We start from the raw sequence: 57,042 nt of genomic DNA, 5'->3' as shown, positions 1-57,042 counted from the left end.
GCTCGTACGCAGCAGCAGCGGGTTCACCTCGGCGCGTACCCCGGGCACGTCCAGCGTCTCCAGCTCGGACGCCGACGCCCCTGTCAGTTCCTCGACCCGGGCGAGCACCGTCCGCAGCTCCGCGTGGACCGGGCGGGCCGCCGGGCGGGCCAGCGCCTCGGTCAGATAGCGCAGCAACTCGTGGAGCTGGCGCACCACATGGAACACGTCGTACATGAGACGCGCGGTCTCCGGTGCCTCGCGCCAGGACACACCGCCGAACGTCACCTGCGAGACCTGCTGTCCGGCGCCGAAGCAGTCGTACACGGTGCAGCCCTGGAAACCGCTCGGCCGCAGCCGGGTGTGGATGCCGCAGCCGAAGTCGTCCCGGAGGTTCCGGCAGGGCTCGCCTGACGCCTTGTTCACGGCGAAGTCGGCCGACTTCGCGAAGGGCAGCGCCACACAGCACAGGCCGAAGCACTGGGCGCAGTCGCCGCGTAGCGCGGATTCCCTGGTCTCGGGCACGGTGAAACGGTTCCTTCGCTGGTCGGGGACGATCGGGCCACCGTACCGCGCGCCCCCGGGATCCGGCCGCGGATATCGCATCGCCGCACCACGGGCACCGGGGGAGTGCCGTGACCGGACCCCCACGCCCAATGCCCGTATGCCCGTATGGCCGTGGCCCGGTGATCTCCGTCCCCTACTCGACCGCCCCCGCCGTGGCCGGTTTCGCGCGGGGCGCCCCCAGGCGTTCCGGCGCCATGCGGCCCGCCAGGTGGTAGCCCAGACCGCCGAGCGCCGTGAGCGCCGCGAGGACGGCCCACAGGACCGGTGTGTGCCGTTCGACCAGGGCTCCGACCAGCGCCGGGCCGGTGATCGCCGACACCGTCCAGGTCAGGTTGACCACCGAGAGGTAGCGGCCCCGGGCCCGACGGGGCGCCACGGTCGCGGACACGGCCGTCATGGCGGGGGTCGCCGTCATCTGCCCGAAGGTGAAGAGGACCACGGCCACGTAGACCAGACCCACCCCCGCGCCCTCTCCGGCCACCGGCAGCAGCGCGAGCAGTGCGACGGTACCGAGCATCAGTCCGGCGCCCCGCACGATGACGCGGCTGCGCCGGACCATGGCCAGCCGGGCGGTGAGCGTGGACTGCGCCACCACGATCAGCAGGGCGTTGAGCGTGAGCGCGGTCGAGGGCAGCCAGGCAGGCAGCCCCCGCACCTCCACCAGATAGACCGGCAGCACCGTGGTGGGGACCAGCCAGGCGAAGACGAACACGGTTTGCGCCCCGATCAGCAGGAAGACCGTCCGGTCGCCCAGCAGGGACCGCCAGCCTCCCGCCCCGTCGGCTTCCCGGCCAGAGCCCCCGGACCCGGACCCGGACCCGTCCCCGCCCCTGCTGCCGTCCCCGCCGCCCGTACCCCGCCCGTCCTCCGGCTCCCCGGCCCCTCCGGCAGCACCCGTCAGGGCGGCGGAGACGGACACCCGGCGGCCGGGAAAGGCGAAGAGCAGCGCCGTGACGGCGCTGGTGACCGCGTTGAGCAGCACGATCAGGACGGCCGCGCCGGACCAGCCGCTGGCCAGCAGGGCGCCGCCGGCCGCACCGCCGAGACCCACGCTCGCGTTCTTCCCGGCGGCGGTGAACGCGTACCACCGGTCGAGTTCCTCGCCCTGTGCCATGTCGGCCACGAACGCGGGCCAGGACGCCCAGTACATGCGCTCCGCGCACAGCACGACGAAGAGCACGGCGACCAGCGAGACCTGGCTGTCGACCAGCAGGTAGCAGAGGTATCCGCCCGTCGCGAGGATGTTGTTGGCGACGAGGGACGCCTTGGGGCCCCAGCGGTCCACGGCGCTTCCGGCCAGTGGGGCCACCGGGACGGACAGCAGGGTCGCCAGACTCGTCCCGTACCCCACCTGCTGCACCGTCAGATCGGTGGTGAGGAGGAAGAAGAGGAAGTTCAGCGGGATGAACATGCCCACGCCGAAGGAGTCGAGCGCCGTCGCGGCGACGATCCGGCCGTTGCCGGACAGGCGCGGGACCCCCAGACGGTCGGCCAGCCGGCTCCTCCCGGAGCGGGAAGCGGGCGGACCGCTCACCTCAGCTCCGCGTCGGGCAGTTCGATCCGGTGCCCCGCCACCCTCTGCTTGGCCAGCAGATAGCTCCGGTTGCTGCTCCGGACGAACGCCCCGGTGGAACGGGTGGAGCGCACGTCCACCCCGCTCTCGATCAGCTGCCGCGCCTTGTCCGGGTTGTTGGTGAGGAGCTGGACGGAGGGGACGGCAAGCGCGGCGAGCATCTGGGCGGCCGGCCGGTAGTCCCGCAGGTCGTCGTCGAAGTTCAGCTCCCGGTTGGCCTCGAAGGTGTCCAGACCCCGGTCCTGGAGGATGTACGCGTCCAGTTTGTTGTACAGACCGATGCCCCGGCCCTCCTGGCGCAGGTAGAGCAGGATGCCCCCGTGCGCGGCGAGGAGGGTCAGGGCCTCCCTGAGCTGGGGCCCGCAGTCGCAGCGCCCGGAGCCGAACACGTCGCCGGTGAGGCACTCGGAGTGCACCCGCACCAGCGGGACGTCCTGCTGCCGCTCGCCGAAGACCAGGGCGATGTGCTCGCGGCCGTCCACGAGCCCGGTGAAGCTCATCATCCGGGCCGTCACCGTGCCCGCCCCGGTCTCGACCGGCACCGGCACATCGGCCCGGACCACGCCGGGCCGCAGCGGGGCCAGGGGTTCGGCGGGCGTCGGAATCGTGCTGCTCATGCGTCTCTTCCTCCATGCGGCGAAGTCGGTCTCGTGTGCGGGGAGCCGGTGCTCACCGGCTCCCATCGGGTGGTGGGGAGCGTCCACCCGTACTCGCGCCCCAGGTTGGCGGGGGTGAGCAAGGTGCCGTAGGTCTGCCGGTCGAGTTCGGGGACCTGTGTGCGATGGCAGCGCACCGCGCGCTCCTTGGCGGCCACCGCCTCCTCGGACAGGACCCGCAGCCGGGGCCTGGCGAGGTCTTCGGGAGCACCGGGAAAACGCGCGCCGAACCACTCGGTCAGCGCCACCGGATCCTCGTTGTGCCAGGTGAACCCCGCGTAGGTGCCCCGGGCGCGGTGCCGGTTGCTCATGGCGAAGAGCTGGTACGGGTACTCGGCGTAGAGGCCCACCTCCGGGGCCCGTCCGGCGGCGGCGAGTTCACGGCAGGCCGCGAGACCGGTGTCGCGGACCGCGAGGTGGTCGGGGTGGTCGCCGATACCGGCCGGCAGCCACACCTCCCCTGCGCGGTCGATCCGTTCCCGCATCCGCTCGCGCAGTGCCCCGGTGTCCAGGGGACCCGGCCGGTACTGGCCGTCGAGCACGGGCCAGGGGTCGAGCCGTACCCCCGTGCCCGCGTAGGCTGCCGAGTCCTCGTCGAGCCGTTCGAGGGCGAACGCGCGGGAGCTGTGCGCCCCGAGCCGCTCGTCCCAGGGGGCGAGATAGGCGGGGTCCTCGGGCACTCCGGCGAAGACGGTGACGACCTCGCCGCCGGACCGGAGCGCGCCGAAACAGGAGAGCACCACGTCGTCGGCGTGGGGCGAGAACAGCAGGACGGCGGTCATCTCTCCTCCAGCGTCAGCGGATGGGACCAGATCAGGGACGCGCGGGGGAGGGCAGCGAGTCGTGCGGGGGCGAGCGGGGCCGGGCGGCCGTGGTCCGCGCGGTCCTGGAGACCTGCCAGGAGCCCGTCCTCGGCGAGACCGACGAGCGGCGCCACCTGGTGCACCGCCCACAGCCGCAGGTCGGCGCGGTCGGCCGTGCCCCCGAGGACCAGGCTGCGCAGACAGAGCCGGACCAGGTCGGGGGAGCCGGGGGCGGATCCGGCCGGGGTGTGCAGGGCCATGAGGTAGGCGGCGTACCAGATCTCCTCGCACAAGGCGGCGAAGCCGCTCGGCGCGCGGACCGCCGCGACGGCCCGCGCGCAGCGCCGCCGCCCGCGCCCGTCGAGGCCGGTCGCCCGCAGATAGCCCTCGCGGGAGAGCCAGCGGGGGGCGTCCGCGCCGGGCAGGACCACATGGACCCGGCCCTTGAACAGGTGGACGAGGACGTCGGACGGGGGCGCCACCGGGCCCGAGGGGGCGGCCCCGGCTGCGGTGTCGTCGGCGAACAAGGTGGCGTGCCGGGGGCCGTACACGTCGTTGCCGACCAGGCTCGTCCCGTCGGTGTGCTCCACCCAGTGCGGTACGGAGACCAGCGCCCGGCGCCCGCGCCGGGCGAGTTCGCGGGCGATGACGGCGTCGTCGGGTTCGCCCCCGGCGGGGTCCTCGGGGACGGCGGCCAGGAGCGCCTCCACATCGGCGCGGGGCAGGACGAGGGCCAGGGTGGGGGTCCATTCCCCCGGTACGGCGGGGACCCAGGAGGCGCCTTGGAGGGCAGCCGCGCGGGTGGCCGCGCCGTTCCAGGAGTTCCAGTTGGCGTACAGGGCGAGAGGCGTGTCGGGGAACTCCCGTACGGCGTGGGCGACCTGGACGGCGAAGTCCCGGCAGGGCACGACGTCGTCCTGGAGCACGACGTGATGGGTGGCGTCCTTCGCCATCGCGGCCCACGCGGCCCGTGCGGTCCGCAGGACGCCGGGTCCGGCCTCGGGCCGGGGGTCGACGACCACCGAGGTTCCCCAGAGGGGCAGCGAGGCCGCGAGCCGGGCTGCTTCCTCCCGTCGGCGCGGATGGGTCATCACCGCGCCGCTGACCACGGCCGTGGACGTGGCGCTGTCAGCCGGCACGGTGTCCCCCTTCCGGCGCTTCGGCGTTCTCCCGTGTCCCGGTGGGGGTCTCGTCCCCGTCGCGGACGCTGTGCCAGCCCCGCTCGCCCCTGGCCCACTCGTACAGGGCGAGGTAGACGGCGAGGGAGCCGAGGAGGTGCCAGGGGACGACGAGGGCCCAGCCGGTCGCGTCGGCACGGCGCCGGTAGGCCGGGTCGCGGCGGGCGCCCAGGACGCAGGCGGCGTCGGCGAGGAGCAGGGCGAGCGCCGCCGGGCGCAGCGCGGGCACGGCGACGGCGCCCGCGCAGCACACCGGCAGTGCGGCCCGCGCGGCGAGCGAGCCGACCGTGACGGCGCCGAGCAGCCTTCCCCTCGCCGGGAGATCGGGCCAGTTCACGGCCACCGCCCGCAGCTGCCCCCGGGTCCAGCGGGCCCGTTGGCGCAGCGCCGCGAGGGGGCGTTCGGTGGCGGAGACCCGGGAGGCCGAGGGGAGGAAGCCGGTCGCCACGCCGGTGCCCATGAGGCGCAGGGACCAGTGGTAGGACTCCTCCACGTCGTCCGACCGCACGGGGCGGACCAGGTCCCAGGTGGCGGCCCACGCGTAGACGGAGCTGCCCGCGACGACGTGGACTCCGGCGAGCCGTTTCAGACCGCGTACCGAGGCGTGCCACACGGCGTCCTCGGCCGCCTTGGCGCGGGCGGCGAGACCGGCGCCCGGTTCGCTGATCTCCTCGGCCTGGACGAGGGCGTGGCCCTGTTCGAGCGCAAGGACGGCCTCGGCCGCCTGTCCGGGGGCGGGCACCACGTCGGCGTCGAGGATGCCGATCACCTCGCCGTCGGCGTACGGGAAGGCGTGGTTGAGCGCCGCGCCCTTGGGGCTCATCTCCGGCAGACGGAGCAGCCGCCAGTCGACGCCGGGCCGCCGGTGCGCGGCCATCGCGGCGCTCGCGCGGGCCGCGTCGAGGTCGCCCGCCTCGCCCGCCTCGACGAGCCAGAGGACCTGGAGCAGCCCGTCCGGGTAGTCCAGGGCGGCGACGGCGCGGGCCGAGCGCGCGAAGGTGGCGGCGCTCTCCCGGTAGAGCGGGGTCAGCAGGGTCAGACGCCGGGTGGGCCGCCAGTGCGACGGCACGTCCGTCACCGCGTGCGGGTGCAGGGGCGCGGTCGGCACCAGGAGATCGGTCATCGGGCGGCCCGTGACGCGTCGGGCGCGACCTCGTGGACGGCTCCGTCGTAGGAGGAGGCGAGGAAGACGCCCCGGTCGGTGTCGTAGGCGAGGGAGGAGATGCCCGCCGTGGTCGGACGGACGTCGGCCGACCAGTCGCCGGTCTCCCGGTCGTAGACCGTGACGCGCCCGTTGTACGCGCCGATGGCGATGTGCCGGCCCTGGTCGTCGGCGCTGACGCACTTGAGGGAGTGGCGGTGCGGGGTGGGCACTTCGGTACGGGTGAAGTCCGGGCTCCACAGGCGCAGGACGAGGTCGCGGGAGACGCTGGCGAACCAGCCGTCGCCCAGGCCCACACAGCCGTTGGCGATCATTCCGTGGGCCTGTGCGAGGTGGTGCCGCTCGGTCAGGTCCTCGGTGTCGTGCCAGGCGGCGCCGCCGTCCGCAGAGACGGAGAAGAGCAGGTCGCCGGAGACCGCGACGCCCTTCACGGCGTTGGAGTGCAGGGGGACGTCCCGGATGTGCTCCAGGGTGCCTTCGGGAGTCTCGGCCAGGACGACGCCCTCGCCGGTGTACGCCCCGACCACGACGTGCCGCCTGCCCTCACGGGTGAAGGAGGCCGCGCAGTTCAGCGGGGAGCGGTGCTGGTGGACCGGGGTGCCGGTGGGCGCGTCGAAGACGGTGCCGAGCTGTCCTCCCGTGACGACGGTGCCGCCGACGGGCGTGAGGAAGTTGCAGAGGCTGCCCTGTTCGGCGCGGACCTCGCCGTCGCGCCACAGGGTGCCCGCGTCGCCGATGGTGTACGTGGCTCCGCCGTGCGTGGTCACGGCGTTGAGCCCCCAGGTGGGGGCGACGGGGTCCTCGCTCCAGAGGCCCTTGGCGAAGTCGTAGCGGTGGTAGCTGTCGCCGAAGGTGCCGAAGACGATCTCGGAGCCCGCCGCGAAGGCGCAGGTGCGGGGCCAGACGACGGGCGGCAGGGCGACGCTGTCGCGCAGCTGCGGGGAGTCGGCCGACACGTCCCACAGGCGCATGGTGCGGTCGTAGCTCAGGGTGATGAGCAGTCCCCGGTCCTGGCCGAGGACCACCCGCTTGATCCCGGCGTCGTGGGCGGGTACGTGGCGCCGTTCGCCGCCCCGGATGACGATCAGTTCGCCCTCGTCGTTCCCGGCGTAGACCGTGCCGTCCCCGCCGATGGCGACGGTGTCGGTCTCCACGCCGCCGAGGTCCAGGTCCTCGACGAGCCCGCCGGTCGCCAGGGACCAGCGCTTGATGGTCCCGTCGTCGCTCGAACTGATGAGTTCGCCGCCGTCGTGGCTCCACTCCACCGAGATCACGTCGGCCGTGTGCCCGGCGAAGACGTGCAGGAGGTCGCCGGAGAAGTCGAAGACCCGCACGCGGTGGTCGCGGGAGGCGGTGGCCACCTTCTCCTCGGAGGGGTGGAAGACGGACATCTCCACGTCGTCCTCGTGGTGGCCGAGGACCGCGCGCAGCCGCAGCTCGGGAACCGACCAGAGCCGGGCGCTGTAGTCGCTGGAGGAGGTGACCAGGAATCTGCCGTCCGGGCTGAAGGCGCACTGGTTGGCGAGGTGGTCGTGGGTCACCCGGGCGAGCGGGACCCGGGTGCGCTGATCCCAGAGGATGACATGGTTGTCGTATCCGGCGGTGGCGACATAGGTGTCCCCGTGGGTGGCGACACCGCTGATGGGGCTGGAGTGGCGGATCACGGCTGTGGTTCCCTTCGTTGGGCGCGGTGGGCTCGTACGGGGAAGATCACGCGGGTTCCGGGGAAGGTCGTACGGGTTCGGGGAGGCGCGCGGGTTCCGGGAGGCGCACGCGGCTTCGGCCGGGGCGCGGGGATCCGGGGAGGGCGCAGGGGATCCGGGAAGGATCACACGGGCCCCGGACGATGCGGGCAGGACCGGACGGGCCCCGGGCGGACGCGGGTCAGAGTTCGCTGCCGTCGCGCTCGACCGTGGAGCCGGTCGGCCAGTCCGCGCCGCTGCGGAGCCCCACGGGGAGGATCAGCGGGTGGGCGGTGGTGACGACGGCGGTCAGCTCGTCCTCGGGCTCGTAGTGCCGGGTGGCGACGCCCTCCAGCCGGTGCCAGCCGACCGACTGGTAGTAACCGAGCACGCTGTCGTGACAGTTGAGGTAGCCGAACGGCACGTCGAGCCCGGTCAGACACTCCTCGATCCGCTCCGCGAGCAGCCGCCCCACGCCGGTGCCCTGGTGGTCGGGGGCGACGGCGACGAGACCGACCTCGCCCACCAGCTGGTCCCGGTCCCCGACACGGAGGAACCGGCGCAGGATTCCGGCGTGTGCGACGGGGCGCCCGTCCCGCCAGGCGGTGACACGGCGCTCGGGACGGGCTCCGGCCCAGCTGCGGCCCTCGGTGAACTGGTCCGTGGTGTAGGGGAAGGACTCCCTCAGGAGCCGGTGCAGGGCGTGGTGCAGGTCGGCCGTGACCTCGTTCTCCGGCCGGTGGTCCCAGAGGAGGGTGTCGCGCGGGGGTGCGGGGGACACGGCGGTTCCTTTCGGGAGGGGGAGGGGATCAGGCCCGGCGGTAGACCAGTCCGACACTTCCCCTTTTCCGCTGATAGGCGACACCGGGCACCAGGAAATCCATGCGGGGTGCCACGAGAGTGCGCTCTCCGGTCAGCCTCCATTCATCTCCGCCGGGTCCGGAGAACCAGGGCCGTACGGAACTCTCGATGAATTCGGGTGAGGAGGTGAGCAGCAGTAGATCGGTGGGGAGGCCGTGGACCACGGAAATATCGTCCAGGTAGTAGAGGATTTCGGCGAGGAGATAGGCGTCGGCGGGAAAGCGATGCTTTTCGGCGAGTTCTTCCACGGTGTCGGGCGGTATGTCGGCGCCGTCGAGGCGCCGGGAGAGCCTGCGCCGGAACTCGTCGTGCGGCTCGGTCGGGATCACGGTGAGGCCCGTCGCGCGGAGCGGGGCGGTCAGCGCCCCCTCGCAGGCGCCCGGCTCCACGACGGTGAAACCGGTGCCGCCCAGCGTCTCGCGGACCCAGTCGCGGGTGGCGTCGAGCCGGTCCCGTTCGTACGCCGAGGTGTCGAGCCCCCAGGGGTCGGCCGGTACGCGGACCTCGCCCAGCGGGGCGTAGAGCAGGTAGTAGAGGTGCTCCGCCTGACGAGGGGTGATGCCGAAGAACCGCTCGCAGGAGGCGACGGTGGCGGTGGTGACCCGCTGTTCCTCCCCGTCTCCGGCCAGCAGGTGCGGCGGGAGGCTGTTGAGGGCGTCCAGTTTGGCGTTGAGCTGCCGCCCGTCCAGGGGGTGAGCGCGGTCGACGACGAACTGGGAGTGGCCGGCGTGCCCGACCGCGTGCCGGATGGGCCGCCCGTCCGCCGCGCGGGCCGCGAGGAGTCCGGAGCGGGCCTGGGGCGCCCGCCAGTCGGCGGGGTTGTGGGCCCACCACATGGCGTCCCGCTCCCACCCTGACGCACGGTCCGGCACCTCGGGCGGCCCGGCGGGGCCCGAGGGGCCCGCCTCGCGCAGCAGGATTCCCGCGCGTTTCTCCAGCGGCCCGGGGGGAAGGTCGATTATTCGGCCTCCGTGCCCGGTCAGCACGATGCGCACGTTCTCTTCCGGTGAATCCAGAATGCTTGTGAATTCACTGAGGACATCGACCACGGAATGAGCTAGAACGGTATGCAAAGCTACCCCTGTCGCCCCACTCTGGACCCAGCCCAGACTATAGGCACACTCCTGATTCGAAGTAAAGGACGCGATCATAGGGTCCGCGCGGGAGAATGGCACATTCATACCTCTTCGCTCGCCCCCGGGTCCGGGCCGTTCCGGCGGGGCGGCGGAGGCTTATCGAAGCGTTCCTTCGATACATCGCGCAGGCGGCGGGGAGGGCGGGTGTCCCGGCGGGCCGTCGCGAGGGGTCCGGCGCGGGACGCGACAAGGCCACCACCCCGTGCGAGGTGGTGGCCGGTTCGTCGTGGGTCCGCTCCGCGCGGACCCGTCCGGGGGCGCTACCCCGCCTTCCGCTCCGCCGCGTCCGCGTCCACCGCCACCGTGCGGGCCCAGCGGTAGTCCGCCTTGCCGCTGGGGGAGCGCTGGATGCTCTCGGTGAGGACCAGCTGGCGCGGGACCTTGTACCCCGCGAGGCGCGGACGGCAGTGGTCCTGGAGCGCCGCCAGGTCCAGCGGCTCGGCGTCCGCGCGGAGTTGGACGACCGCGGCGACGTGGTTGCCCCAGCGGGCGTCGGGCACCCCCGCGACGAGCGCGTCGTACACGTCGGGGTGCGCCTTCAGGGCCTGCTCCACCTCTTCCGGGTAGACCTTCTCGCCACCGGTGTTGATGCACTGGGAACCGCGTCCGAGAACGGTGACCACGCCGGACGCGTCCACCGTCGCCATGTCCCCGAGGAGCACCCACCGCTGCCCGTCCCGCTCGAAGAAGGTCTCGGCGGTCTTGGCCGGGTCGTTGTAGTAGCCGAGCGGCACATGGCCGCACTGGGCCAGACGCCCGGTCCCGCCGGGGGCGACGGGCGCGCGCGTCGCCGGGTCGACGACCCGGGTGCGCTCGTTGACGTACAGCCGGAAGCCCTTCGCCGGACCCGAGTCCTCGGTCGCGCGCCCATTGGAACCGGACTCGGTGGAACCGAAGTTGTCGAGGAGCAGCACGTGCGGCATCAGCTCCTGGAGCTGGGTCCGTACGGTCGCCGACATGATCGCCCCGGACGAGGACAGGGTGAGGAGCGCGGACAGGTCCGTGTCCGCGCACGGACCGCGCAGCGCGTCCACCAGCGGACGGAGCATCGCGTCCCCGACCAGGGAGATGCTGGACACCCGCTCCTTCTCCAGGGTCCGCAGCACCTCCTCGGGGACGTACTTGCGGTGCAGGACGACCCGCTGCCCGTAGTCGAAGGCGATGAAAGCGGTCAGCGTGGAGGTGCCGTGCATCAGGGGAGGCACGGGGAAGAAGGTGAGCCCCGAGCCTCCGGCGGCGACCCGCTCGGCCAGTTCCTCCGGGCGCTTGACGGGGTTGCCGGAGGGGTCGCCGCCGAAGAGCCCCGCGAAGAACAGGTCCTCCTGACGCCACAGCACGCCCTTGGGCATCCCGGTGGTGCCGCCGGTGTAGATGACGAAGAGGTCGTCGCCCGAGCGGGGACCGAAGCCGCGTCCGGGCGAACCGGCCGCCTCCGCCTCGGCGTACGGCACGCAGCCGAGTCCGGGGGAGCCCTCGGGCGGTAACCCCACGCGCACGAGATGCCGCAGCCGCTCCGTCCGCGGCAGCGCCGCCGCGACCCGGTCGGTGAACTCGGCGTCGAAGACCAGGGCGGCCAGATCGGCGTCCCGGTAGAGGTAGGCCAACTCCTCTTCGGTGTAGCGGTAGTTCACGTTCACCGGCACGATCCGCGCCTTGAGGCAGGCGAGCACGGTCTGCACGTACTCGATCCCGTTGTAGAGATGGAGCCCCAGATGCTCGCCGGGGCGTACGCCCGCGTCGAGGAGGTGGTGGGCCACGCGGTTGGCCGCCGCGTCGAGTTCCGCGTAGGTGAGCCGGCGTTCCTCGCCCGTGCCGGGCTGGTCGACGTACACCAGTGCCTCGCGATCGGGGACCACGTCGACCACCGATTCGAACAGGTCGGCAAGGTTGTACTCCACTGTTCCTCCTGACCCGGGCTCGTCCCGACTCGTACGGGTGCGCGGTGGCTCGGCGGTCATTAGAGCGCCGACCGCCGGAGGGCGGAAGGGGAAGCGCCGAAGAATCTGACTGCCTGTCAGAAAACTATTGAACTGGGACCCCCGCTCCTGCAACCTGTTCCGGAACCGGAGACGGCAGGCCCCTCATGGGCGGCCCTCCGGAACTGGAGACGGGAGGCCCCCATGGGCGGCACCGAACACCTCAGCGTCCGGCGCGAAGGCGCCACGCTCGTCCTCACCCTGAACCGGCCCGAGGCCAGGAACGCGCTGTCGCTGCCGATGCTCGTCGGCCTGTACGACGGCTGGCTCGAAGCCGACGCCGACGACCGCGTCCGCTCGGTCGTCCTCACCGGAGCGGGCGGCTCCTTCTGCGCCGGAATGGACCTCAAGGCCCTGGCCGGAAACGGCATGGCGGACCAAGGCCACCGGGACCGGCTCACGGCCGACCCCGATCTGCACTGGAAGGCGATGCTCCGCCACCACCGCCCGCGCAAACCCGTCATCGCCGCCGTCGAGGGGTACTGCGTCGCGGGCGGCACCGAGATCCTCCAGGGCACCGACATCCGTGTCGCGGGAGCCTCCGCCACCTTCGGGCTCTTCGAGGTCCGGCGCGGACTCTTCCCCATCGGCGGCTCCACCGTGCGGCTGCCCCGCCAGATCGCCCGGACCCACGCCCTCGAAATGCTCCTCACCGGCCGCCCCTACAGCGCGCAGGAGGCCGCCCGCATCGGACTCGTCGGCCGCGTCGTCCCCGACGGCACCGCCCTGGACACCGCGCTCGACCTCGCCGAACGCGTCAACGCCTGCGGCCCGCTCGCCGTCGAGGCCGTCAAGGCATCCGTCTACGAGACGGCCGGGATGCCCGAGGAAGAGGGCCTGGCCGCCGAACTGAAGCGGGGCCGGCCGATCTTCGACACGGCGGACGCGAAGGAGGGCGCACGGGCCTTCACGGAGAAACGCCCGGCGATTTTCCGACGCGAGTGAACGACCACCCCGGCCCACGCGCCCCACCTGATCACGCCCAGGCCCGCGCGCTCCCCGGGCCTGCGCGCGCCCCACCCCCCGACCCACGCACCCCCCCGGGCCTGTGAGTCCCTCCCGCCCGCGCGCCACCCCGCCCCACCTCGGCCCGCGCACCCCACTCGTCACACCCCGGCCCCATGCGCCCTACCCCCCCCACGCTCCGGCCCGCGCCCCCCTCCATCCCGGGCCCACGCACCCCTCCACCCCGGCCCGTGCTCCACCCCGCCCCGGCCCGTGCGCTCCACCCCCCCCACGCCCCGGACCCCACCTCCTCAAGGAGCCCGCCCATGCCCCCCGCTCCACCGCCGCAGCCCCTCAGCGCCCCCCTCGTCGTCGAGTTCCCCTTCACCCGCTCCCTCGGGCCCGTCCAGTCCGCCTTCCTCACCGGGCTGCGCGAGCGGACCGTGCTCGGCATCCGGACCAGCACCGGCGAGGTCCTCGTCCCGCCCGTCGAGTACGACCCCGCCACCGCCGAGGAACTGCGCGACCTCGTGGAGGTAGCCCCCACCGGCACCGTCACCACCTGGGCCTGGAACCCCGCCCCCCGCCCCGGCCAGCCCCTCGCCACCCCCTTCGCCTGGGTGCTCGTCCGCCTCGACGGCGCCGACACCGCCTTGCTGCACGTCCTCGACGCCCCCGGCCCGGAGACCGTCCGCACCGGGACCCGGGTCCGGATCCGCTGGGCCGCCGCACGCACCGGGGCCATCACCGACATCGCCTGCTTCGAGCCCTACGACAGCGACCCCGTCGCCGAGCCGCGCCCCCACGAAGGACGCTTCGACGAACCCGTCACCGGCATCGTCACCCCCGCCCGCCTCGACTACACCCACACCCCCGGCCGGGCCCAGAGCCGCTACCTCCAGGCCCTCGCCGAGCGCCGCGTCGTCGGCGAACGCTGCCCCTCCTGCGCCCAGGTGTACGTCCCTCCCCGAGGCGCCTGCCCCACCTGCGGCGTCGCCACCACCGACCCGGTCGAGGTCGGCCCCCGGGGCACCGTCACCACCTTCTGCGTCGTCAACATCAAGGCCCGGGGCGCCGACATCGACGTGCCGTACGTCTACGCCCACATCGCCCTCGACGGCGCCGGACTCGCCCTCCACGGACGCGTCGGCGGCATCCCCTACGACGAGGTCCGCATGGGCCTGCGGGTCGAGCCCGTCTGGACCGAGGACGCCCGGTACCCCGACCACTACCGGCCCACCGGCGAACCCGACGCCGACTACGACGCCTACAAGGAGCTGCTGTGAGGCCCGTACGCGAGGTGGCGATCGTCGCCTTCGCCCAGAGCGACCACCGGCGGCGCACCGACGACCTCTCCGAGGTCGAGATGGTCATGCCCGTCCTCCACGAGGTCCTCGGAGCGACCGGACTGCGGGCCGCCGACATCGGCTTCACCTGCTCCGGCTCCTCCGACTACCTCGCCGGACGGGCCTTCTCCTTCACGATGGCCCTCGACGGCGTCGGCGCCTGGCCGCCGATCCCCGAGTCCCACGTCGAGACGGACGGCGCCTGGGCCCTCTACGAAGCCTGGGTCAAGCTGCTCACCGGCCAGGCCGACACCGCACTGGTCTACGCGTACGGGAAATCCTCGCCCGGCTCCCTCCGCGACGTCCTGACCCGCCAGCTCGACCCCTACTACCTGGCGCCCCTCTGGCCCGACTCCGTCGCCCTCGCCGCCCTCCAGGCCCAGGCCCTCCTCGACGCGGGCGAAACCGACGAGCGCGCCCTCGCGGACATCGCCGCCCGCAGCCGCGCCGACGCCGCCGGAAACCCCCACGCCCAACTCCGCGGCCCCCACCCCCGGGGCGACCGGCTCGTCGGCCCCCTGCACACCGGGGACTGCCCGCCCATCGGCGACGGAGCCGCCGCCGTCGTCCTCGCCGCCGGGGACCGGGCCCGCGCCCTGTGCGCCCGCCCCGCCTGGATCAGGGGCATCGACCACCGGATCGAGGCCCACTCCCTCGGCGTCCGCGACCTCACCCGCTCGCCCTCCACCCGCCTCGCCGCCGAACGCGCGGGAGCCTTCGAACGGCCCGTGGACACCGCCGAACTCCACGCGCCCTTCACCTCCCAGGAAGTCGTCCTGCGCGAGGCCCTCGGCCTCGGCGACGAGGTCCGGATCAACCCCTCCGGCGGAGCGCTCGCCGCCAACCCCGTCATGGCCGCCGGACTGATCCGGCTCGGCGAGGCCGCCGCACGCGTCCACCGAGGCGCATCCGACCGGGCCCTCGCACACGCCACCTCGGGCCCCTGCCTCCAGCAGAACCTGGTCGCCGTCCTGGAAGGAGAGCCGCATGTCCGCTGAGGAACCCGTGGCCGTCGTCGGCATCGGCCAGACCAAGCACGCCGCCGCCCGCGGGGACGTCTCGATCGCCGGACTCGTCCGCGAAGCCGCCGTCCGCGCCCTCGCGGACGCCGAACTGGACTGGGCCGACGTCGACGCCGTCGTCATCGGCAAGGCGCCCGACTTCTTCGAGGGCGTCATGATGCCGGAGCTGTACCTCGCCGACGCGCTCGGCGCGGTCGGCAAACCCCTGCTCCGGGTCCACACGGCGGGCTCGGTCGGCGGCTCCACCGCCCTCGTCGCCGCCCAGCTGATCGCCGCCCGGGTCCACCGCACCGTCCTCACCCTCGCGTTCGAAAAACAGTCCGAGTCCAACGCCATGTGGGGCCTCTCGCTGCCCGTCCCCTTCCAGCAGCCGCTGCTCGCCGGCGCCGGAGGCTTCTTCGCCCCGCACGTCCGCGCCTACATCCGCCGCACCGGCGCCCCCGACACCATCGGCTCCCTCGTCGCGTACAAGGACCGGCGCAACGCCCTCAAGAACCCCTACGCCCACCTCCACGAACACGACCTCACCCTGGAGAGGGTCCAGGCATCCCCGATGCTCTGGGACCCCATCCGCTACTCCGAGACCTGCCCCTCGTCCGACGGCGCCTGCGCGATGGTCCTCACCGACCGGACGGGCGCGGCCCGCTCGCCCCGCCCGCCCGCCTGGGTCCACGGCGGGGCGATGCGCAGCGAACCCACCCTCTTCGCGGGCAAGGACTTCGTCTCCCCGCGCGCGGGCCGGGACTGCGCCGCCGACGTCTACCGGCAGGCGGGCATCACCGACCCGCGCCGCCAGATCGACGCCGTCGAGATGTACGTGCCGTTCTCCTGGTACGAACCGATGTGGCTGGAGAACCTCGGCTTCGCCGAGGAGGGCGAGGGCTGGAAACTCACCGAGAGCGGAGCCACCGCACTCGAAGGAGACCTCCCGGTGAACCCCTCCGGCGGCGTCCTCTCCACCAATCCCATCGGCGCCTCCGGAATGATCCGTTTCGCCGAAGCGGCCCTCCAGGTACGCGGAGCGGCGGGCGCCCACCAGGTCGACGGCGTCCGCAGGGCCCTCGGCCACGCCTACGGAGGCGGCGCCCAGTTCTTCGCCATGTGGCTCGTCGCGGACACCCCGCCCACCGGCTGACCCCACCGCGAACAGCCCTCCGCGACGGGCTCGGACGGCCACCCGGCGCATACCGCACCCACACGGCCCACGAGATCGTCGAAGGTCGGCTGCACGATTGCCCGTCACAGCCCCCGCCAACCGGCGTACGCTGGGGTTTTCACGGGGCCACCGCCGGGCACACCAGACCGTGCGCCCGGCGTGCGCCCCCGGTGTGGGGGTGGAGAGTGGTACAGCAGGACGGCCGGACGGCCCATCAGGGGCTCGGCCTGTTCGAACGGGAAGCGGCGCTCGACGCGGCAGAGGAGGCACTCGACCTCCTCACCGGTCTCGCCGCCGACCCGTCCTGGCCCGACCGCGCTCCCGCACCCCGCGAGAGCCACAGCCCCCACCTCGTCGCCCTGCCGGGCCTCGGCCACGACGACACCCGGCCACGCACCGGAGCCGTCCGCCCCACCGGCGAAGGCCCCCTGACCGGAACCCGCTTCGGCCCCGGCCGGCTCCCCGGCACCGAGGCAGGCGAGCACCCGCCGGGCGCCCGTCGCGGCGGCGTCCTCGCCTACGCCGCGCCCACCGGACTCGGCAAGACCGCCCTCCTCGCCGAGATACGACGCCGTGCCGCCGCCCGCGGTTGCACCGTCCTCTCCGCCCGGGGCGGCGAACAGGAACAGCGGGTCGCCTTCCACGTCGCCCGCCAGCTCCTCCAGCCCCAACTGGCCCACGCCACCGACGCCGAACTCCGCGAACGGCTCGGCTCCTGGTACGACATCGTCGGCCCCGCCCTCGGCCTGCGCGCCCCCACCGAAGGCTCCCCGCCCGACCCGCAGGGCCTGCGCGACGGACTCGATTGGGTCCTCACCCACCTCGCCGTCCGCCGCGCACCCCTGGTCGTCGTCCTCGACGACGTCCACTGGGCCGACCCCGAATCCCTCGGCTGGCTCGCCGCGTTCGCCCCGCGCGCCGAGGAACTGCCCATGCTCCTCGTCGTCGCCTACCGGCCCGACGAGCTGCCCGAGGAAGGCGCCGAGTTCGCCGGCCGCAGATCGGGACAGCGGCCCCTCGGGCTCGCCCCGCTCACCGCCGCCGCCGTCACCCGGCTCGTCCGCGACCAGGTCGGCGCCCACGCCGAGGACGCCTTCTGCCACGACTTCTGGACGGTCACCTCCGGCAACCCCTTCGAAGCCGTCGAACTCGCCGCCAAGGTCCGCGACCACGGACTCGAACCCACCGCCGCCGCGGCCCCCGCCCTGCGCGACCTCGCCGCAGCCCTCAAGGGCACCGGACTCGTCACCCGCCTCGAACGCCTCGGCCCCGCCACCGTCCGCCTCGCCTGGGCCTGCGCCGTCCTCGGCACCCAGATCTCGCCCCAGCTCGCGGGAGCCGTCGCCGGACTCGGCGGCGAGGAGGTCGCCGAATGCGCCGCCCGGCTCCGCGAGGCCCGCGTCCTCGCCGAGGCCGAACACCCCGAGGGCCCGCTCCAGTTCACCCACCCGCTCATCGCCACCACCGTCTACCGCTCCATCTCCGCCGCCACCCGCGTCGCCCTGCACGGCCAGGCCGCCTGGTGCGTCGTCGACGCGGGCCTCGGCCCCACCGCGGCCGCCCGCCACCTCCTGGAGACCCACCCCGAGGCCGACCCCTGGGTCGTCCAGCAACTGCGCGCCGCCGCCGGACAGACCCTCCGTGCGGGCGCCCCCGACGCGGCCCGCCGCTACCTCGCCCGCGCCCTGCGCGAACCACCCGCCACCGAGGACCGGGCCGGAGTCCTCTACGAACTGGGCTGCTCCTCCCTCCTCACCGAACCCGTCACCACCGTCAACCATCTGCGCGCCGCCCTGGAAGAGCCCATCGCCGACCCGGCGCTGCGCCACGGCATCGTCTACCGGCTCGCCCAGGTCCTCGCCCACAGCGACCGGCTCGTCGAGGCCTCCGAACTCCTCGGCCACGAGGCCGGACGGGCCACCGACGCCCGCAGCCGTCTGCGGACGCAGGCCGAGAAGTTCATGTGGGACGCCCTGCGCGCCGACGAACCCGAATCGCCCGCCAGGTCCCGCCGCCTCGCGGCCCTCGCCGACCGGCTCACCGGCCGCGACGTCACCGAGCGGTACATCATCGGACTGCGCGCCTGGGACGCCACCCTGCGCGCCGAACCCGCCTCGGTCGCCCTCCGGCACGCCGAGCGCGCCCTGGAAGGCGGCCTGAGCTGGGCCGACGAGAGCCGAGGCTTCGAGGTCCCGGTCCTCGTCGCCCTTCTCCACCTGTACGCCGACCGGCCCGGACGCGCCGAGGAACTCTTCGCCGCAGGAACCGCCGAATTCGAGAAGCAGGGCTGGCGCGGAGCCCACCTCGCCTTCGCCTACACCCTCATCGGCTACATCCGCTTCCGGCGCGGCCGCCTCATGGAGGCCGAGGACTTCGCCCGCGCCGGACTCCGTCTCGCCGAGCGCGTCGGCGCCCGCACCCCGGCCCTCTGGTACGCGACCGGCGTCATGATCGAGGTCCTGATCGCCCGCGGCCGTACCGACGAGGCCGAGCGGGTCGCCCGGGACCACGACTTCGGCGAACCCTTCCCCGCCGCCGTCACCATCCCCGACTGCGAGACCGTCCACGCCGAACTGCTGCTCGCCACCGGACGCACCGATGAGGCCGCCGCCGAGCTGGCCGCCGTCGGCCGACGGCTCGACCCGCGCGGCAAGCGCAACCCCTCCTGCTGCCCCTGGCAGCTCCACCTCGCCCTCGCCGAGGCGGCCACCTCCCCGGCGAAAGCCCAGGCCACCGCCCACGAGGCCGTCCTCAGGGCCCGCCAGTACGGCGCGCCATCCGGGATCGGCCAGGCGCTCAGGGTGGCCGCCGAGGTCTCCGAGGGACCCGAGCGGATCAAGCTCCTGGAGGAGTCCGTCGACTGGCTCGACCAGTCACCGGCCGCGTACGAGCTGGCCCGCTCCCTCGTCGGCCTCGGCGCGGCCCTGCGCCGCACCGAGCGGACCGCCGAGGCCTCCGAACATCTGTACCGGGGTCTGGAGACCGCCCAGGACTGCGGCGCCGACGCCCTCGTCGAGACCGCGCGAGCCGAACTCGCGGCGGCCGGACTGCGCCCCCGGGCCCTCCACCCGGCGGGTACGGACAGGCTCACCGCGCGGGAGCGCGCGGTCGCCGACACGATCGCCCGCGACGAGGACGCGGCCGCACTCTTAGGGCTCGACACGAACGAGGTCGCCCGCCTCCTCTCGGCCGTCTACCGCAAGCTCGGCACCGACCGCACCGGCCTCGCACAGGCCCTGCGGAACACCGGAGGGGAGCCCGAGGAGTCCGAGGGGCAGAGCTGAGCGCCGGAGCCGCCCGGCGCGCGTCGCGGCGCGCGCCGGGGCACGTACCATGGCCGTATGTCCTTCCTCCGCCGCCGCAGCGCCGCCACTCCCGCGGGCCCGGACTTCGACGTCCTGGCCATGGACCCGGGGGACTGGCCCGGCAACCTCGGCGCCGGTCTGCTGCCCGCGCCCGACGGCTCCTGCCAGGGCGTCTTCCTCCGGTACGACCTCTTCGGCGGCCGGGGCCCCGCGATGATCATCGGCAATCTGCCGGAGGGCTCCCCGGCCCGTGAGCTGGCGGACGGCCAGATTCCCTTCGAGGTGGCCCAGCTTCTCGCCGCCCTGGAGAACGACGAGCCGGTCGAGGTCCTCGACACCGAGGACGTGCCCGTGATGCAGGGGGACAACCTCCTCATCGTGCGCCGCCTCAAGCTCTCCGAGAGCCGTATCTCCTGCGTCCAGTTCGACCGCAGCGACAACGTCCTCGTGACGATCGCCAGTTGGGACCGGCCGATCACCGACGACCTGTACGCGCTCCTGAAGCCGCTGCCCGCCGAGCTGTTCCAGCAGGGCTGACGGGAGGCGGGGCCGATGAGCGCGCGCGTCGACAGCTGGATCTGGGCGGTCCGCCTCACCAAGACCCGCTCGCAGGCGGCCGCCGCCTGCCGGGCGGGCCACGTCAAGGTCAACGGGGAGCGGGCCAAGCCCGCCCAGGCCGTGAAGCCCGGCGACGAGGTCCGGGTCTTCCACGGCGGCCGGGAGCGGATCGTCGAGGTCAAGGAGCTGCACACCAAGCGGGTCGGCCCGCCGGTGGCCGCCGAGGCGTTCGTCGACAACAGCCCGCCCCCGCCGCCGCGCGAGCACGTCGCCGTCGCGGCGGTCCGCGACCGGGGCACGGGACGCCCCACCAAGCGCGACCGGCGCGAACTCGACGAACTGCGCGGCCGCCACGCCTGACCCGCTGGGCCCGTACACAGGGGGCCGCTCCCGGAACCGTCCGGGAGCGGCCCCTTCGCCCGTCTCAGCGCCGGGTGGACCCGATGAGCGCGCCCACCCGGACCGCCGAGGTACCCAGACCCGAGGGGCCCCGGCCCACCAGCGGGGTGCCGCTGCCCGCGTGGACGTCCCCCGCTCCGTAACGCCGGACCTTCCGGTGCCAGTTGAGGATGCCCGCGAGCCAGTCCTCCAGCTCCCGCAGATACGCGGCGAAGACCGCCCGGCCCTCGGCGTCCAGCCCGTACTCCGCGAGCAGCAGCGGGACCTCACGCCCCTTCAGGTGCTCGTACTGGCGCAGTCGGCCCCGCATCAGGTCGTGGACCATCTCCACGGCCGTCGGATAGGCGCAGCCGAAGAAGGTCTGGATCACCAGGACGCCGTTGTGGACCTCGCCCTCGACCTCGACCTCCTTCTGGTACGAGAAGAGGTCGTTGATCAAGGCCCCGTAGTCCATGATCGCGTTCTCCAGGGCGCGTACGGTCCCGGAGCGCAGCAGCCCGGCCGGCAGTGCGTCGGTGTGCCGCAACCGGGACATCAGCATGGTCAGTTCGCACCCGAAGGTGCTGCGGCGCATCTCGATGTAGTCGACCGGGTCGGGCACCCGGTGCTGGGCCTGGTTGTGCAGCTCCCACAACCAGCTCTCCAGCATGACATCGAGCGCGTACCGCAGCCGGGCGCGGGACTCCGGCACCATGGGGCCCGCCGTCCGGGCCCAGAGGTCGGCGAGCGAGCGTTCCAGCGGGTTCCCGGCGTGCGCGGCCCCGGCGGCCGGATCGTCCGTCGGCAGACAGGCCTTGAACCGCTCGGTCTGCTCCCGCGCCCCGGCGAGGTCCCGCGTCCGGCCGAAGACGAAGGGGTAGTAGTCGTCCCCGTAGGTCCCCCAGGTCAGCCACTCGGCGCTCAGCTCCAGCTCCTCCAAGGTGGCGTCCGGGTCGAGCCCGGCCGAGCAGAGCGCCAGGTCGAAGCCCTCGGCGAGCGGCCGGTCCCAGAGGTCGTCCAGCAGGCCGAACCCCTCGGCCCAGTCCAGCGAACGCCGTCGGGCCTCCTCGTGGTGGGGGCTGACCGTCAGCGGGTAGGGCAGGTCGAACTCCGGCAGCAGGGAGGGCCCGACGTGCCGGTGCGGCACATGGGTGAGGGTCCGCAGCCGGGCCGCGGCCGGACGCCCGAAGAAGGTGCGGACACCCAGCTCACCGGCGCCGACGGCCCCGCCGGAGAGCGGCCCTCCGGTGGTCAGGCCCTCGTTCATGTACCGGCTGGAGCGCAGATGCCACTCGTGGCCGCCGGACTGCCAGTCCTGGAGCCCCTTGGCGTAGGCGGCGACCGCCGCGCACTCGGCCGTGTCGAGTCCCCGCTCCACGGCGAGCCGGGGCACCTCGGTCAGCGCCGTGTTCTCGAACTGCTGGACCCGGGAGGTCAGCAGGTCGTTGACGGCGTCCGCCGCCTGCTGGGTCGTACAGCCGAGGAAGCGCTCAAGGACGAGCACGCCATTGCTGTTCTCGCCCTCGTCCTCCACCTCCCGCTGGTACGAGAAGAGGTCGTTGCGCAGATGGACGGCGTCCGAGAAGGAGTCCCTGAGCACCCGCAGCGGCCGGGACCGGGCCACCCGGGCGGGGAGTTCGGCGCCCGCCGCGTACTCGACAAGTCCGGCGGACCAGGGCGCGCCGCCGACCTTGCGGCGCATCTCGATGTATTCGAGGGGGTTGGAGACCCGTCCGTCGTTGATGTTGTCGAGTTCCCACAGGGACTCGTACAGCAGGTGCTCGGTGGCCTCGGCGAAGCGGGTCCGCCAGCCCTCCGACATGGCGGGGACGGTGCGCCGCCAGAGGTCGGCGAGCCCCGCCTCCACGGGGTTGAGCGGCTCGGGCATGCCCCCGGCCGGATCGGCGGGCATGAAGAGCGGCAGCCGGTCCAGATGCGCCTTGCCGCCCGGCCGGTCCTGGGTGCGCTTGAACAGCTCAAGGAAGTGGTCGTCGAAGAAGAACACCCAGGTGTACCAGTCCGTGACGAGGTCGAGGGCGGCCGCGTCGCAGTCGGGGTGGGTGTAGGAGCAGAGCAGCGCGTAGTCGTGGGCGTCGAGGTCCGCCTGCTCCCAGACGCCCGAGCCCTCCAGCATCCCCGTCTCCCGCGCCCACTCCCGGGTGTGGACGCGGGCGGTCTCCAGATGGGGATTGAGCCGTGCCGGGTACGGGACGTAGAAATCCGGCATGACGAAGGGCTGAGGCATGTGCGGAAGGGCCTTCCGGTGAACGGGTGCTGATTGTCCGGCCCACCTTTACCCGTAGCTCCCGCGCCACACATGACCTCTTGAATAGTCCTATGAACGCCGGTGTGAGGGGTGGCAGACACGGCAGCCCGCCACCCCTCGCGGCCATGCGGTCGCCTCTCCCGTCAGGCCCGGGAAACCCGCACGTCAGCGGCCTTGACGAAGGCGACGCGATGTCCGAACTGGATCAGGTAGTACTCCTCTTGACCGCGCACGACCGCATGTTCACTGATATCGAACGTCGGGGCGAAGAGGTACTCGCCCGGGGTGCGGTCACCCACCACGTACCGCTGCCCCGCGAGCAGCTTGTACGGCAGTGGCGACACCGACTGCACCGGCACCCCCGCCGGATACGCCGAGGCCTCCGGGTACGCCCTCCCGTACACCGGCACCTCCGCGAGACCCTCCCGGGGCGTCAGGACGAGCCCCCGCGCGTTCACCGCCGTCGGCTCCCTCCGGGGGTTGGCGAACCACGCCTTCTGCCCGAGGTACCAGATCGCCGTCCAGTCGCCCCGGCGCTCCGCCACCGCGAAGCTCTGTCCCGTCGAGGCGCGCGCCCCGGTGTCGTTCACGTCGACGGTCGAATCCTGCCCGCCCGGCCGCAGACCGATGTCCTTCACCAGGGGCGCGTCGGCGCTCGGGGCGGTGTACAGGCGCACGGCCCCGCTCCCGTGCGGCGCGCACGCCTCGCCCGCCGTCGTGCACCCCGTGTAGACCGGCTGGTGGGAGGCGTAGTCGGGCCGGATCGTGACCACCCCGGCGGCGGGCCCCGCGCTCGGCGTGATCGGGCGGCCCAGCAGCCGGAAGTAGTGCGCCCAGTCCCAGTACGGTCCCGGGTCCGTGTGCATGCCCTTGATCGAGGAGGTCACCGTCCCCGGCACGGTGTCGTGGCCCAGGATGTGCTGCCGGTCGAGCGGGATGTCGTACCGGGCGGCGAGGTAGCGCACGAGCCGCGCCGACGAGCGGTACATCGCCTCCGTGTACCAGGAGTCGGGCGCGGTGAGGAAGCCCTCGTGTTCGAGCCCCACCGACTTGGCGTTCACGTACCAGTTCCCCGCGTGCCAGCCCACGTCCTTGAGCGGGAGGTGCTGGGCGACGTGCCCGTCGGAGGAACGCAGGGAGTACTGCCAGGAGACGTACGTCGGGTCCTGGACCAGCTTCAGGGTGACGTCCCAGGTGGCCTCGGTGTCGTGGATGACGATGTAGTCGATCGACTGGGAGGCCGGCCGGTCCGCCTTGTCGTGGTTGCCGTAGTCCCCGTCGCCGAACTCCTCGTACGGCGCGGGCACCCACTCGCAGGCGACCGTACGAGGGCACTCCACCGGCCCGCCGGCCGGGCGCCGCAGCCCGAGCGCCGTCAGCTGCCCGGTGGCGGGCGCCACCGAGGGCACGGCCGCAAGTGTTACCACCTGCCCGCTGTCCGTCGTCCGCGACTCCCCGGTCCTGATCACGTCGAACACGTCGTCCGCGTACGTGGCCGCCGTCGCCGCGTCGTCCGCGCCGGAGTACCGGGCCACCGCCCCGTACCAGTCGGCCGGGTCCGCGCTTGCCGGAAGCCCCGCCTCCCGCTGAGCGGCGGCGAGCAGCGCCGCCCCGCCCTCGATGTTCGCCTCCGTGCCGGTGCGCAGCTCGTCGGCGGGGATGCCCGAAAGCTCCGAGGCCCGCTCCAGCGTCCGAAGCCGGGGCGGCAGCGCCTCCGGGGCGGGCGGAGCCGGTGTGCTCGGGGAGCCGGTGCGCGCGGGGCGCGAGGAGTCGCCGCGCGCGTCCTCCGACCCGTCCGAGTGGTGCGGGGGCTGCCCGGCGAGCGCGGTCGTCGCGTCGGTGAGGTGCATCGGCCCGTATCCGCCGGTCACGCTCGGCGCGCCGCCGTGGCCGTCCCAGCGCGACTGAAGGTACGAGACGCCGAGCAGCACGCTCGCGGGCACGCCGTGCCGTGCGGCGGCCCGGGTGAACTGGCCTTGCAGGGCGCCCGCCTCGGGCACCTCGGCTCCGGCGGGCGGGGCGGCGGAGAGGAGCGGAAGCAGCAGGGCGGCGGAGGCGAGGGCGCCCACCGCCCTCGGAACCCGTGATGCCGGTGTACGTCTCGGGGACGCGGGACGGAGCAAGGCAGCCTCCTGCGGTGTGGGGTGACACGGGGGCGTGCGGGACCGGTCCCGTACAGGGGTATCGGCTCCCGAACGATCCGTCAATCACGCCTCATGGCAGGGAAGTTCCCACGTCAGAGCGGCTGTGGAGGGCCATCCGGCGGAGTTTCGCCGCGACGGGCCCCGGGCCTGGGACGCGTCAGTGGAGTGGACCACTGGCCGGACGCGGCGGACGTGGCGGACGCGGCGGGCCGGTTTCGCGCCGGGGCGGGGCATCGGCGGAGCGCCGGAGAGGAAGGCGCCGGGGCGAGGGGTGCGAGGTCCTGACGCGGCGAGGTCTGACGCGCCGGGGCGGGGCACGGCGGGGGCCGACGGTCCGGTGCAGGGGGAGAGGGTCGGTGCCGGGGGCCGGTGGGACCGGGGCCAGGGCCGGGGCCAGGGGCCGGCGGGACCGGGCTGCGGCCGGACGTGCCGGTGCGCCGTGGCCCGGTGTGTCGGCACCGGGCGCACGGCGCACCCACCCCCGGTGGCGTCGGCCGGACCGGGCCTCAGCGCGTCCCGACCGCCGCGCGCACGGCCCGCCGTGCCATGGCGCAGTCGTCGTGCAGCCGCCGCAGGAGCAGTCGCTGTTCCTCCCCGGGAGCGAGCGCCCCCGTGGGCACCGGCACCGAACCGGCCGGCGGGGCCTCCTTCATGGTGCGCTGCACCGCCGTCTCGTAGGTGCGGATCTCCCGGGTCAGCACGATCATCAGGTTCACCAGGAAGGCGTCCCGGGAAGCGGGCCCCGCCTGCTGGGCGAGCTTGCTGATCTCGCGCCGGGCCAGCGGCGCGTCGGCGAGCACCGTCCACAGGGTCGCCAGGTCGTAGCCCGGCAGGTACCAGCCCGCGTGCTCCCAGTCGACGAGCACCGGACCGACGGGGGAGAGGAGGATGTTGGAGAGCAGGGCGTCGCCGTGACAGAACTGGCCCATGCCCTGACGGCCACCCGCGTGCACCAGACCGTGCAGCAGCTTCTGGAGGTCGTCACGGTCACGGTCGGTGAAGAGCCCGAGTTCGTGGAAGCGTGCGATCCGGGTGCCGTAGTCCAGCGGCGCGTCGAACGTCCCGGCCGGGGGACGCCAGGCGTTGAGCCGGGCGACCGCGCCGAGCGCGGCCCGCACATCGGCCCGGGGCGGTGCCTCGACGGGGTGGCGGGAGAGTGCCGCCGCCCGTCCCGGCATCCGCTCGATCACCAGCGTGCAGTTCTCCGGGTCCGCGGCGATCAGCCGCGGCGCCCGCACCGGGGGACGGTGACGGACGAAGGAGCGGTAGGACCCTATTTCGTGCCGGAACCGCTCCATCCATGCCGAGGAGTGGTCGAGTAAGCACTTCGCGACCGCCGTGGTCCGCCCGGTCGTCCCGACGATGAGTACGGAACGCCCGCTGCGCCGCAGCACCTGCACCGGGTTGAACTCCGGGCAGATCCGGTGGATCGAGGCGATCGCCGTCTTCAGCTGGGCCCCTTGGGGGCCGGACAGGTCGATCCTCCCGCTGATCGGCTGGGTCCCCGCGCCGCCCACCCGGCGTCGCGGCCGGACGGCCTGCGAGGCGGGGGCGAGGTAGGGACCGGGCCCGGAGGGGATGACGCGGTGCTGCGGCCGGGGCGGGGCGGACACGGAGGACGATGCTGTGTACATGAGGGTGACAGATCCCTTCGTGTGCCGACGAGTTGCGCGCGTCGCCCCGCCCGCCCCCGGTCCGCACCCTGGGGAATGAGGGCCGGTCGGCGGGGCGGGGTGGCGCTTTCCTACCTGACACCCGCGCGCGGGTGGCGGAACATCAAGCGAACCCTGGCGAACCCTGGCGAATTATCGCCAGGCCCATGACGGAGGGCTACTGTCAACTCAGCCGAGAACCTGGGGGCTTAGACGTGACCGGACAAACCAACACCCGTCTTTCGGACCTGTTCGGCCTGGCCGGATGGTCCAAGGGCGAACTCGCGAGGCTGGTCAACCGGCAGGCGGCGGCCATGGGCCACCCCCAGCTGGCGACCGACACCTCACGGGTGCGGAGATGGATCGACCGGGGCGAGACCCCGCGCGACCCCGTTCCCCGGGTGCTGGCAGCACTGTTCACCGAGCGACTCGGCCGTGTCGTGACCATCGAGGACCTCGGGTTCGTACGACGCGGACGCAGTGGAACACGGCAGGACGTCAGGGCGACGGAGAACCCTGACGGGCTGCCCTGGCCACCCGACCGTACGGCGGCGGTCCTCACCGAATTCACGGGAATGGACCTCATGCTCAACCGACGCGGCCTGGTGGGCGCGGGTGCCGCGCTTGCCGCCGGCTCCGTACTCAGCAACGCCATGCACGACTGGCTACAGAACGATCCCGCACGCCAGTCCGTCCCCCAGCGAAGCACCGACCCCCTGCACGCCGACCCCGTCGGCTTCGACCGCTACGAGGCCGCCCCCATCGGCTCGGAGGAGATCGAGGCCCTGGAGCACTCCGTGGAGGTGTTCCGTGCCTGGGACGCCTCCCGGGGCGGCGGTCTCCAGCGCAAGGCCGTGGTGGGCCAGCTCAACGAGGTGGGCGGCATGCTCGCCTACCGCCACGCCGACCACCTCCAGCGGCGCCTGTGGGGCGTCGCGGCCAACCTGGCGGTCCTCGCCGGATGGATGTCCCACGACGTGGGTCTCGAACCCACCGCTCAGAAGTACTTCGTGATCGCCGCGCACGCGGCCAGGGAGGGCGGTGACCGGCCGAGGGCCGGGGAGGCGCTGTCCCGGGCCGCCCGTCAGATGGTGCATCTGGGCCGTCCAGGCGAGGCGCTCGACCTGATGAAGCTCGCCAAGGACGGTGCGGGCGAGCGGGTGCTGCCCCGCACCCAGGCCATGTTCCACACGATCGAGGCATGGGCGCAGGCCTCCCTCGGCCGGGGGCAGGCCATGCGCCGCACCCTGGGCGAGGCCGAGCAGCTGTTCGTGTCCGACCGGCAGGACGAGAAGGCACCGGACTGGATGCAGACCTTCGACGAGGCCGACATGCACGGCATGCAGGCGCTCGCCTACCGGACCCTCGCCGACCACGACCCGTCCGCCGCCGTCCCGGCCCAGCATCACGCCAGGCTGGCCCTCGAACTGCGGCGTGGCGGCCACGACCGTTCGAAGCTCTTCGACCACATCTCGATGGCGTCGGCCTGCTTCATCGCCGACGACCCGGAGCAGGCCGACCGGTACGCCCGGCTCGCCCTGATGTCGATGGGGGACACCTCCTCCCACCGCACCTGGGACCGGCTCCGGGAGATGTACCGGCTCACCGGGCAGTACGCCGGATACACCAGGATCGAGCACCTGCGCGAGGAGATCGAGGACGCCCTGCCGAGGTCCCCGGTGAACCGGCCGAGGCCGGGACAGGCCTGAGGGACAGGCCCGAGCCGGGGGACAGGCCGAGGGGCGGGTCCGAGAGCCGGACCTGAGGGGCGGGGTCAGCCCCCGACCCGTACCACCATCACGCAGGCGTCGTCCTCGCGCTGTTCCTCGCCGAACTCCGCCAGCACCGCGCGCACTCCGTCCTGGGCGTCGCGGGCTCCGGCGAGCCGGTCCCCGAGGGTGAGCAGCCTCCGGGTCCCCGTGTCGTCGGACGCACCGCTGCCCCGGGCCAGCCCGTCGGTGTGCAGGACGAGGACGTCCCCCGGAAGGAGCCGGGTCTCGGCCTCGCCGTACACGGCGCCGGTCGTCGCCCCGAGGAGGACGCCCTCGGGGCGCCTGAGGACGTGCCCCGCCCCGTCGCGGAACAGCAGCGGGGCGGGGTGTCCTGCCTGTGCCCAGGTCAGGGTGTGGGCCACCGGGTCGTACCGGCAGCACATCGCACTGCCGAGGGCGGGCTGTACGGAGGTCTCCAGGAGCTGGTTCAGATGTCCCATCAGCGCGGCGGGCCGGATCCCGGCGACGGCCATGCCGCGCAGCGCGCCCAGGAGCATGGCCATCGACGAGGTCGCGGCGACCCCGTGGCCGGTCAGGTCGCCGACGGTGAGCAGCGCGTCCCCGCCGGGCAGGGCCAGCGCGTCGTACCAGTCGCCGCCGATGAGGGTGGTGGTGGCGGCGGGAAGGTAGTGGGCCGCGACGTCCAGCGGGGCGGGGCCGTCGTGCGCGAAGCGGAGCGAGCCCCGCCAGGGCGGCAGTACGGCTTCCTGGAGCTGCACGGCGACCCGCCGCTCGGTCTGCTCGATGCGGCGGCTTCGCTCCAGGCTGTCCCGGCTGTCCCGGACCGCCCGCTGGCTGCGCCGCAGCTCGCTCACATCGCGCAGGACGGCCCACATGGAGGCGGTGCAGCCGTCGGCGTCGAGGACGGGCTCCCCGGTCATGTGGACGGTGCGGACCTTTCCGTCGGTCCGCACGATCCGGAACTCGCCGTCGATCGGCTTCCCGTCGATCAGACAGTCCGTCACCATGCCCTGGAGCAGACACCGGTCGTCGTCGTGGACCATCGTGGGCATCTCGTCCAGCGACATCGGACCGCTCTCGGGCGCCCTGCCGAAGATCTGGAACAGCTCGTCGGACCAGCAGACCTCGTCGGTCAGCAGGTTCCACTCGGCGCTGCCGACCCGGGAGAGCAGCGAGCCGGTGCGCGGCGGGGCCGGCTCGCCGTAGGCGGCTCCGGGGTCGCTCGTGAACGGAGTGTCGGGGGTGTCCTCGGGGGCTGCGTCGGGGTCCGTCTCCGGGTCGGTCTCCTCGGGAGCGCCTGCCCGCAGCTGCCCCAGATGGGCGCCCAGATCGTCGAGTTGGTGGACCGCGAGGTCCACGAGGGCGCGCTGCCACCGCTGCCGGGGATCGTCCTCGTTCGCCACCGCGTCCCTGCGGACGGCGACGAGCCCGCCACGCAGGCGGCGGGTCTGCGAGATCAGCGCGTCCACCGCGCCCGGCTCCGGCTGCCGGGCGGGACGGTCCGCGAACAGAGGGGACGGCATGTCGTACTCCGATACAGGCGCGGCACGGCCAGGCCACGGGGAAAGGACAGGACCGTGTACGACTGTTGCACAGCCCGGGACAGGCCGTAAGGGATTCGGCAACACTCGATCCGGTGGTGCTTCCGGCATATGTCAAAGGCCCAGCGATTATCGGCCACTCCGGGACGCGTTACGGTGCGGGGGTGGTGAACGACGAGGGAACGGGCACGGCGGGTGGGTCTTCGCCTACGCTGACTAGGCGTACGAGCACGGACGGCCCCGGGGGAACGGGCCCTACGGGAGCGGCGGTTACCCAGGTGACGGACATGACGCGCGTGACGGCGGGGACCGTCGGGACGGTTGACACGGTCGGGGCTGTCGGGGCTGTCGGGATGGCTCGTGTCGCCGGGGTCGCTGAGGTCGCCGGGGTCGCCGGGGTCGCCGGGGTCGCCGGGACGGCCGATGCCTACAGGACGACCGATGCCCCTGGTTCGGGTGGGGCCTCCGGTGCGATGGGGGCCTCCGGTTCGGCTGGTGGGATCTCCGGGGCCGTGCGAGGCGCCGCGCCCGTCGGTCCCGCAGGCAGCGCCGCTCCCCCCGCATACGCTCCCGGTATTCCCGCGACCGTAGGCGCCGCCGTGCTGCTCGCCGCCGCGCCCGCCGGGCGGGGGCGGGTCATGGACGCCGCCGCCGTACTCCCCGCCCTGGCCGCCGTGCCGCCCGGCGTCCTCACCGGCACCGCCGCGGCCACCGTCGTCGAACTCGCCGACCCCCTCGACCCGCAGACCGTGCTGACCCGGCTGCGCGCGGTGGCCGCGAACCCGGGTCCGCTGCTCGTCTGCCTCGCCGGGCAGCTCCACCTCGACCGGCGCCAGCACCTGCCCCATCTGGCGCTCGCCCGCACCACCGGCGCGACCCTCCGCTACACCGCACTGCCCTGGCACTGGCTCGCGGGCGAACTCGGCGCCCGCGCCCCCGGCACCACGACCGTCGTCGCGGACCTCACGGCCGACGCCGCCGTATGGGAACGGCTCGCCGACGGTCCCGGTCTGCTGCACCTCGGACCCGGCCCGGCGTTCTACGCGCGCGTGACCCCGCCCCCGCGCCGCGGCGGCCTCGCGACCCCCGACTATCTGCGGGCCTGGGCGGAACTCTGGCGTTCCGGGGCCCGGCTGCCGTACGCCACCCTGCACGCGGAGGCCGCGGCCCGTACCGCGGGCACCACACCGGCCCCGCTCCTCCTCGCACCCGTGTCCGTCCCCGTACCGGCGGCCGAGCAGGACCCGCACCCCGCGATCCTGGCCGCCGCCATGGCCGGTCGGCACGGGGAGGCGGCGGCGGTGGCCGCCGCCTGGGAGAGCGAGGCGCTGCGCCGCCACGGGCCCCGGTCGCAGGAGGCGGTGCACTGGACGGAGGTACGGGCCGATCTGGCCCGGCTCGCCGGGGAACCGGCCCGCAGCTGCGAGCTGTGGCTGGCCGCCGCCGAAGTCAGGCTCGGACTGGGGCAGCGGACGGACCACCCGGACGTCGAGGCGGCCGTGGACCGGGCCCACCACCAGTGGGAGCAGGTCGACGACCCGACGCGCGCCCGCGCCCTCGGTCCGGTGCTCCTCGCCTTCAGGGAACGGGTCCCGGGGCGTCGGCCGGGAGCCGTGGCCGCGCTGACCCGCCGCATGTCCTGACGGGCCGGGGCGGGTCCCGGCCGGACGCTCAGCCGATCCGGTGCTCCGTCCAGAACGGGCCGAGGTCCCGTACGGTCGCCGCCTGCGCCGCCCGCCGGAAGTCGGCGGTGGTGGCGACGCCCAGCCAGTGGTCCCGCACATAGCCGCGCAGCATGCGGGCCATCGCGGGTGCGCCGAGGACCCGCTCCGGATCGTGCAGGGCGCAGGAACCCCGCAGATAGACGACCTGGACGTATTCGGAGCGGTGCCCGTTCGCGTAGTAGCCCATGGACCGGGTCGGCGAGGCCGTGGCGCTCGGCCAGTCGCCGTGGTCCTCCCGGCAGGTCGTGGTCTCCTCGCCGTAGTACAGCTGGTTCGCGTACTGGGCGAAGGACTCGTCCAGCCAGGGCGAGGCGAACTGGTCGTTGCCGACGATTCCGTAGAACCACTGGTGGGCGATCTCGTGGACGACGGCCGAGCCCTCCGGCTCGGTCCACAGCAGGACCAGACCGGGGAACTCCATGCTGCCGAAGCCGTCGAGGTGATCGCTCATGACGAGATCCAGCTCGCCGTACGGGTAGCGGCCGAACCGGCGGCCGAAGTCGTCGACCGAGGCCACGGCGTCGCGCAGATCGAGGGCGACGCCCTCGGAGGGCGTGGTGCGTGTCCAGAAGGCGTTCAGCCGGACGCCGCCCGGAGTGGTCACCGTCCTCGAACGGAAGGGGCCCGCCGCCCACGCGAAGTCCCGCACCCCGTGCGCCACACTCGTGGTGACCGCCCGGCCGGGGCTGCCCGTGCGCCGGGTGGTGGTGCCCGTCGCGGGGACGACGAGCGCGGCGGGATGGTCGAGGACCACCCGGAAGTCGCCGGTCAGCGTCAGGAAGCTCTCGCCGAAACCGACGTCCGGGTCGAGGTGCGGGCCCTGGGCGTCGCGCACGGACAGCACGGGCAGCGCGTTGCCGAGGAAGCGGTACGCGCCGTCCCTGCCGAAGCGGTGGATCCGGTGGGGGACGGCGATCGAGACGTCGAAGGAGACGCTCGCCCGCGCCCCGTGCGGCAGCGGCGCGGGCAGCGTGATCCGCAGCGCCGTGCAGCCGACGGCCGGCGCGCCCGGAGTGCCCCCGGAGACCCGGCTCACCCGCACCGGGGACGGTTGCCCGGGGCCGCCGCAGCCGTCGGCGCCGTTGCCCCACAGGCGCAGGTCCACCGAACGCAGCGGAGTACGGGCCGCGTTGCGGAAGGACACCGTCTGACGGCCGGTCCAGCGCGAACCGTCGGCGTCGGCGCGCAGGGACGCCTGATAGGAGGGACGGTCCGGGGTGGCGGTTCCGGGCCCCGGTGTCCGGCCGCCGGGGGAAGACGCTCCGGCCTCCGGCACGCGGGTGAGGGAGAAAGGCGCCTCGGCCGCCGTGGGTCGTGCCGGGGACAGGGGGCCCGGACCCGTGAGGCCCTGTGCCGCCGCCTGCGGGCCCATGAGGAGGGCCGCCGTGAGGGCGGAGCAGTGACGCCCGCGCGTATCCGAGAAGGGGCATGGCGGTCACGCTAGAGCGGCCGTGCGCCCGGACGGGCGGGTTCCGGGCCACCGCGCGCGGTCGTCGGGACGGGGGCTGAGATGATCGGAGGCATGCCCGCCTTCCCGCTCCCGGCCCCTTCGGCGCCCGCCTCCCTCGCCACCGGGCGCCTGCTGCTGCGCCCCGTGCGGACCGCCGACGTACCGGCCGTCACCCGGCTCTGGACGGACCCGGAGGTCCGCCGCCATCTGGGCGGGCCCGTGACCGAACACGTCGTACGGATCCGGCAACGGAGGGTCGTCGGGGCGCCCGGCGTCCACGCGGTGACCCGGACCGAGGACGGGACGCTGCTCGGGATCGTGACGGTCGAGCCGGAGGCGCGGGACGGGGAGACGGAGGTCTCGTACCAGTTCCTGCCCGAACACTGGGGCCGGGGCTACGCGCGCGAGGCCGTCGCCGCCGTCCTCGACGCCACGCTCCGGGACGCGCCCAGCGTGGTCGCGCTGACCCAGCGGGCGAACCACCGCTCCCGGCGGCTTCTGGAGGACGTCGGCATGACACACGTCTCCTCCTTCGTCGAACACGAGGCCCACCAGGTCCTCTACCGTCGCCACCGCTGAACCGCCCGCCCCCGCCGTCCCTCCCGACGCGCCCGGCACCCTCCGCCGGGCCGGGGTCCCGGCCGGCCCGTACGCGAGGAGCCCCGCCCCATGTCCTTCCTGGTGATCGGCGAGTGCGTCGCCGACATCGTCCGCGCCCCGGCCGGTTCCGGCGCCGCCGACCGGGTCCACCCCGGCGGCAGCCCCGCCAACGTGGCCTTCGGTCTCGGGCGGCTCGGCCGGGACGTCACCCTGCTCACCCAGCTCGCCGAGGACCCGGCGGGGCGGCTCATCAGGGCGCACCTCCAGGACGCGGGCGTACGGGTGCGGGTCGGCGGGGTTCCGCCGCGCACCCCCTCGGCGGTCGTCGGTCTCGACGCGCGGGGCGCCGCCTCGTACACCTTCGACATCGCGTGGACCCTGTCCGCGCCGGCGCCCGCGCGTCTCGCGCCCGCCCATGTGCACATCGGCTCGATCGCCGCCGTCACCGCCCCCGGCGCGGCCACCGTCCTGGCCGAGACCGAGCGGTTGCGCGACCGGGCGACCGTGAGCTACGACCCCAATGTGCGGCCCGCGCTGATGGGGGAGCACGGGGCGGCGGTCGACCGGGTCGAGCGCTGTGTCGCCCTCGCCGATCTGGTCAAGGCGAGCGACGAGGACCTGGCCTGGCTGTACCCGGGGGAGAGCCCGGAGACGGTGGCGGCCCGCTGGCTGGCGCGGGGGCCCGCCGTCGTCCTCGTCACCCTGGGCGCGCGGGGTTCGTTCGCCGCCACCCGGCGGCACACCGTCCGCGCGGCCGCGCCCCGGGTCGGGATCGTCGACACCGTCGGCGCGGGGGACTCCTTCATGTCGGCCGTCCTCGACGCGCTCGCGGGCCGCGACCGGGCGACGCTGGGCGCGCTCTCCGCCGACGCGCTCGCCGGGCTCCTCGCCACGGCCGGGGCGGCGGCGGCCGTGACCGTCTCACGGGCGGGCGCCCTGCCGCCCGACCGCGCCGAACTCGACGTGGCCCGCCGGGAGTACGCCTCCGGCGGGTGAGAGGCCCGGGTGTGGGCCCCGGCATGGCGAGAGGCCCCGGCAATGGCGAGAGGCCCCCGGAAGGAACTCCTTCCGGGGGCCTCGCTCCTGGACCGTGCGGGCCGTCAGTAGGCCGCGGGCTGCTTCGGGTTCGGGCCGTACTGGTTCTCCTGCTGGTCGCCGTCGAGGACGGAGAAGACGAAGAGCACGATGGCGCCGACGAGCGGGACGAGGCTGAAGAGTATCCACCAGCCCGAGCGGCCGGTGTCGTGGAGGCGGCGGATGGACAGCCCGAGCGAGGGAAGGAGGGAGGCGAGCCCGTACAGCGGGGTCAGCACCGGGTAGCCCACCACGTTGTCGATGATGACGAGAACGAGCGAGACGAGGAAGTTGAACAGGCCGAACATCCAGAATTCTTTCCGGCGTGCCCGACCGCTGAAGACGGCGTACTTCTTGAAGGCTTCGAGGTACCAGTTCACTTCGTCCCCCCAAGGACTGGGTATGAGCGGGAGAGCCTGTCCCTGTGGAGCAAGCTTTACGCAGAACTTAGGTGGCCGAAACCATTCGGGTCAATTCGTTACCGGGTAGTGGCCGTTCCGGAAGGGGATCCGGGCCTCACGTCCTTCTCTTGCTCATGAGCAGTCCGCCCGCCGTGAGGGAGAACAGGCAGACGCACGCGCCGGTGATGACGTTGCTGAGCGCCGTTCCCATGTCGGGACTCCGCGCGACCACCCAGGGGGACACGATCAGCCACGCGCCCATCAACAGCACCACGAAGTTCAGGTCCTGCGAGCGCTCCGGGGCCATGGACATGCACAGCCCGAGGACCGCGATGCCGATGCCGACGACCAGGTTGCTGACGGCGAGCTGGGGGTGGGTGGCGGAGAAGTGGACCGTCCACGCGGAGATCGCCGCGTAGACACCGGCGAGGATCACGAGTTCCTCCACCGCCGCTACTCCTCGGGTCTGGACCATCCGGGCATACCGTTCCCGCATTTCCGGTGCGTCGGGGTGTCCCGCGATATCACCGTGACGGTGAGAGACGTCGGCCATACGACTCGCCTCCTTCTGGCGTCGTGCGTGTCCGGCCGCTCGTGCGGCACATGATGCCGCTGCTCCATTGTGCACTTATCTGGCCTTTATGTGTAGGTCTGTCCCGTAGGGAACCGGACAGAATTCAAACGCGCTCTCTGCGAGTAGCGACCAATGGACAGGGAGCGTTCAATAAAAATTCAAGAGAAATCGGGACCGGGATCCGCATCCCTGCGCGCCGGGTCGCCGAAGCATCTTCGGCGTAGCCTGGAAGAGGAATCGGGGACGGACGTGTGAAGTGGTGGTGACGGTGGACCGGGCGCGTTTCGCCGACGGGGCCCGGAGGCCTTCCGGCTGAGCGCGGGGGCCCGGCCCCAGCCCGTACGGCCCGGCCCTCCGCCCGGCCACCGACACGCGTCTCGGCTGCGCCGTCGCCCGGCCGCGCCTCACACACGACCTGCTTCCGCACCCGGTCGCGCCTCACACGCGACCTGCTTCCTCGCCCGGCCGTCCCGCCCGTTCCTCCGTCCCCGCCTTCCGGGCGGCGTGCCATCCCCTCCTCAGGTCGCCGCCGGGAGCGGCCGCGGGCGGGCGACCGGGAGAAATCCCGGACCGCCCGCCGTGGTCGGCGGCACAATGCGCAGATGACTTCCCAGGACCCGCGCACGCCCGTACCGCACACCGCCGACGAACGCGCCACCCTCACGGCGATGCTCCAGTTCCAGCGCGACACCCTCGCCCTGAAGTGCGCCGGGCTCGGCCCCGACCAGCTGCGGGAACGCGCGACGGCGCCCTCGGGACTCTCCCTCCTGGGGCTGGTACGGCACGCCGCCGAGGTCGAGCGCACCTGGTTCCGCAATGTCCTCGCGGGCGAGAGCAGCCGCAGCCCCTGGACCCCGCCCGGCTCCACCGACTGGGCCGACTTCGACGTGGACGGCGCCGACGCCGACGAGGCGTTCGCCGTCTGGCACGCCGAGTGCGCCCGCGCCCGCGCGATCGTCGACGCCACCGACTCCCTCGACGCCACCGGCACCCTCGGGGAGGAGACCTACTCACTGCGTTACGTCCTCGCCCACATGATCGAGGAGTACGCCCGGCACAACGGTCACGCCGACCTGCTCCGCGAACGCCTCGACGGCACCACGGGGGAGTGACCCCCGGGCGCCTGTCCGGCCCGTCGCGGGAGCGACCTCGGCGCCCCGGCCGGCCCGCCCCGGCGCGGGCGTTCAGCGGTAGGCGTCGGTCACGCAGTCGGCCGCGCAGCGCCGGTGTTCGAAGCGGAGCCGTAGCGCCGCCGCCGCGTGGCGCCGCTCCACGCCCGCGTAGCCGTACCGGTCCTGGGTCATCCGCACCACGGCCTCGACCGTGACGATGGCCGGTTCGCCCTCGCCCGCCGCCCCCCGGGCCGCCGCGATGACACGGTCCGCCGCCCGCTGGAGGTCACGCGCGTACTCCCGCTGGGCCATGGTCCGCGCCCGCGAGGGGGCGAACGGGCGCGCGGCGCGACCCTTCCAGAGCATTCCCGCGGTGATCAGCCCCACGCCGCTCACGGCGACGGACACTCCCAGCACGGCGTCCCACCGCATCACCGACCGCCCTCCCCTGACGCACCGACCCTCGTGGGTGCCCGAAGTCTAGGGCGGTTTCCCGCCGATCGGGCCCGACCGTCCGGTGTTCCCGGGCTCTTCGACGCCGGACGGTCAAGGCGCTCCGGCCGGTAGCATCGCGCGGCCAGCGCCCGCACCCCGCACCGAACGGAAGCGCCCGATGCCGAAGGACCTCGCCGACTTCGCCGCCCTCTCCACCCCTCTCGTGGCCGACGCCTGTCTGCGCCTCGGAGAGCCCCTGCGGGCCGCGCCCGCCGGCATCCTGCCCGTCGCCGACGGGCAGCGCGCCGCCGGACGCGCCCTGCCCGTCCGGCACCACGGAAGCGTCGACGTCTTTCTGGAGGCCCTCGCCCACGCCGGGCCCGGCGACGTCCTCGTCGTCGACAACGAGGGCCGCCGCGACGAGGCCTGCGTGGGCGACCTCGTGATCCTGGAGGCACGGGCGGCGGGCGTCGCCGCGCTCGTCGTCTGGGGGCTGCACCGCGACACCCCGGACCTCGTCGCGATCGGACTCCCGGTCTTCTCGTACGGCCGCCACGCGCCCGGTCCCGTACGCCTCGACCCCCGGGACCCCGACTCGCTGCGCACCGCCCGGTTCGGCCCGCACGAGGTCACCGCCGCCGACATCGTGTTCGCCGACGACGACGGCGTGCTGTTCGTACGGGCCGACCGTGCGGACGCCGTCCTGGAGACGGCCCGCGCCCTCCTGCGTACCGAACGCGAACAGGCCCGCCGCATCGAGGCGGGGGAGACGCTCCGCGCGCAGACCCGCTTCGACGCCTATCTGGCCGCCCGTGCCGAGGACCCCTCGTACACCTTCCGGCGCCATCTGCGCCGGATCGGCGGCGCCATCGAGGAGTGAACCGGGCCCGCGCGCCCCGGAGTCCGCCGGGCTCAGCCCTCGAAGCCGACCGTGCCGTCCGGCAGGATCGCCTCCACGCGGGCGCCGTGCTCCACGGTCCGGCTCACCGTGCAGAACTGCTCGTGCGTCAGACGCACCCCGCGCGCGAAGACCTCCGCCGCCTTGGGGTTGTCGTCCGGCAGGTCGAACTCGTAGCTGACCCGGATGCGTCCCACCCGGCCGTCGTCCTCGGGCCCGGAGACGCCCTCCACCACGATCCGCAGGTCCTCGTGGTCCACGGCCCTCGCCGTCCGGTCCACGACGAGCCCGCCGCAGCCGCCCATCGCGGCGAGCAGCAGTTCGACCGGGGTGAACGAGGGCTGGGCGTCCGCGTCGTCGGCGGCGGCCATCCGGACCTCCGCGCCCCGGTCGTTGCGGGCGGTCCAGTTGCGGTACCCGGTGCGAACGGTCTCGATCCGGTAGTCGGCCATGGTGGCGGTCTCCTTCGTTCTGGACTGTGTCCCCGTACGGTACGTTCGCCCGCCCACGCGACCCCACCCGCCCCGCCAAGCGGACGCGCCGACCGGCGTGCCGCGTCCGACGGACCGGGTCGGGCGGACCCGCGTCCGGCGCGGGGCGGTTCGGAATGAGGCGGCGGCGCGTCCGTGGCGGGGCCCGCGGCTGAGTACGCCGCCGTGCCCCGCTGAGTACCTCGGCCGATACGGTGAGGGCCGCGCGCTGCTGGAGTGGGGGCATGACCTCCGAAGCCCGGCGCTCCCGCCCGCTCCAGCACGTCACCGCCACCGGCACGGCCCTCGTGGTGGCCCTCGGGCCGGTGGTGCTCGCGGCGCTGCTCACCCGGTCGGCGGGCGGGGACCCGATGGCCTCCGTCAACGCGCTGATCACGGGCGGCGGTCAGCGCCCACGCCTCTCCCGGGCCGCGCTCACCCGCCCCCGCGCCTCCCGGCCCCGCCTCGCCCGGACGGCCCTCACCCGCCCTCGTCCGTCCCGCCCATGCCGCGCACCGGGCCGCCTCACCCGTACCCGCCTCACCCGCACCCGTCTCTCCCGGCTCCGGCCTCGCGCTCCTCGTGTGACGAAGCCCTGACAAGAATCTCGGTCGAACGGGCCCTCGGAGCCGCCCAGATGAGCGATGATCACCCCATCCGAGGAGCTTCCGGCGGTCCCGTGCGCCGGTCCACGACGAAGGGCGCACCGAATGGCGAGGCGGCACCATGAGCGTGACGGCCGGTCCGACAGCGGCGCGGAGGCCGCGGCGGACGCGGGCCGGGCGAGCGACACGGGCGACGACGGAACCGCCGGTATCGCCCGCCGCCGCTTCCTCGGCTACGTCCTCGCCGCCCCTACCCTCACCGTCGCCGCCCGGCTCGGCGCGGACGTCCTCGCCCCCGGGGAAGCCGCCGCCGCCACCCCGGGGCTCGTCCCCTCGCTGCCGGGACCGGCCGAACTCCTCGACCTGAACGAGCTGCTGACCCTCGCCGCCCTGCCCACCAGCGGCCTCCTCACCATCCGGCTCGACGCCGAAGGCACGGCCCACTTCGCACTGCCACGCGCCGAGGTCGGCCAGGGCGTCACCACCTCCAGCGCCATGATCGTCGCCGAGGAACTCGACCTGCCGCTCGACCGGGTGAAGGTGACCCTCGCCGACGCCCGCCCCGAGCTGCTCTTCAACCAGCTCACCGGCGGCTCCAACACCACGTACTCCACGTACACGCCCCTCCGGGTCGCCGCCGCCGTCGCCCGGGGGCGGCTGCTGCACGCCGCCGCGCTCGTCCTCGGCGAGGCCGTGGAGACGCTCACCACCAAGGCGGGCACGGTGCTCTCCCCGGCGGGCCGGATCCTCGGCTACGGCGAACTCGCCGTACGGGCCGCCGTCCTCTCCGACGCCGCCGTCGCCGTCACCCTCAAGGACCCCGCCCGCTTCCGTGTCGTCGGCACCGGACAGCGCCGGATCGACGCCCTCGAAGCGGTCACAGGCCGCAAGAAGTTCGCCATGGACCTCCAGGTGCCGGACGCCCTGCCCACCATGGTCTGCCGCCCGCCCACCATCAACGGCACCGTCCGCTCCGTCGCCAACCTCGCCGAGGTCCGGGCCATGCCCGGCGTCACCGATGTCGTCGCCGTCTCCACGGGCGTCGCCGTCCGGGGCCGTACCTTCGGCCAGTGCGTCGACGCCGTGCGCGCCCTCCGGGTCGACTGGGGTCCCGGCACCGCCGAGGGCGCCTCCGACGCCACCGTCCTGGAGAAGCTGCGCCGGGCCGAACTCCCGCTCGTGATCCCGCCGCTGCCCCTGCTCACCAAGGCCGTCGACGAGCGCTTCACCTTCCACTTCGCCAGCAACGCCGCCCTGGAGACCAACTGCGCGATCGCCGACGTCCGGGAAGGCTCAGCGGAGATCTGGGGCTCCTTCAAGGCGCCGCTCGTCGCCCAGGAGGAGATCGCCCTCACGCTCGGCCTCCCCGTGACCGCCGTGCGCCTCCATGTCACGGAGGGTGGCGGCTCCTTCGGCCGCAAGCTCTTCCACGACGCCGCCCACGAGGCGGTCGAGATCTCCCGGGCCCTCGGCAAGCCGGTGAAACTCATGTGGCACCGCACCGACGACTTCCGCCAGGGCCGTACGCATCCGATGTCCACCTCACGGGTCCGGGCCACGTACGCGCTCGGCGAGGTCCTCACCTACGAGCAGCGCCACACCAGCATCGCCACCGACTTCGGGCACGGCATCGGCGAGATCCTCACGGCGGAGGCCGCCCGGCTCCCCGTCGCCGACCTCACCTTCTCCGAGACGATGTTCCAGCTCACCCAGACCAGCCCCTACCACCTCGGCGTCACCACCCAGCTCCTCGCCGAGACCGACAAGGGCTTCAACACCGGCTCGATGCGCAACATCTACTCGCCCAACGTGCGCTGCGCGCAGGAACTCGTCATGGACGAACTCGCGAGGAGGACGGGACAGGACGGGTACGCGCTGCGGCGGCGCCTGATGAAGGACCCCCGCGCCCGCGCGGTCCTCGACAAGGTCGCCGAGCTGGCGGAGTGGGGCCGGAGCATGCCGGACGGCACCGCCCAGGGCATCGCCGTCCACACCGAGTACCACTCCGCCGTCGCGGTCCTCGCCGAGATCGACTGCCGTCCTCGAACCACCGGGCGCACGATCCCCGGCGCGTACACCGGGCCGCGCGTCACCAAGGTGGTCTGCGCCGTCGACGTCGGACTCGCCGTCAACCCGCGCGGACTCGAAGCCCAGATGATGGGCGGCATCTCCGACGGCATCGCCCTCGCCCTGACGTCCGGCCTCCATCTGCGCGACGGCCACTTCCTCGAAGGCAGCTGGGACCAGTACTTCTACACCCGGCAGTGGAACACCCCGCCCGAACTGGAGATCGTCGTCATGCCCCCGAGCGGCGACAAGCCGGGCGGCGCGGGCGAACTCGCGGTCGCCGGGGCCATGGCCGCCGTCGCCTGCGCCTACGGGCGGGCCACCGGCACGATGCCGAAGGTCTTCCCCGTCAACCACACGGAACCGCTCGCCTTCACTCCGCTGCCGACCGTCCCGCCCGTCCCCGCCTCGCCCGTCGACGGCCGCGACCGCGCCCTGTAGAGACCTGGAGCCCCCCGTGCCGCAGCACACCTTCATCCTGAACGGCAAGGCCGTCACCGCCGACGTCGAAGGGGACGTCCGGCTCCTGTGGGTCCTCAGGGACGTCCTCGGCGTCACCGGCCCCAAGTACGGCTGCGGGGTCGGCGTCTGCCGCGCCTGTACGAGCCACCTCAACGGCAAGGCGTTCACGCCCTGCGCCGTCCCCGTCCAGGACCTTGCCCCCGAGGACGAGGTCACCACCATCGAGGGGCTTCCCGGCACCGTGGGGCGCGAGCTGCATCCGATGCAGGAAGCCTGGCTGGATCTCGACGTGGCCCAGTGCGGCTACTGCCAGCCGGGCCAGATCATGACGGCGGTCGCCGAGGTCCGCCGCGCCCGCGAGGCCGGCCGGGAGATCACCGAAGCCGACCTCGACACCATCCGCAACATCTGCCGCTGCGGCACCTACGACCGCATCCGCCGGGCCGTCCTGGAGGGCGCGCGCCGGATGACCTGACGGACGGCACGGACCGCGAGAAGGCCCCCGTACGGTCCCGGTCAGGCGAGCAGGCGGTCGGGCAATCAGTCGGTCGGGTGGCCGGGTGGCCGGGCGGTCGGGTGGCCGGGCGTTCGGAAGGACGTGCGGCGGGCGGGTGGCCGGTCGGACCTGGGCGGTCAGACGGCCGGGGGCCGGGCGGCGGGGGAGTGGAGCAGGGCCAGGGTCGCCTCCAGTTCCGTTCTGGCCAGGCGGGCGGCCTCCTCCGCGTCGCCCGCCGTCACGGCCCGTACGAGCGCGGTGTGGGAGGCCTCGCCGTGGTGCGGGTCGGTGGCGCGAAGCGCCAGGAGGTCCAGGAGGTTGATCAGCCCCTGGCGCAGGACCGGCAGGAACTGGGTGAACAGATCGGTCAGGACCGGGTTGCGCGCCGCCGTCACGAGCGCCGTGTGCAGGGCGATGTCGGCGTCCACGAACACCGCGTCGTCGTCCCCGTCCCCGGCGGCCCGCCGGACGGCGAGCGCCGCCTCCATCACGGCGATGTCCTCGTCGGTCCTGCGCAGCGCGGCGAGCCGGGCCGCCTCCACCTCGACCAGCGTCCGCACCTCGTAGACATCGGTCACCGCCGCCGCCCGCAGCCGGGTGGGCCAGTCCTCCGCGAGCCGGGTGGCGATCACGAAGACGCCCGAGCCCTGCCGGGGCCGGACGAGCCCCGCACCCGCGAGCGCGCGCAGCGCCTCGCGGACGGTGGAGCGCCCCACGCCCAACTGCCCGGCGAGCGTCGTCTCCCCGGGCAGCTTGGTGCCGACGGGCCAGTGGCCTCGGACGATCTGTTCACGCAGCCGCTCGGCCGCCTGTTCGACGAGAGGACTGGGGCGCAGGGCACCGAGCGGCATGGGGGTCACCTGATTCTCCGGATCGCGGACACACGGGAACACACGTACCGGGAATCTAGCCCGTAACTTGTCTGAGGAGTACTTGTCTGAGGAGCTGAGAAGTCGCTACGGTACCGGCCATGATCAGCGATTCGCAGCGCCCCTCCGCCTCCGCCGTCCCCGCCGCCGCGAACCGGGCCCCGGCCCGATGACCGGGACCGTACGGGAGGGAAAGGCGTCCGGAACGCCCGTCCGGCCGGACCTCGGCGCACCCTCCGAGCCCCTGGAATCCGACCCGCGATCCGACCCGTCCCGGTCAGCCGCACTCACGGCCCCTCACCCGCGATCCGACCCGTTTGGCCGGTCGGGGCAGTCCGCCCCGTCTGCCCCGGAAGCCCCACCCACCCCGTCCGGGCAGTCCGATCCGGCCACTCCGTCAGACCCGGCCGCCCCGTCCGACCCGGCCGATCCCTCCGGGCAGCCCGATCCCTCCGCTCTCCCCGCCGACGCCCCGGTCCCCGCCCCCGTCCTCCAGGCCGACTCCGTCGCCGTCGTCCGGGAGGGTGACACCCTCCTCGACGACATCACGCTCACCGTCCGCCCCGGGGAACACTGGGCGCTTCTCGGGGCCAACGGCGCGGGGAAGACCACCCTCCTCGGCCTGCTCGGCGCCCTCACCCACCCCACCCGGGGCCGGGTCGAGGTCCTCGGGCGCAGGCTCGGCCGGGTGGACCTGCGCGAACTGCGGACCCTCATCGGCCATGTCACCCCCCGGCACCCGCTGCGCTCCGCCCTCACCGTCCGGGACGTCGTCCTCACGGGCGTCACCAACTCCGTGGAGCGCCCGCCCCGCTGGACGCCCACCGCCGCACAGCAGGAGCGGGCGGAGGAGCTGATCGGCACCCTCGGACTCGCCGGCCGGACCGCCGCCCGCTGGCCGACCCTCTCGCAGGGGGAGCGAGGCCGCGCTTTGATCGCCCGCGCGCTCATGCCCGAGCCCCGGCTGCTCCTGCTCGACGAACCGGCCACCGGACTCGACCTGCCCGGCCGTGAACAGCTGCTCGACGCCCTGGACGCGCTCGGCGCCCGACATCCCGGCCTCGCCACCGTCCTGGTGACCCACCATCTGGAGGAGCTGCCCTCCGGCACCACCCACGCCCTGCTCCTGCGCGGCGGCCGGGTCCTCGCCCAGGGTCCCGTCGACCGGGTGCTGACCAGTGAGCGGGTCGGCGCCTGCTTCGGTCTGCCCCTCACCCTCGAACGGCACGGCGGGCGCTGGAGCGTCCGCACCACCCGGCCCGGCCCCCGGGAGACCCCCTCGCCCGTACCCGGCTGACCAGGCGTCCGTCACCCTCCCGGAGTACGCGAAGGCCCCCGTCGCACCGAGGCGACGGGGGCCGTTCGCTTGACCGGAGGGCCGGTCAGACGCCCGGGGGCACCCGCGAGGGACGTCCGCCGCCCCGCGTCAGCGCGTAGCCGCCGATGCCGGCGAGCGCGGCGAGGACGGCGCCCGCGCCGGTCCAGAGCCAGCGGTCGGACCACCAGCCGGACGACCAGCCGTCCTCGGGAGCCGCCGCCTCCACGGGCGTGGTGCGGCCCGCCTCGGTCTCCGCCTCCGCCAGATCGGCGGTGGTGGCGCCCGGCACCAGCGGCGCGCCGAGCGCGCCGTCGGTGGCGTAGGCGCCGCCCTTGTCGAGCGTGCTCACCCCGACCCGGGCGGTGAACGGCTGGCCCAGGTCCTCGTCCGGGACGGCGCCCACGGTCAGCCGCACGTAGTAGCTGCCCGGCAGCGGGTCGTTCGCCCAGGCGTCGGCCGAGGCGCGGACCGGCCGCAGCACACAGGCGAGGTCCACCGTCGCCGCGTCCTTCGCCGCCGTACGGGACTGGACCCCGTACATGCACGGCTGGCGTCGCCGCAGCCCGTCGTACACGTCGATCCGCCAGGTCGCGGGGCCGTGCCGCAAGGCCGCTTCGGGCAGGGTGACGGTGGCGTTCACCGTCGGCCGCTGACCGGTGTCGGCGGGGAACACCCAGTACAGGTAGTCACCCGAGGAGGCCTGCGCGGTCGCCTGCTGACCCGGCAGGAACCGGGTGGCGGTACGGAAGGTGGTGCCCGCCTCCGAAGGGCCCGCGCTCGGGTCGGCCGAGGGGGACGGCGAGTCGGCGAGGGCCGCGGGGGCGGCGGGGCCGAGCAGCGCCGCGCCGAGCAGCGCGGCCGTGGCGAGTGTGCGTACGGTACGCATCAGTGGGTCCTCCAGACAGCGAAGCGCCAGCGGGACAGCCAGCCCCAGAGCAGACCGGCCAGGAAGCCGACGAGGACCAGCGTGCCCAGCAGCCACCAGCCGCGCCCGAGGCCGAACGAGGCCACGTCCGAGGCGGTCGAGGGGCCGTCGACGACGTCCACGGTCAGCTCGATCGGCATGCCCGGCGTGGTCTTGACCGACGCGGGGGCGGAGAACGAGTTGCTGACCTGGAGACAGACCGTCTCGGCGGCCGGCTTGGCGTCCCCGGGGCCGTCGTCCTGCTCCGGCTTCGGATAGCGCAGCCCCGTCGAGATCACGTCGGTGCGCCCGTCCCCGGCCTCGGAGCCGCGGACGATCTCCCGGCCGTGCAGGGTGACGGCGCGCAGCAGCACCCCGTAGTCGTTGTTCACCGCGCGGTCGGCGGAGACGCTGACGGAGGCGCGCAGTTCCTGGCCGGGCAGCAGGTCCACCCGGTACCAGCGGTGCTGGCCGAAGGACTCGCGGTCGGTGTACAGACCGGGCTTGAGCTGCGGGGCGTCCACACAGCGCCCGGCGCCGTCGGTGGCCACCGGGGTGACCACCGGGTCGGCGGCCCGGTCGACCAGCTGTTTCACCCTGCGGGACAGGTCCTCGGTGCGGTGGACGGAGGTGTACGTGCCTCCGGTCGCCTCCGCGATGCAGGTCAGCTGGGCGCGCGTCTTGGCGTCGGGCACCAGGCCCAGGGTGTCGATGACGAGGTGGATGCCCTTGGCCGCGATCTCCCGTGCCACCTGGCAGGGGTCGAGCGGGGCGCAGGTGTCCTCGCCGTCGGTGATGAGCACGATCCTGCGGGTGGCGTCACCGCCCTCCAGGTCCTTGGCCGCGCCGAGCAGCGCCGGGCCGATGGGGGTCCAGCCGGTCGGGGCGAGGGTGGCGACGGCCGTCTTGGCCTCGGTCCGGTCGAGCGGACCCACCGGGTACAGCTGCCGGGTGTCCTTGCAGCCCTGCTTGCGGTCCTGCCCCGGATAGTCCGCGCCCAGGGTGCGGATGCCGAGCCGGACCTCCTCGGGCACCGCGTCGAGGACCTCGTTGAAGGCCTGCTTGGCAGCCGCCATGCGGGACTTGCCGTCGATGTCGTTGGCCCGCATGGAGCCGCTGACGTCGAGGACCAGTTCGACCTTGGGGGATTCCTTCGCCACCGGCTCGTCGGCGGCGGCGCCCGTGGGCAGGAGCGCGACGCTCAGGGCGGCGAGCAGCGCGCAGGCCCCGGTCGCCAGCCGTTTTCTCGTGATCATCGCCGGATCGTATTGATGAACCTAGGACAATCCAAAACCGGGGTGGCCGCCGGAGCCTGAAAAAGGGTCAGCGATGCTCGGGGTTGGCGAAATCGGGACGGCAGCCCGCGTCCCACTCCGTACGCCGGTTTCCGTGCGCCGGAACACCGCCGGTCCGCTTGAGCAGCCCGGCCAGATGCATCAGGTTCCAGGCCATGAACGTGGTGTTGCGGTTGGTGAAGTCGTTCTCGGGACCGCCCGAGCCGGGGTCCAGATAGGAGGGTCCCGGACCCGCCTCGCCGATCCATCCCGCGTCCGCCTGGGGCGGGATCGTGTACCCCAGGTGCTGGAGGCTGTAGAGGACGTTCATCGCGCAGTGCTTCACCCCGTCCTCGTTGCCGGTGATGAGACAGCCGCCGACCCGTCCGTAGTACGCGTACTGCCCGGCGTCGTTGAGCAGGCCCGAACAGGCGTAGAGCTGCTCGATCACCCGCTTCGTCACGGAGCTGTTGTCCCCCAGCCAGATCGGTCCGCACAGCACCAGGATGTCGGCCGCCATCACCCGCTCGTACAGCGTGGGCCAGGCATCGTGCTTCCAGCCGTGCTCCGTCATGTCCGGCCACACTCCGGGCGCGAGGTCCAGATCGACCGCCCGCACGAGCGATGTGCTCACCCCCTGCCCCTCCATGACGGACCGGCTCCGCTCGATCAGGCCGTCCGTGTTGCTGACCTCGGGGGAGGGCTTGAGGGTGCAGTTGAGATAGAGCGCGCTGAGATCGTCGTACCGGTACGGGGGTGATGCGGGCACGCTCATCGGCGGTCTCCTCGTCCAGGGGCGGACACCGGGCACCGAAGGGGACCCGCTCGGTCCGGGGGCGGCCCCGGGCGGGACCACCCCCAGCCTCTCCGCCGCACGCGCCCCGGGCCACCCCGGCGCGACCGAACGCATGAGCCCCACGACGGTCCCACTCCGCCCGCCCGCCGAAGTCCTCCCACCGCCGTACGCGGACGGCGCCCCGACCCGCCCGCCGGCGCGGGAAACCCGCTGGTTAGAGTGGGGGCAGGTTGCACCGCCGCACCAGGGACAGGCGCGAGACCGGGCCGACTGTCGACCACAGGGTCCCGTACCGCCGACAGCCCCGCCCCCTGTCCCCTCCGGCCCCTGGCCGCCTGCCCCGGAAACACCACCCCGCATGAGCACCGAAACGGTTCTGCGCCCCGAGCCCGCCCCGACCGCGTCCGCCGCGATCGAGTCCACCGCAACCGCAACCGCCCCGGCCCCGGCCACTGCCGACCCTGCCTCGGCCACCGCCGACCCCGCCACCGCCGACCCCGCCCCAGCCGGTACCGTCCCGGCCGTCCCCCCGGCCCGGCGCCCCCGATTCGCGCGGCTCGCGGGGCGGGCGCCGGCGAGGCCCGCGCCCGGGGCCGCCTTCCACAGCGTCAGCGCCGCCACGGCCGCCCTGTTCGCCCTCGTCGCCCTCGGCGCCGCCATCCACGAGCCGGTGCTGATACCCCCGCTCGCCGCCAGCGCCGCGCTGGTCCACTGCGCCCCCGCGCTGCCCCTGGCACAGCCGCGCAGCGTGATCCTCGGTCATCTCCTCGGCGCCGCCACCGGATACGCGGTCGCGGCCCTGGTCCTCGGCGGCGCGTGGGGCGCGGCCCTCGCCGCGGGCGTCACCCTCGCCCTGACGACGCTGGCCCGGACCCCGCACTCGCCCGCCTGCTCCACCGCCGTCGTCATCGTGCTCCAGAACCCCGCCCCCGGCCGGTTCGTCCCCCTCCTGTTCGGCTCGACGATCCTGCTCGTCCTCGCCGCCTGGGCCGCCTCCCGCGTCCGGCGCGGAGCCCCGAGGTACCCCGCCTACTGGTGGTGACCCGCTCGCGCCCCCGCGCCCCGGACGGTGGACCGTACGCCCTCCCCGGCGCCGGTGAGCGGGCGCCTGGGGTCCGGTGCGCCCCCGCGTGGCGCGCCCCCGGGCGCCGTTTCCGGGGGTGAACGGGTCAAGTTCCGTGCGGTTCCGGCCGCAGGGGACCCGGGCCGTCGAACAGCCCCGAACCGGTGCCCCGGGCTCGTACTACCGTGCACGAGCCATGTCCCGCCCCCGCCCGGCGCGGTGAACCCGCCCTCGCCCGGTGCAGTGACAGGGGAGAGAACCCATGCCGTCCTCCATACCCCATCTCCGGCACGACTTCGCGGCGTCCCTCGTCGTCTTCCTGGTGGCCCTGCCCCTCTGCATCGGGGTCGCCGTCGCCTCCGGCGTCCCCGCCGAGCTGGGTCTGATCACCGGCATCGTCGGCGGTGTCGTCACCGGACTCATGCGCGGCAGCAGTCTTCAGGTGTCCGGCCCCGCCGCCGGACTCACCGTGCTCGTCTTCGAGGCGGTCCGGACCCTCGGGCTCGCCGCTCTCGGCCTCACCGTGCTCCTCGCCGGCGTCCTCCAGGTCGTCATGGGGCTGCTGCGGTGGGGCCGCTGGTTCCGGGCCATCTCCCTCGCGGTGGTCGAGGGGATGCTGGCCGGGATCGGGCTGGTCATCGTCGCGGGCCAGCTCTACTCCGCCGCCGGGGTACCCGCCCCGACCTCCGGTACGGCCAGGATCACCGGCCTTCCCGCCGCCCTCGCCCGGGGGCTGGGCGATCCCGCCGAACTGGCCCCGCTCGCCGTCGCCGCGGGCACGGTCCTGGTGATCGTGGGCTGGCGGTACGCACCCCGTCCCGTCCGGGCCGTGCCGGGGGCGCTGGTCGCGATCCTGCTCGCCGCCCTCGCGACCGCGCTGCTCGGCCTGCCGGTGGCGACGGTGCGGATCGGCGGGGTGCTGGACGCCGTCCGGCTCCCCGAGGCGGAGACCCTCGCCGCGCTGGGGGACATCGCGCTCCTCGGCACGGCGCTCGCCTTCGCGCTGATCGCCTCCGCCGAGTCGCTGTTCGGCGCGGCGGCGGTGGACCGGCTGCACGACGGGACCCGTACCGACTACGACAAGGAGCTGGTCGCGCAGGGCTTCGGCAACACGGTCTGTGGTCTGCTCGGCGCGCTGCCCATGACGGCGGTGGTCGTGCGCAGCGCGGCCAACGTCCGGGCGGGTGCCAGGACCAAGGCCTCCCGGGTGCTGCACGGGGTGTGGCTGCTGCTGTTCGCGGCCCTGCTGCCCGGCACCCTGGAGTACGTACCGCTGCCCGCGCTCGCCGGGGTCCTCGTGCACGCGGGCTGGAAGCTGATCCCCTTCGGGCGGGTGGCCGCCCTGTGGCGGGGCCACCGGGGGGAGGCCTTCGTCCTGGTGGTGACGGCGCTCGCGATCGTCACGGTCAGCATGCTCGAAGGGGTCCTCATCGGTCTGGCCCTCTCCGTGGGCAAGGCCGCCTGGGACGCCTCGCACCTGCGGATCGAGCGCACCGACGACGGGGCGGGTCCGGCCCGGGTGAGCCTGTCGGGGAACGCGAACTTCCTGAGGCTGCCGAAGATGCTGGACGTCCTGGAGGCGCTGCCGAAGGACCGGCCGGTCGAGCTGGACTTCTCCGGGCTCCACCATCTGGACCACGCCTGCCGCGCCGCCCTGGAGACCTGGGCGGCCCGGCACTGCGCGGCGGGGCCGGAGGCGGTCAGCCTCCACTCGCTGCCGGAGCACCGCCCCGCCCGCCCGGCATCGGGCGGCGAGCAGGTCGGGGCGGCCCCGTGACCGGCTACCAGATCGCCTCGACCCATTCGGGGTGGTCGACGAACGGGTTCCGGTTGCCCTGGTAGGTGCTGTAGATCAGGTCGTTGCGGCGCTCCTCGAAGGCGCTCGGCGGGTCCTGCTCGTTCCACTGCTTCAGGACCGAGAGCCGTCCGTGCAGGGGCACGCTGCCGTTGCTGGTCGACTCGTTGGGCTCCAGATCGGCCCAGCCGTCGCCGCCCTCGTAGCGGACGGCCATGTAGAGGATCATCCGCGCGACGTCGCCCTTGTCGGCGTCGCGCGGCTCGAAGGAGTCGGCGTCCGTGTAGCTGCCGGGCGCTCCGCTGACGGGGCTGCCGCCCTTGTCGAAGTCCTTGTTGCCCCGGGTGCTGTTGACCTGGACGTCGGCCGCGCGCAGATGGTGCAGATCGGTGCCGGGTCCGGCGGAGGTGCCGAAGTTGCCGTGGGACTGGGCCCAGGTGTGCTCGCGGTTCCAGTCCCCGACGTTCCCGCCGTTGAGGGTCTTGCTCCGCGAGGTGCCGCTGTAGAGCAGCAGGACGTTGTTGGCGTTGGCCGGGTCCTGGTCGGTGGCCTTCAGTGCGTTCCAGACCGCGTCGTAGGAGATCCTGGTGGTCCCGGTGCTGATGATCGTGTGCAGCGAGGACTTCAGACTCGTGCCGGTCTTGCCGACGGCGTTCTTGTAGTACGTGGTGTCGTACGCGGTGGTGGTGGCGTTCGCGGGAGTCGCGGTGACCGCGGGGAGCGTGACGCCGACGAGGGCGGCGGCGACGGCCGTCGCCCACACCTTCACTCTGCCGATCCGCACAACGGACATGGGGGGCCCTTTCCCGGGGACGGTACGCGTGGGACGGCGGGTGGAGGGGTGAATTCCACCGCTGTCTACGCGTGTTGACGTGGTGTCACCGGGAGGGTGGCACACGTCAGGTACCTGCCATGTAACGGGGAGGGGGCTGTTCGATGACGTTCCGGCATCGTGCGGAACGCGGCCCCGGGTTCCCCGCCTCAGGCGCCCCGGGCGTCCACCGGCAGCCCCTTCGGCTCCTTCACCCGCTTCATGATGATCTGCGAGTTGACCTCCGTGACCCCCGCCAGCGTCGTCAGCCGCTCGATCCACAGCCGCTCGTACGCCGCCAGATCCGCCACCGCGATCCGCAGCAGACAGCCGGGGCTCCCGAACAGCCGGTACGCCTCGATCACGTCGGGCACGTCCTGGAGCGCCGCCTCGAACGCCTCCACCGTCTCCCGGTCCCGGCGCACCTCCACCGAGACGAGGACCTCGAAGCCCCGTCCCACCGCCGCCGGGTCGATGATCGCCCGGTACCCCCGGATCACCCCGTCCTGCTCCAGCTGGCGCACCCGGCGCAGACACGGCGAGGGGCTGAGGCCCACCCGCTGGGCCAGCTCCTGATTGCTCAGCCGCCCGTCCTGCTGAAGCTCACGCAAGATATGGAGATCGATTCGGTCCATGGCGCAATCATCTACCACGATGAAACATTTCGGCGGGCAACTTCGCAATCGTCTTGCGCACCTTCCGGTCTACCGTTGCGAGACAGGAGATTTCGGCACGGAACAAGGGTGGCGGGCATGAAGCGGACGAACGACGGGGGAGCGCGCCGGATCGTCGTCATCAGCACCGGCGGCACCATCGCCAGCCGCTGGCAGGGCACCGGCTACGCCGCCGACGCCTCGGGTGACGACGTCCTGGCCACCGCCCCCCTCCCCGAGGGCGTCACCGTCGAGGTCGTCGACCTCTTCAACGTCAACAGCTCGCGGATGACCGCCGCCCATCAGCTCGCCCTGCTGCGCACCGTCCACGAGACCCTCGCCGACCCCGGCGTCGACGGCATCGTCGTCACCCACGGCACCGACACCCTGGAGGAGACCGCCTTCCTCCTCGACCTGCACCACACGGACCCGCGTCCGGTCGTGCTCACCGGAGCCCAGCGCCCCTTCGGCACCGGAGACGGGGACGGCCCCGGCAATCTGTACGACGCGCTCCAGGTCGCCGCCACCGTCGACGACCTCGGTGTCCTCGTCGTCTTCGACGGACGCGTCCACGCGGCCCGGGGCACGGTCAAGACCCAGACCCTGGCCGCCGACGCCTTCTCCGACCCCTCCGCCGAGCGCCTCGGCCGCGTCGGCTTCTCCCGTGTCGACATCGAGCGGCAGCCCGAGCGCCCGGCGCCGCTGCCGCTCCCCGCCGCCGCGCGCACGGCCGACCCCGCCGCCCCGGGCGCCACCCCGCTGCCCCGGATCGACATCGTCGCCCACCACTCCGACGGCGACCCGCTCCTCCTGAACGCCTCCGTGGCCGCGGGCGCCCGGGGCGTCGTCCTTGAGGCGACCGGGGCGGGCAACGCCACCCCCGAGATCGCCGCCGCCGTCGCCGACGCGGTCGCCCAGGGCGTCCTCGTCGCCGTGACCACCCGCGTCCCGGCCGGACCGCTCGCCGAGATCTACACCGGCGGCGGAGCCGTCGACCTCGTCGCCGCCGGAGCGCTGCTCACCGGGACCCTGCGAGCCGCCCAGGCCAGGATCGCGCTGCTCGCCACGCTCCTCGCCGACGGGACCGCGACCGACCCCGCCCGGGGTACGGCCCTGCTGCGCCGCCTCCTCGACGGTCCGGTCCGCGCCGAACCGGCCCTCGCCACCGGCGGCTCCCGCGCGGCCTCGGGCGTCGCGGGACGCCCCTGAGAGGACCCCGCGCCCGGCCCGTACGGCCGTAAGTTACCCGTCGGTTTCTCGTGACTTCCCCGACCGGCGACAGTAGAACGTGTTCCCATTCGCTCACGAGTGAGGGATACGTACATGAGTGGACACCCGCAGTACGGCGAAGGGACCGACGGGGTCAGCCGCCGCCGGTTCCTCGCAGGAACAGGTTCTCTTCTCGGTGCCGCCGCCCTGGCCGGTCACGCCACCCCGGCCCTGGCCGGAACCGGCACCGCCCCCACGGCAGGCCCCGCCCCGACCGCCGTCCCCACCACGCCCCTCCCCACCGGCGCCCACGTCCCCGCCCTCGTCGTCGGCACCGGGTACGGCGGCTCCGTCGCCGCGCTCCGGCTCGCCCGCGCGGGCATCGACGTGCACATGGTCGAGATGGGCATGGCCTGGGACACCCCGGGGCCCGACGGCAAGGTCTTCGCCAACACCACCCGCCCCGACTACCGCTCCTTCTGGCTGCGGAGCCGTACCAAGCAGCCCCTGAGCAACTTCCTCGGCATCCCCCTCGACAAGGACGTGCCCCGCCACACCGGCATCCTCGACGCCGAGGACTTCGCCGGCATCACCGTCTACCAGGGCCGGGGCGTCGGCGGCGGCTCCCTCGTCAACGGCGGCATGGCCGTCACCCCGCGCCGGGAGAACTTCGCCGCGATCCTCCCCACCGTCGACGCCGCCGAGATGTACGCCACCTACTACCCGCGCGCCAACGCCGGACTGGGCGTCACCGCCGTGGACCAGTCCTGGTGGGAGAGCGCCGACTGCTACCAGTACGCCCGTGTCGGCCGCAGGCACGCCGAGCGCTCCGGCTTCCCCTTCGTCTTCGTGCCCAATGTCTACGACTGGGACTACATGAAGCAGGAGGCCGCCGGAGCCGTACCCAGGTCGGCCCTCGACGGCGAGGTCATCTACGGCAACAACGCGGGCAAGAAGACCCTCCGGAAGACCTATCTCGCCCAGGCCGCGGCCACCGGCCGCCTCGCCGTCTCTGCCCTGCACAAGGTCACCTCCGTCACCCCGGCGCCCGGCGGCGGCTACACCGTCGCCATCGACCAGATCGACACCACGGGCGCCACCCTCGCGAGCAAGACCGTCACCGCCGACAAGGTCTTCTTCGCCGCCGGGAGCGTCGGCACCAGCAAACTCCTCACCCGGCTCAAGGCCACCGGCGCCCTGCCCGCCCTCAACGACCGGATCGGCAAGGACTGGGGCGACAACGGCAACGTCATGTGCGGCCGCGCCAACCACATGTGGGACCCGACCGGCGCCCTCCAGTCGGCCATGCCCACCGCGGGCATCGACAACTGGGACGCGGGCGGCGCCTTCGCCGAGGTCGCCCCGCTGCCCACCGGCATCGAGACCTACGCCTCCTTCTACCTCTCCATCACCAAGACCCCGCACCGCGCCGAGTTCCGCTGGAACCCGGCCACCGGCACGGTCGACCTCGACTGGGACCGGGCCTGGAAACAGACCTCCGTCGACGCGGCGAAGGCCATCTTCGACAAGATCAACGCCAAGGAGGGCACGGTCTACCGCAGCGACCTCTTCGGCGCCTACAAGATCTGGGGCGACCACCTCACCTACCACCCGCTCGGCGGCGCCGTCCTCGACCGCGCCACCGACAACCACGGACGCCTCCACGGCTACTCCGGCCTGTACGTCATCGACGGCGCCCTGATCCCCGGCAACACCAGCGTCAACCCCTTCGTCACCATCACCGCCCTCGCCGAACGCAATATCGAACGCATCGTCGCCGAGGACTTCTGAGCCCCGCGCACCCCGCCCGCGCCCGCCGGGATCCCGCACGGCGAAGGGGCCGACCGGATGACCCGGCCGGCCCCTTCGCCGCACGCCCGCCCCTCACCCCGTCGGCAGCACGCACACCTCGTCGAGCCCCAGCACCCGGTTGAGCCGCCCGAACGCCAGCCACGAACCCAGGCTCATCGTCAGCTCCACGATCTCCGCCTGGCTGTACCGCGCCGTCATCCGCGCCCAGAACTCCCCGTCCAGACCGTGGTGGTCGAGGGCGTACCGCTCCGCGTACTCGGCGGCGAGCCGCGTCCGCTCGTCGAAGGACTCCGACACGGCCGTCTCCCGCCAGGCGGCGACGAGCGCCGCGAACCCCTCCTCGACCTTCACCCCGTCCCGTTCGGTACGCCAGTCAAGGCAGAAACCGCAGCCGTTGATCTGCGCGATCCGCAGCCGCGCCGCCTCGAACTCGCGCAGCCCCAGCGTCGTATGGGCGTACACCGACAGCGAGAAGTTCGCCGCCGCCGTCCCGATCTCCGGAACCAGCTCGCCCCACACGTACCCGATCGGCTCCCGGCCCCCGGGAACGTCGATGATCACCTCGGTCTCCTCCCCAGCCTGCCCACCGCAGGCCGCAACGGCACGTCCAGCGCGTCGTACAGTCCCGGCGCCGCCGCCCCCAGCCAGTCGATCGCCCCGACGAGCCGCCCCACGGCCGTCGCGTTCCCGCCCGCCGCCCGGTTCCCGCCCTCGGCCGTCGCCGCGACCGTCACCTCGATCCGGGGGCTGCCCTCCACGATCACCCGGTGCGCCCCCGCCCCGTCCGGCGGCACCGGCCACTCCGGCGCGCACCCCGGATGGATGCGGGTCACGTGCTCGATCACGATCCGGGGCTCCCCGCCGACGATCCCGCGCACCTCGAAACGGACCGCGCCCTGCGTGCCCGCCTCGAACACCCCCATCGCCCGGGTCCGCACGGTCGACTCCAGCGGACGCCGCTCCACCCACTCCTCGATCCCGTCGAGTCCGGCGCCGAGCGCGCGGGCCATCAGCCGCACCTGCCCGCCCCACACCATCGTCGGCACCGACGGCAGCAGCATCGGCGGTTCGTACGTCATCGGACGGCCCATCCCGATCAGCTCCCGGACCGACTCCTCCTGCTCGTACGTCGAGTAGTCGAAGATCTCTTGGCAGCGGATCGCGTCCACCGTGCTCCCGAGCCCGCTCACCAGAAGCGGCAGCACGTCATTGCCCCAGCCCGGATCGACCCCCGACACGAACAGCGACCCACCCCCCTCGGCGACCGCCGCGAGCACCGGCTCGCGGAACTCGGGCGGCGCGTCACGCTGGTCGTACAGCGGATAGAGCGCCGGGGTCACCACCACCGCCCCGCCGCGCACCGCCCGCACCACGTCGTCGAGCGCCCCGTCCGGCCGGGTGTCGCCGGACACCGCGTACACCACGGCGTCCGGCCGCCCGCCGAGGACCGCGCCGACGTCGTCGACGGCTCGCACCCCGAGGTCGCGCCCGAGCCCCGCGAGCCTGCCCGCGTCCCGCCCGACCTTCGCCGGGTCGCGGACCAGCACCCCCGTCAGCACGAGACCCGGATGGGCGTCCACCGCACGGATCGCGGCCCGCCCGACATTCCCGGTACCCCACACCACCGTCCGCATCATGCGCGGAATGTAGCGCCGGACCCCGCAGGTTCCCAGACCCGCGCCACCCCGAACTGATGGAACGTCAGGAACGGGTTCCTCGGGCCAGCCGCAGCGCCACGAACGGCACCGTGTCACCCGGCAGGAGATACCGCTCCACCTCGACGAAGCCCCGGGCGAGCGCGAACCGCAGCCCCTCCTCGTCGGAGGCGAGCACCACCGTCTCCACCCCTTCCCCGCCCAGCGTCCGCGCGTGCGCGAGCCCCCGCTCGTACAGCGCCGTCCCGACCCCCCGGCCCCGGAAACCGGGCAGCGTCCGGGCGATCACGGTCGCCGCCGGAGTCTCCTCGTCCGGCGGCCGCACCGTCGAACAGCCCACCACCACGTCCCCGAGGTACGCCACGTCCAGCCGGTTCCGGCCCGCGCGCTCCCGCACCTGCGCCGCCGAGAGGACCGCCGTGGGAATGATCGTGTCGTGGACCGCCCGCCAGTCCGCCCACCGGACCTCGTCCGCCGCCCGCTCTATTCGAAGATCGTTCATCGCAGCAGGAAACCCCGCCCCCACCAGGCCGGTCAACCGGGTTCGGCACCATCCGCACCCCGAACGGACGCGCCCGGACAGGTGAGGGCGCCCGCCCTCCGGCAGGCCCGCACCCCGAACGGGTACGGATCGCTGCATTGCCCCCGGCCAGGAGGAGCCCGTCCATGTCCGTCCGCAAGGGCGCCCCCGCACTGCTGAGCACCGGCACCCTGTGCGCGGCCCTGCTGCTCACCGGCTGCGCGGCCACCGCGCCACTCGCCCCCGCCCCCGTCGGCCCCGCCGGGCCCCCGCTGCGCGTCTGCCTCGATCTCGACGCCTCCCTCCGGCTCGCGGGCGGGCGCGTCCACCTCGGGATGCGCCGTTCCCCGGTGCACACCCCCGAACAGGCCCGCGC

Annotated in this window: 48 protein-coding genes and 2 pseudogenes (1 of these 50 only partly in view); 22 read left to right on the top strand and 28 right to left on the bottom strand. The window is 73.7% G+C overall.

The features are described 5' to 3' along the window. From BU197_RS09965 to BU197_RS09920, 10 genes are all read right to left on the bottom strand, one after another. On the bottom strand, nt 1–585 hold the 5' portion of the coding sequence (locus BU197_RS09965) for a pentapeptide repeat-containing protein (RefSeq protein WP_188267890.1). It extends 312 nt beyond the left edge of the window; the window shows 585 of its 897 coding nt (coding positions 1–585); its start codon is at nt 583–585; the stop codon falls past the left edge of the window. Between the two features lie 94 nt (nt 586–679). Next, complete coding sequence (locus BU197_RS09960; protein ID WP_317452131.1) at nt 680–2,080, bottom strand: MFS transporter; 1,401 nt, start codon at nt 2,078–2,080, stop codon at nt 680–682. After that, nucleotides 2,077–2,736: a GTP cyclohydrolase II gene (locus BU197_RS09955; RefSeq protein ID WP_188267889.1), complete on the bottom strand. Its 660-nt coding sequence runs from the start codon at nt 2,734–2,736 to the stop codon at nt 2,077–2,079. The genes BU197_RS09960 and BU197_RS09955 overlap by 4 nt, the downstream gene beginning before the upstream one ends. Next, complete coding sequence (locus BU197_RS09950; RefSeq protein ID WP_223183023.1) at nt 2,733–3,557, bottom strand: PIG-L deacetylase family protein; 825 nt, start codon at nt 3,555–3,557, stop codon at nt 2,733–2,735. Before BU197_RS09950 ends, BU197_RS09955 begins: the two co-directional genes overlap by 4 nt. Next, nucleotides 3,554–4,717 carry a hypothetical protein gene (locus BU197_RS09945; protein WP_188267888.1) on the bottom strand — a complete coding sequence of 388 codons (1,164 nt, stop codon included), beginning with the start codon at nt 4,715–4,717 and terminating at the stop codon, nt 3,554–3,556. The genes BU197_RS09950 and BU197_RS09945 overlap by 4 nt, the downstream gene beginning before the upstream one ends. Beyond that, entirely contained in the window at nt 4,707–5,879 is a 1,173-nt protein-coding gene (locus BU197_RS09940; protein WP_188267887.1) for a glycosyltransferase, read from the bottom strand. The genes BU197_RS09945 and BU197_RS09940 overlap by 11 nt, the downstream gene beginning before the upstream one ends. Beyond that, nucleotides 5,876–7,582 carry a WD40 repeat domain-containing protein gene (locus tag BU197_RS09935; protein ID WP_188267886.1) on the bottom strand — a complete coding sequence of 569 codons (1,707 nt, stop codon included), beginning with the start codon at nt 7,580–7,582 and terminating at the stop codon, nt 5,876–5,878. Before BU197_RS09935 ends, BU197_RS09940 begins: the two co-directional genes overlap by 4 nt. A 220-nt stretch (nt 7,583–7,802) precedes the next feature. Continuing rightward, nucleotides 7,803–8,381 (bottom strand): GNAT family N-acetyltransferase, encoded by a 579-nt coding sequence (locus BU197_RS09930; RefSeq protein ID WP_188267885.1) that lies wholly within the window; start codon nt 8,379–8,381, stop codon nt 7,803–7,805. Nucleotides 8,382–8,409: 28 nt separating this feature from the next. Further along, nucleotides 8,410–9,456 (bottom strand): SAM-dependent methyltransferase, encoded by a 1,047-nt coding sequence (locus BU197_RS09925; RefSeq protein WP_317452130.1) that lies wholly within the window; start codon nt 9,454–9,456, stop codon nt 8,410–8,412. A gap of 401 nt (nt 9,457–9,857) precedes the next feature. Continuing rightward, nucleotides 9,858–11,495: an acyl-CoA synthetase gene (locus BU197_RS09920; protein WP_188267883.1), complete on the bottom strand. Its 1,638-nt coding sequence runs from the start codon at nt 11,493–11,495 to the stop codon at nt 9,858–9,860. Nucleotides 11,496–11,717: 222 nt separating this feature from the next. Between BU197_RS09920 and BU197_RS09915 the strand changes: the two genes are divergently transcribed. The 7 genes from BU197_RS09915 (at nt 11,718) to BU197_RS09885 (ending at nt 20,265) form a co-directional block, all read left to right on the top strand. After that, nucleotides 11,718–12,518, top strand: coding sequence for a crotonase/enoyl-CoA hydratase family protein (locus tag BU197_RS09915; protein ID WP_188267882.1), 801 nt, complete (start codon nt 11,718–11,720; stop codon nt 12,516–12,518). A 326-nt stretch (nt 12,519–12,844) separates the two neighbouring features. Continuing rightward, entirely contained in the window at nt 12,845–13,804 is a 960-nt protein-coding gene (locus BU197_RS09910; RefSeq protein ID WP_188267881.1) for a Zn-ribbon domain-containing OB-fold protein, read from the top strand. Then, a complete protein-coding gene (locus BU197_RS09905) occupies nt 13,801–14,862 on the top strand; it encodes a thiolase domain-containing protein (protein ID WP_188267880.1) in 1,062 nt (353 codons plus the stop codon). The genes BU197_RS09910 and BU197_RS09905 overlap by 4 nt, the downstream gene beginning before the upstream one ends. Continuing rightward, nucleotides 14,852–16,021 (top strand): thiolase domain-containing protein, encoded by a 1,170-nt coding sequence (locus BU197_RS09900; RefSeq protein ID WP_188267879.1) that lies wholly within the window; start codon nt 14,852–14,854, stop codon nt 16,019–16,021. Before BU197_RS09905 ends, BU197_RS09900 begins: the two co-directional genes overlap by 11 nt. Nucleotides 16,022–16,470: 449 nt before the next feature. Further along, a complete protein-coding gene (locus BU197_RS09895; RefSeq protein ID WP_188267970.1) occupies nt 16,471–19,326 on the top strand; it encodes an AAA family ATPase in 2,856 nt (951 codons plus the stop codon). A gap of 57 nt (nt 19,327–19,383) precedes the next feature. Continuing rightward, nucleotides 19,384–19,884 (top strand): hypothetical protein, encoded by a 501-nt coding sequence (locus tag BU197_RS09890; protein WP_024757478.1) that lies wholly within the window; start codon nt 19,384–19,386, stop codon nt 19,882–19,884. 15 nt (nt 19,885–19,899) lie between these two features. Next, nucleotides 19,900–20,265 (top strand): RNA-binding S4 domain-containing protein, encoded by a 366-nt coding sequence (locus BU197_RS09885; protein ID WP_188267878.1) that lies wholly within the window; start codon nt 19,900–19,902, stop codon nt 20,263–20,265. A 64-nt stretch (nt 20,266–20,329) separates the two neighbouring features. Here BU197_RS09885 and BU197_RS09880 read toward each other — a convergent pair whose 3' ends face one another. From BU197_RS09880 to BU197_RS09870, 3 genes are all read right to left on the bottom strand, one after another. Beyond that, nucleotides 20,330–22,528, bottom strand: coding sequence for a terpene synthase family protein (locus BU197_RS09880; RefSeq protein ID WP_188267877.1), 2,199 nt, complete (start codon nt 22,526–22,528; stop codon nt 20,330–20,332). A gap of 164 nt (nt 22,529–22,692) precedes the next feature. Next, nucleotides 22,693–24,618 carry an N-acetylmuramoyl-L-alanine amidase gene (locus BU197_RS09875; protein WP_188267876.1) on the bottom strand — a complete coding sequence of 642 codons (1,926 nt, stop codon included), beginning with the start codon at nt 24,616–24,618 and terminating at the stop codon, nt 22,693–22,695. Nucleotides 24,619–25,199: 581 nt separating this feature from the next. Then, entirely contained in the window at nt 25,200–26,327 is a 1,128-nt protein-coding gene (locus BU197_RS09870) for an aminoglycoside phosphotransferase family protein (protein WP_188267875.1), read from the bottom strand. Between the two features lie 233 nt (nt 26,328–26,560). On the opposite strand from BU197_RS09870, the gene BU197_RS09865 reads away from it, so the two are divergent. Continuing rightward, entirely contained in the window at nt 26,561–28,054 is a 1,494-nt protein-coding gene (locus BU197_RS09865; protein WP_188267874.1) for a hypothetical protein, read from the top strand. A 65-nt stretch (nt 28,055–28,119) separates the two neighbouring features. Here the strand turns inward: BU197_RS09865 and BU197_RS09860 are convergent, their stop codons facing one another. Then, complete coding sequence (locus tag BU197_RS09860; RefSeq protein WP_188267873.1) at nt 28,120–29,601, bottom strand: SpoIIE family protein phosphatase; 1,482 nt, start codon at nt 29,599–29,601, stop codon at nt 28,120–28,122. Between the two features lie 617 nt (nt 29,602–30,218). On the opposite strand from BU197_RS09860, the gene BU197_RS09855 reads away from it, so the two are divergent. Beyond that, complete coding sequence (locus BU197_RS09855; protein ID WP_317452128.1) at nt 30,219–31,262, top strand: hypothetical protein; 1,044 nt, start codon at nt 30,219–30,221, stop codon at nt 31,260–31,262. A gap of 28 nt (nt 31,263–31,290) precedes the next feature. On the opposite strand, the gene BU197_RS09850 is transcribed toward BU197_RS09855, so the two are convergent. Continuing rightward, a complete protein-coding gene (locus BU197_RS09850) occupies nt 31,291–32,715 on the bottom strand; it encodes a M1 family metallopeptidase (RefSeq protein ID WP_188267872.1) in 1,425 nt (474 codons plus the stop codon). A 150-nt stretch (nt 32,716–32,865) separates the two neighbouring features. Here BU197_RS09850 and BU197_RS09845 point away from each other — a divergent pair, with 150 nt between their 5' ends. Next, nucleotides 32,866–33,372, top strand: a complete 507-nt coding sequence (locus BU197_RS09845; RefSeq protein WP_223183021.1) for a GNAT family N-acetyltransferase — start codon at nt 32,866–32,868, stop codon at nt 33,370–33,372. Between the two features lie 90 nt (nt 33,373–33,462). Beyond that, a complete protein-coding gene (locus tag BU197_RS09840) occupies nt 33,463–34,389 on the top strand; it encodes a carbohydrate kinase family protein (protein ID WP_188267870.1) in 927 nt (308 codons plus the stop codon). Between the two features lie 104 nt (nt 34,390–34,493). On the opposite strand, the gene BU197_RS09835 is transcribed toward BU197_RS09840, so the two are convergent. Both BU197_RS09835 and BU197_RS09830 read right to left on the bottom strand, forming a co-directional pair. Next, nucleotides 34,494–34,847 (bottom strand): DUF805 domain-containing protein, encoded by a 354-nt coding sequence (locus tag BU197_RS09835; RefSeq protein ID WP_188267869.1) that lies wholly within the window; start codon nt 34,845–34,847, stop codon nt 34,494–34,496. Nucleotides 34,848–34,983: 136 nt separating this feature from the next. Continuing rightward, complete coding sequence (locus BU197_RS09830; RefSeq protein ID WP_188267868.1) at nt 34,984–35,421, bottom strand: SPW repeat protein; 438 nt, start codon at nt 35,419–35,421, stop codon at nt 34,984–34,986. A 623-nt stretch (nt 35,422–36,044) separates the two neighbouring features. On the opposite strand from BU197_RS09830, the gene BU197_RS09825 reads away from it, so the two are divergent. Further along, nucleotides 36,045–36,554 carry a DinB family protein gene (locus BU197_RS09825; RefSeq protein WP_188267867.1) on the top strand — a complete coding sequence of 170 codons (510 nt, stop codon included), beginning with the start codon at nt 36,045–36,047 and terminating at the stop codon, nt 36,552–36,554. 72 nt (nt 36,555–36,626) lie between these two features. Here BU197_RS09825 and BU197_RS09820 read toward each other — a convergent pair whose 3' ends face one another. After that, a complete protein-coding gene (locus BU197_RS09820) occupies nt 36,627–36,971 on the bottom strand; it encodes a hypothetical protein (RefSeq protein WP_317452126.1) in 345 nt (114 codons plus the stop codon). A gap of 196 nt (nt 36,972–37,167) precedes the next feature. On the opposite strand from BU197_RS09820, the gene BU197_RS09815 reads away from it, so the two are divergent. After that, the gene (locus BU197_RS09815) at nt 37,168–37,869 is read left to right on the top strand and encodes an RraA family protein (protein WP_188267865.1); all 702 of its coding nucleotides are present in this window, start codon (nt 37,168–37,170) and stop codon (nt 37,867–37,869) included. 32 nt (nt 37,870–37,901) lie between these two features. Here BU197_RS09815 and BU197_RS09810 read toward each other — a convergent pair whose 3' ends face one another. Beyond that, nucleotides 37,902–38,339 (bottom strand): OsmC family protein, encoded by a 438-nt coding sequence (locus BU197_RS09810; protein WP_188267864.1) that lies wholly within the window; start codon nt 38,337–38,339, stop codon nt 37,902–37,904. Nucleotides 38,340–38,602: 263 nt separating this feature from the next. On the opposite strand from BU197_RS09810, the gene BU197_RS30345 reads away from it, so the two are divergent. The 3 genes from BU197_RS30345 (at nt 38,603) to BU197_RS09795 (ending at nt 41,966) form a co-directional block, all read left to right on the top strand. Beyond that, nucleotides 38,603–38,956 (top strand): hypothetical protein, encoded by a 354-nt coding sequence (locus BU197_RS30345; protein WP_223183020.1) that lies wholly within the window; start codon nt 38,603–38,605, stop codon nt 38,954–38,956. 111 nt (nt 38,957–39,067) lie between these two features. Next, on the top strand, nt 39,068–41,470 hold the full coding sequence (locus BU197_RS09800) for a molybdopterin cofactor-binding domain-containing protein (RefSeq protein WP_223183019.1): 2,403 nt from the start codon (nt 39,068–39,070) through the stop codon (nt 41,468–41,470). Between the two features lie 16 nt (nt 41,471–41,486). Beyond that, nucleotides 41,487–41,966, top strand: a complete 480-nt coding sequence (locus BU197_RS09795; protein ID WP_188267863.1) for a (2Fe-2S)-binding protein — start codon at nt 41,487–41,489, stop codon at nt 41,964–41,966. 158 nt (nt 41,967–42,124) lie between these two features. On the opposite strand, the gene BU197_RS09790 is transcribed toward BU197_RS09795, so the two are convergent. After that, nucleotides 42,125–42,838, bottom strand: a complete 714-nt coding sequence (locus tag BU197_RS09790) for a FadR/GntR family transcriptional regulator (protein WP_188267862.1) — start codon at nt 42,836–42,838, stop codon at nt 42,125–42,127. 505 nt (nt 42,839–43,343) lie between these two features. Here BU197_RS09790 and BU197_RS09785 point away from each other — a divergent pair. After that, nucleotides 43,344–44,153, top strand: a pseudogene (locus tag BU197_RS09785) (ABC transporter ATP-binding protein); the annotation flags it as partial. Between the two features lie 85 nt (nt 44,154–44,238). Here BU197_RS09785 and BU197_RS09780 read toward each other — a convergent pair. From BU197_RS09780 to BU197_RS09770, 3 genes are all read right to left on the bottom strand, one after another. After that, entirely contained in the window at nt 44,239–45,060 is an 822-nt protein-coding gene (locus BU197_RS09780) for a hypothetical protein (protein WP_188267860.1), read from the bottom strand. Next, the gene (locus BU197_RS09775) at nt 45,060–46,334 is read right to left on the bottom strand and encodes a VWA domain-containing protein (protein WP_188267859.1); all 1,275 of its coding nucleotides are present in this window, start codon (nt 46,332–46,334) and stop codon (nt 45,060–45,062) included. Before BU197_RS09775 ends, BU197_RS09780 begins: the two co-directional genes overlap by 1 nt. A 67-nt stretch (nt 46,335–46,401) precedes the next feature. Next, the gene (locus BU197_RS09770) at nt 46,402–47,127 is read right to left on the bottom strand and encodes a flavodoxin family protein (protein WP_188267858.1); all 726 of its coding nucleotides are present in this window, start codon (nt 47,125–47,127) and stop codon (nt 46,402–46,404) included. 379 nt (nt 47,128–47,506) lie between these two features. On the opposite strand from BU197_RS09770, the gene BU197_RS09765 reads away from it, so the two are divergent. Both BU197_RS09765 and BU197_RS09760 read left to right on the top strand, forming a co-directional pair. Beyond that, nucleotides 47,507–48,190, top strand: a complete 684-nt coding sequence (locus BU197_RS09765) for an HPP family protein (RefSeq protein ID WP_188267857.1) — start codon at nt 47,507–47,509, stop codon at nt 48,188–48,190. 283 nt (nt 48,191–48,473) lie between these two features. Beyond that, nucleotides 48,474–49,988: a SulP family inorganic anion transporter gene (locus BU197_RS09760; protein ID WP_188267856.1), complete on the top strand. Its 1,515-nt coding sequence runs from the start codon at nt 48,474–48,476 to the stop codon at nt 49,986–49,988. A gap of 4 nt (nt 49,989–49,992) precedes the next feature. Here the strand turns inward: BU197_RS09760 and BU197_RS09755 are convergent, their stop codons facing one another. Next, on the bottom strand, nt 49,993–50,799 hold the full coding sequence (locus tag BU197_RS09755; protein WP_188267855.1) for an endonuclease I family protein: 807 nt from the start codon (nt 50,797–50,799) through the stop codon (nt 49,993–49,995). Between the two features lie 188 nt (nt 50,800–50,987). Continuing rightward, entirely contained in the window at nt 50,988–51,452 is a 465-nt protein-coding gene (locus tag BU197_RS09750; RefSeq protein WP_188267854.1) for an Lrp/AsnC family transcriptional regulator, read from the bottom strand. 117 nt (nt 51,453–51,569) lie between these two features. Between BU197_RS09750 and BU197_RS09745 the strand changes: the two genes are divergently transcribed. Then, the gene (locus tag BU197_RS09745) at nt 51,570–52,679 is read left to right on the top strand and encodes an asparaginase (RefSeq protein ID WP_188267853.1); all 1,110 of its coding nucleotides are present in this window, start codon (nt 51,570–51,572) and stop codon (nt 52,677–52,679) included. Between the two features lie 114 nt (nt 52,680–52,793). Further along, nucleotides 52,794–54,470 (top strand): GMC oxidoreductase, encoded by a 1,677-nt coding sequence (locus BU197_RS09740; RefSeq protein WP_188267852.1) that lies wholly within the window; start codon nt 52,794–52,796, stop codon nt 54,468–54,470. Between the two features lie 93 nt (nt 54,471–54,563). Here the strand turns inward: BU197_RS09740 and BU197_RS09735 are convergent, their stop codons facing one another. From BU197_RS09735 to BU197_RS09725, 3 genes are all read right to left on the bottom strand, one after another. Continuing rightward, complete coding sequence (locus BU197_RS09735; RefSeq protein ID WP_188267851.1) at nt 54,564–55,052, bottom strand: carboxymuconolactone decarboxylase family protein; 489 nt, start codon at nt 55,050–55,052, stop codon at nt 54,564–54,566. Then, on the bottom strand, nt 55,049–56,128 hold the full coding sequence (locus BU197_RS09730) for a dihydrodipicolinate reductase (RefSeq protein ID WP_188267850.1): 1,080 nt from the start codon (nt 56,126–56,128) through the stop codon (nt 55,049–55,051). Before BU197_RS09730 ends, BU197_RS09735 begins: the two co-directional genes overlap by 4 nt. Nucleotides 56,129–56,192: 64 nt before the next feature. After that, nucleotides 56,193–56,648 (bottom strand): GNAT family N-acetyltransferase, encoded by a 456-nt coding sequence (locus BU197_RS09725; protein ID WP_188267849.1) that lies wholly within the window; start codon nt 56,646–56,648, stop codon nt 56,193–56,195. A gap of 164 nt (nt 56,649–56,812) precedes the next feature. Here BU197_RS09725 and BU197_RS09720 point away from each other — a divergent pair. Then, nucleotides 56,813–57,042: pseudogene (locus BU197_RS09720) on the top strand (amino acid deaminase/aldolase); the annotation flags it as partial.

This window comes from Streptomyces sp. CBMA291 (genome assembly GCF_014596525.1).
Classification (GTDB): Bacteria; Actinomycetota; Actinomycetes; order Streptomycetales; family Streptomycetaceae; genus Streptomyces.
This window is presented reverse-complemented; position numbering and strand designations above follow the sequence as displayed.

Bases quoted from the DNA above. Each gene is read 5' to 3' on its own strand.
- BU197_RS09840 (WP_188267870.1), top strand. From the start codon at position 33,463: ATGTCCTTCCTGGTGATCGGCGAGTGCGTCGCCGACATCGTCCGCGCC.
- BU197_RS09815 (WP_188267865.1), top strand. From the start codon at position 37,168: ATGCCGAAGGACCTCGCCGACTTCGCCGCCCTCTCCACCCCTCTCGTG.
- BU197_RS09880 (WP_188267877.1), bottom strand. From the start codon at position 22,528: ATGCCTCAGCCCTTCGTCATGCCGGATTTCTACGTCCCGTACCCGGCA.
- BU197_RS09755 (WP_188267855.1), bottom strand. From the start codon at position 50,799: ATGTCCGTTGTGCGGATCGGCAGAGTGAAGGTGTGGGCGACGGCCGTC.
- BU197_RS09890 (WP_024757478.1), top strand. From the start codon at position 19,384: ATGTCCTTCCTCCGCCGCCGCAGCGCCGCCACTCCCGCGGGCCCGGAC.
- BU197_RS09940 (WP_188267887.1), bottom strand. From the start codon at position 5,879: ATGACCGATCTCCTGGTGCCGACCGCGCCCCTGCACCCGCACGCGGTG.
- BU197_RS09745 (WP_188267853.1), top strand. From the start codon at position 51,570: ATGAAGCGGACGAACGACGGGGGAGCGCGCCGGATCGTCGTCATCAGC.
- BU197_RS09760 (WP_188267856.1), top strand. From the start codon at position 48,474: ATGCCGTCCTCCATACCCCATCTCCGGCACGACTTCGCGGCGTCCCTC.
- BU197_RS09900 (WP_188267879.1), top strand. From the start codon at position 14,852: ATGTCCGCTGAGGAACCCGTGGCCGTCGTCGGCATCGGCCAGACCAAG.
- BU197_RS09860 (WP_188267873.1), bottom strand. From the start codon at position 29,601: ATGCCGTCCCCTCTGTTCGCGGACCGTCCCGCCCGGCAGCCGGAGCCG.
- BU197_RS09780 (WP_188267860.1), bottom strand. From the start codon at position 45,060: ATGCGTACCGTACGCACACTCGCCACGGCCGCGCTGCTCGGCGCGGCG.
- BU197_RS09750 (WP_188267854.1), bottom strand. From the start codon at position 51,452: ATGGACCGAATCGATCTCCATATCTTGCGTGAGCTTCAGCAGGACGGG.
- BU197_RS09770 (WP_188267858.1), bottom strand. From the start codon at position 47,127: ATGAGCGTGCCCGCATCACCCCCGTACCGGTACGACGATCTCAGCGCG.
- BU197_RS09810 (WP_188267864.1), bottom strand. From the start codon at position 38,339: ATGGCCGACTACCGGATCGAGACCGTTCGCACCGGGTACCGCAACTGG.
- BU197_RS09845 (WP_223183021.1), top strand. From the start codon at position 32,866: ATGCCCGCCTTCCCGCTCCCGGCCCCTTCGGCGCCCGCCTCCCTCGCC.
- BU197_RS09800 (WP_223183019.1), top strand. From the start codon at position 39,068: ATGGCGAGGCGGCACCATGAGCGTGACGGCCGGTCCGACAGCGGCGCG.
- BU197_RS09740 (WP_188267852.1), top strand. From the start codon at position 52,794: ATGAGTGGACACCCGCAGTACGGCGAAGGGACCGACGGGGTCAGCCGC.
- BU197_RS09775 (WP_188267859.1), bottom strand. From the start codon at position 46,334: ATGATCACGAGAAAACGGCTGGCGACCGGGGCCTGCGCGCTGCTCGCC.
- BU197_RS09730 (WP_188267850.1), bottom strand. From the start codon at position 56,128: ATGATGCGGACGGTGGTGTGGGGTACCGGGAATGTCGGGCGGGCCGCG.
- BU197_RS09955 (WP_188267889.1), bottom strand. From the start codon at position 2,736: ATGAGCAGCACGATTCCGACGCCCGCCGAACCCCTGGCCCCGCTGCGG.
- BU197_RS09910 (WP_188267881.1), top strand. From the start codon at position 12,845: ATGCCCCCCGCTCCACCGCCGCAGCCCCTCAGCGCCCCCCTCGTCGTC.
- BU197_RS30345 (WP_223183020.1), top strand. From the start codon at position 38,603: ATGACCTCCGAAGCCCGGCGCTCCCGCCCGCTCCAGCACGTCACCGCC.
- BU197_RS09850 (WP_188267872.1), bottom strand. From the start codon at position 32,715: ATGGGCCCGCAGGCGGCGGCACAGGGCCTCACGGGTCCGGGCCCCCTG.
- BU197_RS09765 (WP_188267857.1), top strand. From the start codon at position 47,507: ATGAGCACCGAAACGGTTCTGCGCCCCGAGCCCGCCCCGACCGCGTCC.
- BU197_RS09830 (WP_188267868.1), bottom strand. From the start codon at position 35,421: ATGGCCGACGTCTCTCACCGTCACGGTGATATCGCGGGACACCCCGAC.
- BU197_RS09950 (WP_223183023.1), bottom strand. From the start codon at position 3,557: ATGACCGCCGTCCTGCTGTTCTCGCCCCACGCCGACGACGTGGTGCTC.
- BU197_RS09885 (WP_188267878.1), top strand. From the start codon at position 19,900: ATGAGCGCGCGCGTCGACAGCTGGATCTGGGCGGTCCGCCTCACCAAG.
- BU197_RS09915 (WP_188267882.1), top strand. From the start codon at position 11,718: ATGGGCGGCACCGAACACCTCAGCGTCCGGCGCGAAGGCGCCACGCTC.
- BU197_RS09725 (WP_188267849.1), bottom strand. From the start codon at position 56,648: ATGAACGATCTTCGAATAGAGCGGGCGGCGGACGAGGTCCGGTGGGCG.
- BU197_RS09790 (WP_188267862.1), bottom strand. From the start codon at position 42,838: ATGCCGCTCGGTGCCCTGCGCCCCAGTCCTCTCGTCGAACAGGCGGCC.
- BU197_RS09870 (WP_188267875.1), bottom strand. From the start codon at position 26,327: ATGTACACAGCATCGTCCTCCGTGTCCGCCCCGCCCCGGCCGCAGCAC.
- BU197_RS09825 (WP_188267867.1), top strand. From the start codon at position 36,045: ATGACTTCCCAGGACCCGCGCACGCCCGTACCGCACACCGCCGACGAA.